The organism is Allobosea thiooxidans (assembly GCF_900168195.1).
In the GTDB taxonomy this organism is placed as follows: domain Bacteria; phylum Pseudomonadota; class Alphaproteobacteria; order Rhizobiales; family Beijerinckiaceae; genus Allobosea; species Allobosea thiooxidans.
In genome coordinates this window covers 169,991-226,076 of the sequence record NZ_FUYX01000003.1, presented here as the reverse complement: position 1 = coordinate 226,076, position 56,086 = coordinate 169,991, and the positions used below count along the sequence as shown (strand labels likewise).

Sequence of the window (56,086 nt, the reverse complement as noted above, 5' to 3'; positions counted from 1 at the left end):
TCTATGAGTCGGTCGGGGCCTGGCTGATCGGTATCTACGGCCTGCAGGACAAGGCGGCCCATCTGATCGCGAGCTCGCAGGATTACTGGTTCTGGGTGCTGGTCACCAAGGGCCTGACGCCGATCCCGTTCAAGATCGTCACGATCATGTCGGGCTTCCTGCACTTCGACCTGTGGAAGTTCACCGTCGGCATGGTGGTGTCGCGCGCGACCTTCTTCCTGGCGATCGCGGTGGCCTTGCGCTTCTACGGCGACGACATTCGCATCTTCATCGAGAAGCACCTGCCGATGGCGGCGCTGTCGCTTCTGGCGATCATCGTCGGCGGCTTCTTCGTCCTGCCCATGGTGCTCTGAAACGGCCTCTGCGTCACAGGCCGTTCGAAACTTTGTGACATCGGCGCAACACCCGGATGAGATCGGTGCCCAGCACTGTCTCTCCCGCCGCAATCGCCGCGAAGCCGCCACAAACGACGCCCAGCAAAACAGGGCGTTAAGTCCCTGAGATATATTCAAATTGGAACTAAACGCGTAGCTTCGGAAGCGGTTCCGGGCTGCAGACGGGGTTTCGGGGCATAGATTGCTCCCGGCGGGCGCGGCGTGGCACATCTCTGCGCCGTGCTGACCGGGGGACGGGACGAGTGGCGATGGATGCGCGTGTGTTCGACAAGTCGAGGCTGCCGAGCCGCCATGTGAGCGTCGGCCCGGCCAAGGCCCCGCACCGCTCCTATTATTACGCGATGGGCATGACTGCGAAGCAGATCGCGCAGCCCTTCGTCGGCGTCGCCTCCTGCTGGAACGAGGCCGCTCCCTGCAACATCTCGCTGATGCGCCAGGCCCAGGCCGTGAAGAAGGGCGTCGCCTCGGCGAGCGGCACGCCCCGCGAATTCTGCACCATCACCGTCACCGACGGCATCGCCATGGGCCACCAGGGCATGAAGTCGTCGCTGGCTTCGCGCGAGGTCATCGCCGACTCGGTCGAGCTGACCATGCGCGGCCATTGCTATGACGGGCTCGTCGGCCTCGCCGGCTGCGACAAGTCGCTGCCCGGCATGATGATGGCGATGGTCCGCCTCAACGTGCCTTCGATCTTCATCTATGGCGGCTCGATCCTGCCCGGCACCTTCAAGGGCCGCCCGGTCACGGTGCAGGACGTCTTCGAGGCCGTCGGCAAGCATTCGGTCGGTGCGATGTCCGACGAGGACCTGCAGGAACTCGAGGAGGCGGCCTGCCCGTCGGCGGGATCCTGCGGCGCCCAGTTCACCGCCAACACCATGGCGACGGTCGCCGAGGCGATCGGCCTGGCGCTGCCCTATAGCTGCGGCGCGCCGGCGCCTTACGACGTCCGCGACACCTTCTGCTACACCGCCGGCGAGATGGTGATGGAGCTGATCGCGCGGAACCTGCGCCCGCGCGACATCGTCACCCGCAAGGCGCTGGAGAACGCCGCGATGGTCGTCGCCGCGACCGGCGGCTCGACCAATGGCGCGCTGCACCTGCCGGCGATCGCGCATGAATGCGGTATCGACTTCGACCTGTTCGAGGTCGCCGAGATCTTCAAGAAGACGCCCTATATCGCCGATCTGAAGCCGGGCGGAAAATACGTCGCCAAGGACATGTTCGAGGTCGGCGGCATCCCGCTGGTGATGAAGAGCCTGCTCGATGCCGGCTATCTCCACGGCGACTGCATGACCGTCACCGGCCGGACGATCGCCGAGAACATGGCCTCGGTGAAGTGGAACGACCAGCAGGACGTGGTCTATCGCGCCGACAAGCCGATCACCGCGACCGGAGGCGTCGTCGGCCTGCAGGGCAATCTCGCGCCCGAGGGCGCGATCGTGAAGATCGCCGGCATGCCCGAGGACAAGCTCGTCTTCACGGGCCCCGCCCGCTGCTTCGACTGCGAGGAGGACGCCTTCAAGGCGGTCACCGAGCGCAGCTACAAGGAAGGCGACGTCCTCGTCATCCGCTATGAGGGCCCGAAGGGCGGCCCCGGCATGCGCGAGATGCTGGCGACGACCGCCGCGCTCTACGGCCAGGGCATGGGCGACAAGGTGGCGCTCATCACCGACGGCCGATTCTCGGGCGCGACGCGTGGTTTCTGCGTCGGCCATGTCGGGCCCGAAGCGGCCGTCGGCGGGCCGATCGGCCTCATCCGCGACGGCGATATCATCGAGCTCGACGCCATCACAGGAAAGCTCGCAGTCCGCCTTTCTGATGCCGAACTTCAAGAGCGTCGTAAGGCCTGGAAGCCGAGGAAGACCGACTACAATTCCGGAGCGCTCTGGAAATACGCGCAGACGGTCGGCTCCGCCAAAGGCGGCGCCGTCACACACCCAGGAGGGGCGGCCGAGACCCATTGCTATGCGGATCTCTAGTTCGACCATAGCATGCCTGTTCCTGTTGCTCGGTGGTCAGCAGACCGCCTGGGCGCAGGATGCCGCAGGCGGAAGGCCTCTGATGCCGCCGCGTTCGATTCCCGTCGCGCCGCTGCCGGAGCCGGAGGAGGCGATTCCGCCCGATTCCGGTGCAGCCACTCTCGCGCCCGCCCCGAACACGCCGACGGCGCATTCGGCCCTGCCGCTTGTTCCGTTCAGCAGCGCACGAGACGCGCTGCGGGCCTGGATGCGCGATTCCTCGGCCGGCGATCAGGTCGGCGCCGTGCGCGCGCTCGAATACGCCGCTTCGCATGGGCACCTGACCGCACAGTACAAGCTCGGGCGGATGTATGCCGGCGGCGAGGGCGTTCCGACGAACGATCTCAAGGCCTTCGAGTATTTCTCGAAGATCGCGGACGAGAATGCCGACGCCATCCCCGGCACGGCCGATGCGCGGCTGGTCGGCAGCGCCTTCGTGGCGCTCGGCAACTACTTCGCCGACGGGATCAAGGGCAGCTACGTCAAGCCCAACGCCGATCGCGCCTTCGACATGTTCCACTACGCCGCCTCCTATTTCGGAGATCCCGACGGCCAGTACAATCTCGCCCGCCTCTACATGAAGGGGCAGGGCACCAATCGCGATGCGCGGCAGGCCGCGCGCTGGATGAAGCTGGCCGCCGAGAAGGGGCACGCCCCGGCGCGCGCCGCCTTCGGCGAGATGCTCATCCGCGGCGGCGAAGGCGTCCCGCGCCAGCCGGTGCTCGGCTTGATGTGGCTCGCCATGGCCCGCGAGGGCGCCGATCCCAGCCGCGAGGCCTGGATCATCGAACGCCACGACCTGGCCTTTGCCGCGGCCTCCGCGGCGGATCGGACTGCCGCCCTGGCACTGGTGGAGCGCCAGCAGCCCGCCGGCGCGGCGCGCGCCAGCCAGCGCTGAGTGCGGGCGCCTGCTTCGGCAGGCGGCGCCGGCCTTCCTCTCGGTTCGGACAATGAATGGCCCGGCACGGTGCCGTGCCTCGCCGCCCCCCTGTCGGGAGGCGAGGGCGCGTCAGTGCAGTTCGACCATCACCGGTACATGGTCGGAGGGCTTGTCCCAGCCTCGGACATGCTTGGCGATCCTGACGCCGGCGAGCCGGTCTGCGGCCTGCGGCGACAGCAGCAGATGGTCGATGCGGATGCCGTTGTTCCGCTGCCAGGCGCCGGCCTGATAATCCCAGAACGTATAGAGCCCGCCGGCGTCGGTGGTGCTGCGCAGCGCCTCGGTCAGCCCGAGATTGACGAGGCCGCGGAAGGCGGCGCGCGTCTGCGGCAGGAACAGCGCATCGCTGACCCAGGCGGCCGGATCGCGAGCGTCGCGCGGTTCGGGGATGACGTTGTAGTCGCCAGCCAGAACCAGCGGCTCCTCCTGCTCCAGCAGCATCCGGGCATGGGCCGTCAGCCGCTGCATCCAGCCGAGCTTGTAGGGGTATTTCTCGGTATTCGGCGGGTTGCCGTTCGGCAGGTAGATCGAGGCGAGCCGCACCACGCCGTTGCCGAAGGGCAGGACGCCCTCCAGATAGCGCGCCTGCCCGTCGCCATCGTCGCCGGGCAGGCCGCGCCGGACATCTTCCAGCCGCGAGCGGCTGAGGATCGCGACGCCGTTGAAGGTCTTCTGGCCATGGGTCTCGACCTGCCAGCCCGCCGCCTCGATCTCGGCGCGGGGGAAGTCGCCGTCCAGGCACTTGATCTCCTGCAGGCAGAGCGCGTCCGGCTCGGCCTCCTTCAGGAAGTCGAGCAGATGGCCGAGGCGCTGGCGGACCGAGTTGACGTTCCAGGTGGCGATACGCACGAGACGCTCCGTTTCAGACGAGCCGCAGGATAAGCGGCACGGTTGCCGGCAAGGCAAGCCGTTTCGGCCGCGAACAAAAAACTCCCCGCATGGCTTGCGGGGAGTCGTTGTCTCCGATCGCGCTGCCGGCTGCTGTCAGGGGCAGGCGCGAACCACGCCACCCTTGGCGATATAGGTGCCGGTTTCCGGGTTGTAGCTCCTGAACCGGCTCGAGCAATAGGCCACCGCGTCGGTGTCCTGGACGCTGTAGCCATAGGCACGCGGCACGGGCGCGGCATAGACCGGGGGAGCGACATAGACCGGCGCCGGCTCCGGATAGACATAGACCGGCGGCGGGGGCGGCGCGGCGAGCGCGCCGGCGGCCAGAGCACCGCCGACGATACCGGCAGCGATGCCCGCGCCGACGGCCGGGCCGCGGCGGTAATAGCCGTAGCCCGGTCCGTAATAGCCGTAGCGGCGCCATTGCACGGTCTGGACGAGGTCGCTGCCGCCCGTCGCCGTGGCGATGGCGGGCGAGGCGGATGCGAGCGGTGCTGCCGTCGCGGGAAGGGCAAGGACAGCGCTGCCCGCGAGGGCGGCGGCGACGGCGAATGTCCTGATCATGGCGAAACTCCTCTGCTATCCTACGCGAGCGGAACTCCGCATGTTCCCCCGATTGGATTCGAATGTAGCGATCCGATGATCGCAGGGAAAGATTAACGGCCAATCTCGGCATAAATGGGCCGTCACAATAGTGTCGGCATTGCTTTCGAAAGCTGCGTCGGGCCGCTTGCGCGGAGGGGATTTCCTCGCCATCTAGCGTTGCACCTCACAACGACACGCTCATTCGAAGGATCAGGAACCGACCATGTCGCATTCCGGCGACCATCCCCAGCATGCCGCCGCGCTGGCCGCAATGAAGCCGCTGCCAGCGCTCATCTTCAGCTCGCGATGGTTGCAGCTGCCGCTCTATATCGGCCTCATCGTCGCGCAATGCGTCTATGTCTTCCTCTTCCTCAAGGAACTCTGGCACCTCGTTTCCCACGCCTTCGACTTCAGCGAACAGCAGATCATGCTCGTCGTGCTGGGGCTGATCGACGTGGTGATGATCTCGAACCTGCTGATCATGGTCATCGTCGGCGGCTACGAGACGTTCGTCTCGCGGCTTCGGCTCGAGGGCCACCCCGACCAGCCGGAATGGCTGAGCCACGTCAACGCCAGCGTGCTCAAGATCAAGCTCGCCATGGCGATCATCGGCATCTCGTCGATCCATCTGCTCAGGACCTTCATCGAGGCCGGCAATATCGGCATCGCCGGCAAGACGGCGAACTACACCGAGGCCGGCGTCCTGCTGCAGACCCTGATCCACGTCGTCTTCATCTTCTCCGCTATCGGCATCGCCTGGGTCGACCGGATGACGGTGCCCGCCGGCAAGGGCCACTGAACGCGGCGGCAAGCTGAAACAGAAACGCCCCGCCGAGCCGGCGGGGCGTTTTTCTTTGGAGCGGTGCGAGACGCCTACTGGCCGCGCCCGGTCCGGGCAGCGAAGCGGATCGCCTCCTCGGCGGCGCGGAACAGGGCCTTGGCCTTGTTGATGCACTCCTCCTGCTCGGAGGCCGGGTTCGAATCGTAGACGATGCCGGCGCCGGCCTGGACATGCATGCGCCCGTCCTTGACCACGGCCGTGCGCAGCACGATGCAGGTATCCATCTCGCCATTGGCGCCGAAATAGCCGATGCAGCCGGCATAGGCGCCGCGCGCATCGCGCTCCAGCTCGTCGATGATCTCCATCGCCCGGACCTTCGGCGCGCCCGACACCGTTCCGGCCGGGAAGCCGGCAATCAGCGCCGAGAGCGAATCGTGCTTCGGGTCGATCTTGCCCTCGACATTCGAGACGATGTGCATGACCTGGCTGTAGCGCTCGATGAAGAAGGAATCGGTCACCTTCACCGTGCCGATCTCGGCGACGCGGCCGACATCGTTGCGCCCGAGATCGAGCAGCATCAGGTGCTCGGCGCGTTCCTTCGGGTCGGCAAGCAGCTCCTCGGCCAGGGCGTTGTCCTCGGCCTCGGTCGCGCCGCGCCGGCGCGTGCCGGCGATCGGGCGGATGGTGACGGTGTCGTCGCGCAGCCGGACCAGGATCTCCGGGCTCGAGCAGACGATCTGGAAATCGCCGAAATCGAGATAGCAGAGGAAGGGTGCCGGATTGATCCGCCGGAGCGACCGGTAGAGCGCGAAGGGCGGCAGGGCGAAGGGCGCCTCGAAGCGCTGCGACAGCACGACCTGGAAGATGTCGCCGGCGCGGATGTACTCCTTCGCCTTGTCGACCATCTCGAGATACTCGGCCTCGCTGGTGTTCGAGGTCGTCGCCGGCTCCGGCAGGTTGGCGATGTCGATATCGGCCTCGGCGGGGAGGGCGCCTTCCAGCGCCTGCACCACGGCCTCCAGCCGCTCCTGCGCCCGTTCATAGGCATGGCGGGCGCCGACGCCGGGCATGTGCCGCACCGGGGTCACGACATGGATCTCGTCGCGCACCGAATCGAACACCACCATCAGCGTCGGCCGCGTCAGGATGGCGTCGGGCACGCCGGTGCCGGTCTCCTTCGGCTCCGGCAGGCGCTCCATGAGTCGGACCATGTCGTAGCCGAGATAGCCGAAGACGCCCGAGGCCATGGGCGGCAGCCCCTCCGCCTCGGGGATGGCGCTCTCCTCGAGCAGCGCGCGCAGGCTCTCGAAGGCCGGGCGCGGATCGGGCAGGAAGGCCTCGCCGAGGGCGCGGCGGCAGAGCGACGCCTGGCCGTGATGGCAGCGCCAGATCAGGTCGGGCTCGAGCCCGATCATCGAGTAGCGGCCGCGCACGGCGCCGCCCTCCACCGATTCGAGCAGGAAGGCCGGCCCCGAGGTCGCGTGCCTGAGCTTCAGGAAGGCGGCGACGGGCGTCTCGCAATCGCCGACCAGCACCTGGCGCAGGAGCTGCGGGGCGCCCGTCTCGTAGATCTGCGCGAAGCGCTCGAACTCCATGAGTGGCTGCATCGTCAATTCTGCGCTCCGCCCGTGGCGTTGCGGAAGGCGGCCTCGTTGATGCTGACGCCGAGTTCGGCCTGCCGCTTGGCGACATATTGCAGCAGGATGTCCTCGCTGATGCTGGAGGAGAGCAGGCGCTCGAAATTGCCGGCTTCCTGCGTCGTGCGCACATAGGGCGCGACCGTGGCCGAATCGACCTTGAACAGCACGCGTCCGCCCTCGGCGCCCGCCGCGGAGTTGCTCTTGCCGGCGACCGTGCCGAAGACCTGGCTGACGACGGTGGCAGGCAGCTCGGGCCGCTGGTCCTGCCGGCCGAGATCGGCAGCGGTCTCGATGGTGAGGCCGGCGGAGGCGGCGACCGCGTCGAAGCTCTCGCCCTTGTCGAGCCGCTCGACCAGCTCGCGCGCCTTGGCCGCGAGCTTGGCGGCGGTCTCGTCCGCGCGCCACTGCGTCTCGACCTCGGCCTTGACCTCGTCGAAGCTGCGCTCGCGGGCCGGGTCGATCTTGGTGACGTCGAACCAGACATAGCCGGTGTCGCGCGGCAGGCGGATCGCCTCGTTGTCGACGCCGATGTCGGAGCGGAAGATCGCCTGCACCGTGGCGTCGCCGCCGGGCAGGGCCTCCTCCTGCGTGCCATCGGGCCTGGTGCGGTTCGCGCTCATCGGGCCGGCGCTGCGCAGCTTCAGGTTGAACTCCTTGGCGATCTCGGCGAGCGGCTTGGCGGAGGCGCGCTGGTCCTCGATCTTGTCGTGCAGATCGGCGATCTGGCTGGCGGCGCGGCTGGTCGCGAGCTCCTGCTTCACCTCGGCCGCGACCTCCTCGAAGGGGCGCACATGCGCGCTGTCGACCTTGGTCACGCGCAGCAGAACCGTGCCGAAGGCGCCGGTGACCGGAGCGCTCACGCTGCCTTCATCGAGCGCGAAGGCGGCCTCGCGCACCGCGGGATCGAACATCTGCTCGCGGGTGAAGGTGCCGAGCGTCAGATCGTTGAAGGCGACGTTCCGTTCCGTGGCGATCTCGTCGAAGGTCTCGCCGCCGTCGATCTTGGCCTTGGCGGCCAGGGCCTCCTCGGCGTTGGGGAAGGCGATCTGCTGGACGGTGCGCGTCTCGGCGGAGGTGAAGCGCTGCGCCTTGACGGCCTCGTAGCGCGCCTTGGCCTCCTCGTCGGTGACCTTGGCCGGGTCGGCCAGCGCCTCGGCCGAGATGGCGAGGACGTCCGCAGTGCGGAATTCCGGCGCCCGGAAGGCGATCTTGCGGTCGTTGAAGAAGCTCTTGAGCTGGTCCTCGGTCGGCGCCGCGATCTCCCCGGCGGCGCTCGCCGGCATCCGCGCGAAGGTGACGGAGCGCTTCTCGTTGCGCAGGCGGTTGCCGATCTCCTGCAATGCCAGGGGCGCGGTGAGGCCACCGACCAGCATCTCGGAGATCTGCTGGCGCAGGATCGTCGCGCGCTGGAGCGCGACATAGCTCTGCTCGGTGTAGCCGTTCGAGCGCAGCAGCTCGTTGAAGCGCGCCGAGGAGAACTGACCCGAAGCATCGCGGAAGTTCGGGTCGTCGAAGATCAGGTTGCGGATCGTCTCGTCCGAGACGGCAAGCCGCATGCTCTGCGCCGTCTGGTCGAGCGTCGCCTCGCTGATCATGCGCGACAGCACCTGGCGGTCGAGGCCGAGTGCGCGGGCCATCTCGGGCGAGATCTGGCGGCGCTGCTGGCGGATCAGGTTCTGCAGCTCGTTCTGATAGGCCGTGCGCATCTGCTCGAGCCCGATCTCGGTCTTGCCGATGCGGGCGACCTCGTTGCGGCCATAGCCGCGGAAGATGTCGCCGACGCCCCAGATCGCGAAGGAGATGATGAGGAAGCCGAACATGACGGCGATGACGAGCTTCCCGAGGAAACCCTGACCCGCCTTGCGGATGCCCTGCATCATCATGGAAGCTGTCTTTCCCTGAACCCGTTCGTGGCGCGGAAATACGTCCCGCGCGCGTATCTGTCGGCGCTGCTTATAGGAACCGGCGGCCAAAGCCGCAATCGCCCCGGCATAACCGGCCGGGAGGTCGCATGCGATTGCGGCAGCCGGCGGGCGTTGCTAGAGCGCAGGAAGCTGAATTTCGGAGGATCGACGTGACGCGCAGCATCAGGCCGCTGGTGGCCGGTAACTGGAAGATGAACGGGCTCAAGGCCGATCTGGCCATCGCGGCCCAGGCGGCGAAGGGCTACGACACCGCCCTGAAGCAGGCCGTCGACCTCGCCATCTGCCCGCCCGCGACCCTGCTGTTCGCCGCCTCGGCAGCTCTGATCGGCGCGCGCATCGCCACTGGCGGGCAGGATTGCAGCACGCAGGATTCGGGTGCCTTTACCGGCGAGACCTCGGCCGCGATGCTTGCCGATGCCGGCGCCGACTTCTGCATCGTCGGCCATTCCGAGCGCCGCACGCTGCATGGCGAGACGAACGCCACCGTCAAGGCCAAGGCCGAGGCGGCGCAGAAGGCGCTGCTCGTGCCGATCGTCTGCGTCGGCGAGACCAGGGACGAGCGCGAGGCCGGCAAGGCGCTGGCGATCGTCAAGAAGCAGCTGCGCGGGTCCGTGCCGGACGGTTCGACCGGGGCCACGCTCGTCGTCGCCTACGAGCCGGTCTGGGCGATCGGTACCGGCCTGACGCCGACCGCCGCCGATGTCGCCGAGATGCATGCGGCGATCCGCACCGAACTCGGCCGCCTGCTCGGCAAGGCGGAAGCCGCCGGCGTCAGGCTGCTCTATGGCGGCTCGGTCAAGCCGGCGAACGCCGCCGAACTGATGAATGTCGCCCATGTCGACGGCGCTCTCGTGGGCGGTGCCAGCCTCAAGGCCGAGGATTTCCTCGCGATTGCGCGCGCCTGCGCCTGCTGAGCGCGACGATCCCGGTGGACGACCGGGTGAATCGATCGCCCGGAAGGGGTGGCGCTATGGCAGGGCGCGTGTTATGTGCCCCGCCGAATTCGCCTCGATTTGCGAGGAGGAGCGGGTGGCCCTTGGCGGCAGCCCGCGCCATGCCCATTTCGTGAGACCATGCAGAACGTTCTCATCGTCATCCACCTGATCATCGTCGTCGCGCTCGTCGGCGTCGTGCTGCTGCAGCGCTCCGAAGGCGGGGGGCTCGGCATGGGCTCCGGCGGCGGCGGTGGCGTCGGCGGTTTCATGACCGGCCGCGGCCAGGCCAATGCGCTGACGCGGGCGACGGCGATCCTCGCCGGCCTGTTCTTCCTGACCTCGATCGTGCTGGCCGTCATGGCCAATCGCGGCCGCGTCCAGCGCTCGATCATCGACGGCGCCCCGGCGACGACCGCGCCCGCCACTCCGGGCGCGCCGGCCGCGCCGAGCGCCCCGAACGCCGGTGGCGTGCTCGACCAGCTGCGCCAGATGCAGAACCAGAACCAGGGCGGCGCGCAGCCGCCGACGCCGCCGGCGGCGCCGCAGCAATAGGACAGGGCAGGGGCCGGGAAACCGGCCCTTCTCTTTTGATGTAAGAGAGGCCGGGCGACCGGCCTTATCTTTTGTGGACAAGCGCGCAGGGCAGGGCGGGACTGCACTGGAGGCGCTTAGCGAATCGAACCCGTAGCGATAGAGGTGAACCCCCATGACGCGGTATGTTTTCATCACCGGCGGCGTGGTGTCTTCGCTTGGCAAAGGCCTGGCGGCGGCGGCTCTCGCAGCCCTCCTGCAGGCGCGCGGCTACAAGGTCCGCCTGCGCAAGCTCGATCCCTACCTCAATGTCGATCCGGGCACGATGAGCCCGTATCAGCACGGCGAGGTCTTCGTCACCGACGACGGCGCCGAGACCGATCTCGACCTCGGCCATTACGAGCGCTTCACCGGCCGGCCCTGCAACCGGGGCGACAACATCACCACCGGCCGCATCTACATGGACATCCTGACCAAGGAGCGGCGCGGTGACTATCTCGGCGCGACCATCCAGGTCGTCCCGCATGTGACGAACGCCATCAAGGAGTTCGTCCTCACCGGCAATGAGGGCTACGACTTCACGCTGGTCGAGATCGGCGGCACGGTCGGCGACATCGAGAGCCTGCCCTTCCTCGAATCGATCCGCCAGATCAGCCAGCAACTGCCGCGCGGCCAGTGCATCTTCACGCATCTGACCCTGCTGCCCTATATCCCGACCGCCGGCGAGCTGAAGACCAAGCCGACCCAGCATTCGGTCGCGGAGCTGCGCTCCATCGGCATCCAGCCCGACATCCTGCTCTGCCGCACCGACCGCGAAATCCCGCGCGAGGAGCGCCGCAAGCTCGCTCTGTTCTGCAATGTCAGGGAGACCGCGGTCATCGAGGCCCGCGACGTTGCCTCGATCTACGACGTGCCGCTCTCCTACCATGCGGAAGGGCTCGACAACGAGGTGCTCGCCGCCTTCGGTCTCGACGCCTCGGCCGAGCCCGACGTCTCGAACTGGAAGCGCATCTCCGAGCGCGTGAAGAACCCCGAGGGCGAGGTCACCATCGCCGTCGTCGGCAAGTACACCGGCATGAAGGACGCCTATAAGTCCCTCATCGAGGCCCTGACCCATGGCGGCATCGCCAACAACGTCAAGGTCAACCTCGACTGGATCGAGTCCGAGGTCTTCGAGAAGGAGGACCCGGCGCCCTTTCTCGAGCACGTCCACGGCATCCTGGTGCCGGGCGGCTTCGGCCATCGCGGCGCCGAGGGCAAGATCAAGGCCGCGACCTTCGCGCGGCAGCGCAAGGTGCCCTATTTCGGCATCTGCTTCGGCATGCAGATGGCGGTGATCGAGGCCGCACGCTCGCTTGCCGGCATCGAGAACGCCAACTCGACCGAGTTCGGCCCGACGCAGGAGCCCGTCGTCGGCCTGATGACCGAATGGATGCGCGGCAACGAGCTGGAGCAGCGCGCCTCGGGCGGCGATCTCGGCGGGACGATGCGCCTCGGCGCCTATGCCTCGACGCTCGCCCAGGGCTCGAAGATCGCGGAGATCTACGGCTCGACCGAGATCTCCGAGCGCCACCGCCACCGCTACGAGGTCAATATGGGCTATCGCGAGCGGCTGGAGGCGAAGGGCATGCGCTTCGCCGGCCTCTCGCCCGACGGCCTGCTGCCGGAGACGGTCGAGTATCCCGACCATCCCTGGTTCATCGGCGTGCAGTATCACCCGGAGCTGAAGTCGCGGCCCTTCGAGCCGCACCCGCTCTTCGCCAGCTTCATCGAGGCTGCGAAGGCGCAGAGCCGCCTGGTCTGATTCCGGGTTCGTCGAGCCGCACCGCCGCCCAGGGTAGGCGGTGTTGCTCGAACACCGCCTTGCTCGGCCCGGGGAAATCCGGATCGGCGAAGGCGCCGATCGCGACCGCGACCATCTCCGGCTTTCGCGACGGCTCCCAGAACACCGTGCTGCCGCAGGCCGGGCAGAAATGGTGCAGGACACGATAGCCGCTATCGGCGGGCCGCTCGTAATCGGCATAGGCGCCTGAAACGACGACCGCCTCGCGCGGAAAGAAGGCCGCGACGCCATAGGCGCTGCCGGTTCGCCGCTGGCACTCGCGACAATGACAGAGCGCGACGCTGGCCGGCTCGCCCCGGCAGGTGACGCGCAAGCTGCCACAGCTGCAGCGGGCTTCCCTGGTCCTCATGCGATCCATCCTTGGTTTGAATGTCGGCGGCCGCCACTTTTTCGGATAGGCCCGGTAGCGCGCCGCAGCCGCGAACGTATAGTAGCGCTTCCGGTTGGCGTTGGGGCAGGGCCGCATGACGATCTCGATGGCGGGGCTGCCTGCCTTTCTCCTCTACTTCGTCGTCGGGGTGGCGCTGATCGCGGCCTTCGCCGTGATTTATCTGCGCCTGACCGCCCATGACGAGATCGCGCTGATCCGGGCGGGAAATCTTGCAGCCGCGATCGCGCTCGGCGGCAATCTCGTCGGCTTCGCCGTGCCGCTGGAGAAAGCGATCGTGCAGGCGAGCAGCATCCCCGACTGCGTGCTTTGGGCCGTTGTCGCGATGATCATCCAGTTCGCGGCCTATGGGCTGGCCCGGCTGCTGATCCCGGAGCTTTCGCGCAAGATCGAGCAGGACAATCTGCCGGCCGCGGCGATTCTGGCCGTCGTCGCCGTCATTTCCGGAACGCTGGCTGCGGCCAGCATGACAGCGTGAGGCCGCAATGAAGCGCTCCTCGCAGATCGGGCTTGCCGCCGCCGGTGTCGTCCTCGTCGCGACGGTCTGGTCGATGACGGGCGAGGAAACGCAGGAGAACGTGGTCTACGGCAGCGTGAGCGAATGCCTGGCCGCCGCGCAGCTCAGCGCGGACCAGTGCGAGACGGCCTTCGCCCAGGCGACCGCCGCGCGCCTCAAGGACGCGCCGAAATTCCGCAGCCAGGTCGAATGCGAGGTGCAATACGGCGCCAATGGCTGCAACACGGCCAATGTCGGCGGTGCCCAGTACTTCATCCCGGCACTCGCCGGCTTCATGCTGGCGCGCGGGCTCGCCGGAGCGCAGGCGCAGCCCTTGCTGCCGCCGACGACGGCGACCTGCCCACCCGGTTCGCGCCAGCCCGAATGCCAGCAGGCGCGCAGCTCGTCCTCTGGCTCCAGCGGGGGCAGCGGCGGCTATGTCCGCTCGCGCGCCTATTCGACGACCAGCGGGCGCGGCGTGACCGCTGCCTTCGCCGCCGGCGCGCGCGGGGGCAGCGTCGCGACGACGAGCCTGTCCTCGCGCGGCGGCTTCGGCTCGACCGCGCGCTCCTACTCCTCGCATTCCTCGTCCTGAGATGCGCCGCGTCGCCATCGCACCCCGGCCGGACTGGACAGAGCAGGTCGAGCGCCTCGGCTTCGCCTTCCACACCATCGACGGCGAGACCTACTGGGACGAAACCGCCGCCTACGCCTTCACGCTCGAAGAGATCGAGCGCGACATCGAGACCCCCACGGAGGCGATCGAGCAGCTCTGCTTCGCCTTCATCGAGACGGCGCTCGATCATGAGGAAACGCTGACGAAACTCGCCATCCCGGCCGCGCATTGGGACTATATCCGCGAGAGCTGGCGGCGCGGCGAGCGCAATCTCTATGGCCGGCTCGATCTCGCCTATGACGGCCGCGGCCCGGCGAAGCTCCTCGAATACAACGCCGATACGCCGACGGCGCTGTTCGAATCGAGCGTCGTGCAATGGGACTGGCTGGAGCAGGCGATGGCGCGTGGTGCGATCCCGCGCGGCAGCGACCAGTTCAATTCGTTGCATGAGCGCCTGATTGCGGCCTTCGGCGGTTTGCGCACGCCTTCGCCCTACCGGCTGCATCTCACCTGCGTGCAGGGCAGCGCCGAGGACAAGGGCACGGTCGACTATCTGATGGATTGTGCCGTGCAGGCCGGGCTCGATGCGCGCTTCACCTATATCGAGGAGATCGGCCTGCTCTCCGATGGGCGCTTCTGCGACGGCGCCAACCAGCCGATCGAGACGCTGTTCAAGCTCTATCCCTGGGAATGGATGTTCCGGGAGAGTTATGGCGAGGCGCTCGCCGGCTCGCGCTGCCAGTTCGTCGAGCCGCCCTGGAAGGCGCTGCTCTCCAACAAGGGGCTGCTCGCCTGCCTCTGGGAGATGGAGCCCGGCCACCCCAATCTCCTGCCGGCGTTCTTCGAGGGCGATCCGCGCTGCGCGACCCTGTCGCCGCGCCGGGTCCGCAAGCCGCTCTATTCGCGCGAAGGCGCCAACGTCACGCTGATGGAGCGAGACCGCATCGTCGACAGCGATGACGGCCCCTACGGCGCCGAAGGACATGTGCTGCAGGATGCCGCGCTCAACCTGTTCTCGGCCGATGGCAACTATGCCGTGCTCGGCTCCTGGCTCGTCGCTTCGCAGCCCTGCGGGCTGTGCGTGCGCGAGGACGCCTCGCCGATCACCAGGAACACCTCGCGCTTCCTGCCGCACTACATCGAGCCCTAGCCTTCCCGTCATTGCTTCGCTGCGCTCGCAATGACGTTTCAAACCGGACGGAAAATGCACTAGCCTCAAGGCCCGTTACGCCTGTCGAAAGAGCCTGTCATGCCTGTCACAGCCTCAACGCCCCGCGGCCTCGACCATCTCGTCATCGGCGTGCGCGATCTCGACGCCGCCTGGCGCTTCTACGAGAAGCTCGGCTTCCGCGTCGGCACCCGCAATCGCCACCCCTGGGGCACCGAGAACCGGATCGTGCAGTTTCCCGGCTCCTTTCTGGAGCTCGTGACGATCGTCGACGACGGCGCCATCCCGCCGCATGGCGAACGCCGCTTCTCCTTCGGCGCTTTCGTCCGCGATGCATTGGCCGGGCAGGGCGAGGGCCTGTCGATGCTGGTGCTGGAAAGCACCGACGCCAAGGCCGACGCCGCGGCGTTCCAGGCCGCCGGCATCGGCGATTTCGAGCCCTTCTTCTTCGAGCGCCAAGGCAAGCGGCCGGATGGAGCCACGGTGCGGGTCGCCTTCGAGCTCGCCTTCGCGGCGGATTCGCGTGCGCCGGAATGCGGCTTCTTCGTCTGCCAGCAGCTCGAACCGCAAAACTTCTGGAATCCGGATTTCCAGAATCACCCCAATGGTGCGACCGCTCTCGCCTCGGCCGTGATCGTCGCCGAGGAGCCGGCACTGCATCGTGACTTCCTGACGGCTTTCAGCGGCGGCGCCGAAGTGCTGGAAGGCAACGAGGACTATGTTCTTGCCTTGCCGCGCGGGCGCATCGACGTGCTCGATCCCGAGGCGGCGCAGGGGGCCTACCAGGTCGAGCCGGACACGACGCCGGCTCGCTTCCTCGGATTCTGCGTCGCGGTCCCGGACCTCGATGCCGTGGCCGAGCGCCTGACGGCGGCGGAGGTCCCTTTCGTGCAGAACGAGGAGCGTGTCTTCGTCCAGGCCGAGGACGCGATGGGCTGCATGATCGCGTTCGAGCAGGGCTGAACACGGCCGCCGGGGCACTGGAACCAGCCCGTCATTCCGGGGCTTCGCGCCAGCGAAGAGCCCGGAACCGAGAATCGATGCCGCCTCCGCGAAAGGCGCGGTTGGGCCAAAGATCGAATGGCTAACGGCCTCGGTTCTGGGTTCCGGGCTCAGCCCTGCGGGCTGCCCTGGAATGACCGCGCGGTTCCAGTGCCCCGGCGGTCGATCTCAGCCCTTCGCCTCTACCGGCGGCAGCGAGGCGAGGAGCCCGATCAGCGCCCGGTCGTGCAGCACCACCATGCGCTCCTTCGGCTTCAGCCAGATCGCCGCGTCGTCGATCGTCTCGGCATCGACGAGCTTCGCCTGGGCGACGGCCCGGTCGGGCTCGATCTCGCCGCGCCGGCGCGACTGGCCATAGGGCAGCATCAGCTCATGGGCGTGGCGCAACTCGGCGTCGCCATGCAGCGCCTTGAGGCCGTCCGCATCGTCGTAGCCGGCCTTCTCGAATTCGGCCTGCAGTTCGTTGGCCCGCAGCGCGATCGCCGGCGGCGCGCCTTCCTCCGGCGTCATCAGCAGCTTGTGGCGCTTGAACCAGAGGCCGATCGCAAGCTGTCCGGAAGCCCAGGAGAGCGGGATCGCCAGCACGAGGCCGACGATCGTCGGCGACATCCAGGCGAAGAGCGAGGTCGCGATCATGAAGGCCGAGAGGCCGGTGACCAGGCCGAGCACCGTATGGGTCCGGTGCCGGCGGATGATGTCCTTGAGCGGGATCGAGCCGTCGTCGCGCCGCTGCGGGTTCCAGCCGGTGTCGCGTCCGAGCAGGATCTGGAAGACCGAGCCGGACTGGATCAGCATCATGATCGGCGCGAAGAAGGCCGAGAACAGCACCTCGATCAGCGCCGAGACGACGAGCCTGATCGTGCCGCCGCCGGCACGCCTGAGCTTGTTGTTGAACAGCGTCAGCAGGAGACCGAACAGTTTCGGCGCCAACAGGATCGCCATCGTCAGCGCGAACAGCCGCAAGGCGCGCTCGGGGTCGAAGCGCGGCCAGACCGGGAAGAGCGTGAACTCCTCGGTGAAATACTCCGGCCGGGCGTAGTTGACCTGCAGCACGATCAGGATGCCGACCACGAGCTGCATCAGCCAGAGCGGCGAGGCGAGATAGCCCATGATTCCGGTGGCGAAATGCTGGCGCGTCGCCGTCACGAAGCCCTTGGCGCCGATGATGCGCGAATGCTGGAGGTTGCCCTGGCACCAGCGGCGGTCGCGCACCGAGATGTCGATCAGCGAGGGCGGGCTTTCCTCATAGGACCCGGTCAGGTCCGGCAGCATGTAGACCGACCAGCCGGCGCGGCGGATCAGCGCCGCCTCGACGAAGTCATGGCTCAGCACATGGCCGCCGAAGGGCGGCTTGCCCTTCAGGTCCGGCATGCCGCAATGCTCGGCGAAGGCCCGCGTCCGGATGATGGCGTTGTGGCCCCAGTAATTGCCGTCCCGCCCCGACCACATGGCGAGGCCGGTGGCGATGACGGGGCCGTAGACCCGCGCCGCGAACTGCTGCAGCCGCGCGAAGAAGGTGTTGCGGTTGATGATCAGCGGCAGGGACTGGATGATGCCGGCATCGGGGTCCGCCTCCATCGCCGCCGTCAGGCGCACGATGCAGGTCCCGGTCATCAGGCTGTCGGCGTCGAGCACGACCATGTGCTCGTAATGGCCACCCCAGCGCGTGACGAAATCGGCGATGTTGCCCGCCTTGCGGTGATGGTTCTTCGGGCGATGGCGGTAATAGACACGGCTATTCGGCCCGAGCCGCTCGCGCAGCGCCAGGAAGGCGCGCTCCTCCGCCACCCAGACATCGGGGTTGGTCGTGTCGGAGACGATGAAATAATCGAAATGGTCGCCGAGCCCGGTCGCCTCGACCGATTCCCGGATCGCCGCCACGGCCGCGAAGATGCGCGCCGAGGATTCGTTGTAGATCGGCATCACCACGACGGTGCGGTGCTTGAGGCTTTCCGCACGCTCCGCCCGGCCGGCGCCGAGCAGCACGCCGAAGAAGCCGAGCAGCGCGCTGGTGAAGGCCAATGCGATCCAGGAGAAGTTGATCGTGAACAGCACGAGCAAGGCGTACTGCAGCGAGGTCGTGCGGCTGACCGACACGACATTGTACATTTCCCAGGCGCCGAAGGCGGTGAGTGCGAGGCCGCCGCCGAAGACGAAGAGGCGCTTCAGCCAGGGTGTCTTCCAGTCGCGCGGAACCGCCGGCTGGCGCCGATCCTCGGCGCGCCACTGCCGGAAGGACTGGACCGGCATGACCAGGCGCGCTTCGGGCGGCGTGGCGGGCTCGCGCGCCGCGCTGTAGTTTCGGTTCTCGGGCTCCGCGGCGCCCGTGCGAGGCGCGGCTACCACGTCCATCGATTCAACCAGGTTTCCGAAACGGGCTGACCGCCCGATTGCAGCACGAGCCTCAGCTCGGAGAGGGTGTCGGTGCCGGGGTCGACCTCGAAGCCGACGCGCATCATCTTGCGCTCGGGATAGGGCCAGAGCCGGACGCCCTGGACCGCGCCGGGCTGGGCCGTGATCGTCGCCCGCGTCGAGGCGACGAGGGCGGCATCGGCCAGCTTGTCGCCCGTGAACTCGACGATGAAGCGGCGCCGGCGCCCCTGCGTGCCCTTGCCCTGCCGGGTCCGGGTCGCGATCGCGAGCGGCGGGCGCTCGGGCGGCTGCCAGCACCAGGCCTGACGGTAGCTCACCGAGGTTTCGCTGCCGGCGGCGAGCGCCTGCTTCGGCCGCCAGTACATGATGATGTTCTTGTTCGGCTCCGACTCGCTCGGGATCTCGATCAGCTGGACCGAGCCGGCGCCCCAGTCGCCCAGGGGCTCGTTCCAGACGCTCGGCCTGAGCTCGAAGCGCTGGTCGTCGTCCTGGAAGGCGGCGGGGTCGCGCTCGCGCTGGACCAGGCCGAAGCCCTTCGGATTTTCGTCGACGAAGGAGGAGACTTGCAGCGTGGCGGGGTTGTTGACCGGCCGGTAGATCCACTCGCCGCCGCCCGACAGCATCTGCACGCCGGAGACCTCGCCGATTGAGGGGCGGATATCGTCGAAGGTGCGCCGGCTCTGCGGGCCGGAGAGGAAGGTCGCGCTGGTGCAGCCGAAGCCGACATGCTCGAGCGCCTGGCGCGCGAACAGCGTCATTTCGACATCGATGAAGGTGACATCGCCGGGGCGCAGCGTCATCCGCACCGCGCCGCTGACGCTCTCCGAATCGAGCAGGCCATGGATCACCAGCGAGCCGACGGCCGGGCTCGGCCGCTCGATCCAGAAGGCGCGGAAGAAGGGCAGCTCCTCGCCACGCTGCTCGCCCGGCCGCAGGATCAGCGCCCGCGACATCGCGCCGAAATTCTGGCCGCGCGCCAGCGCGCGGAAGAAGGTCCCGCCCTGGAAGATCGCGACCTCGAACGGCCGCTCGAGGCCGGCGGCGATCCGCATGCCCGAGAACTGCAGATCGGCGTTCGCCGCGGGCGGGGCGACGCGGCCATAGTCGAACTTGCTGCGATCGAAGGCGATCCGGCGAATCGTCCCCTCTTCGACCGTGAACAGGCTCACGGGGTTCGAGAAGACATAGCCGCGATGGAGCGGCTCGACGGTGAAGCCGCGATTCTCCCCGGCCCAGATCGTGGCGCCGGGCTGCATGCGGATCCCGGCATACTGGTCGGCCGGCATCGTCGCATAGCCTTCCGGCAGATCCGTCGCCGTCAGGGGAATCAGCGGGCGCTGGGCGAGCGTGCGGGCGGCATCGATCACGAGCGACGCGTCGAAGTGCTGCCCGTCGACGAGGGAGGGGATGTTGAACGCCGCGGCACCCGTCTGGGTCTGGGCCGCAGCGGAGCCGGCAACAGACAGCAGGGCCGCGCCGCCTGCTGCGCCTTCCAGAAACTGCCTGCGATTCAAGGGTTTCGACATTTGATCCAAACTGCGCGGGCGATGCCCTCGCCCTCCGCGCTTCTAGAGCATTTCCAGCTAGGCTGAAAAGCGTTTCCGTTCAGGAAAATAGTGGTGTCTGCGCCGGTCCGGAGCAGGGCTTCCGGGGCGCTCAGGACGGCGCGGATTCCTCGACGGTCATGGGACGGCCCCTCTCGATGCCATTGAACTTTGGCAAATGGCGAACGGATCGGCTATCCACGGCGCCTGCAACGCGAGCATGCGCGAGATCGGCCGTGATGAATGGGCTCCGGTTCTGTCATGCTGTGCAAGGGAAACGAGAAACATGACCGAAATGCAGCCGGCGCGCTCCTGCCTCGCGATCGTCCTGGCCGCCGGGGAGGGCACGCGCATGAAATCGCGGCGCCCCAAGGTGCTTCATCCTGTCGCCGGGCGTTCCCTGCTCGGCCATGCGCTGTCCTCGGTCGTGCAGGCGGGCGCCGATTCCGTCGCGGTCGTCATCTCCTCGGAGCGGCCGGAGGTCGGCGAGGAAGCGCTGAAGCTGATGCCCGGGGTCAGGATCGCGACGCAGCACGAGCGGCGCGGCACCGCCCACGCGGTGCTCGCCGCCAAGGAGGCCCTGAAGGCCGGGCATGATCATGTGCTGGTCGCCTTCGCCGATACGCCGCTCGTCCGGCCCGAGACCTTCGCGGCGCTGCGCGACGCGCTGGCCGGCGGCGCCGCGGTCGCCGTGCTCGGATTCGAGGCGCGCGACCCGAACGGCTACGGCAGGCTGGTCGAAAGCGATCGCGGCCTCGAGGCGATCGTCGAGCACAAGGACGCGACGGCCGAGCAGCGCGCGATTACGCTCTGCAACGCCGGGCTGATGGCGCTCTCGGGCGAGCATGCGCTGGCGATCCTGGAAGCGATCGGCGACGACAACGCCCAGCGCGAGTTCTACCTTACCGATGCGGTTGCGATCGCCCGTGCCCGCGGCCTCGGCGCCGTCGTGTTCCGGGCGCCGGAAAGCGAGGTCCAGGGTGTCAACGATCGCGCGCAACTCGCTGCGGCGGAAGCGGAATTTCAGCGCCGCAAGCGCCATGCCGTGATGCTCGGCGGCGCCACGCTGATCGCGCCGGAAACGGTCTTCTTCAGCTTCGACACTGAGATCGGCCAGGATGTCGTGATCGAGCCCAACGTCGTCTTCGGGCCGGGGGTGAGCGTGGCGGACGGCGCCGTCATCCACGCCTTCTCGCATCTCGAGGGCGCTGTGGTCGGCGCGCAGGCGAGCGTCGGCCCCTATGGCCGGCTGCGCCCGGGCACGAGGCTCGCGGAGAAGGCGAAGGTCGGCAATTTCGTCGAGGTGAAGGCGGCCGAGATCGGCCCCGGCGCCAAGGTCAACCATCTGACCTATATCGGCGATGCCTCGATCGGGGCGGCGGCCAACATCGGCGCCGGCACCATCACCTGCAACTATGACGGCTTCATCAAGTCGAGGACGACGATCGGAGCGAACGCCTTCGTCGGCTCGAATTCCGCGCTGGTCGCGCCGGTGACGATCGGAGAGGGCGCCATTATCGGCTCCGGCTCGGTCATCACTCGCGACGTCGCGCCGGACGCGCTCGCCCTCGGCCGCGGTCAGCAGGTCGAGAAGGCTGGTTGGGCGAAGACGTTCCGGACGGTCGCGGCGGCCCGGAAAGCCGCGAAGAAGGCTGCCGAATAGCGACCCAGGGCCGAAAGGCCATCCCCTATTCACAGTTCGTCATGCATAGTGATTGGGCAGCCGCCCGTTTCACGGCTATGCGCTTTCGCCAACGGCAATGGCTTGAGAGGTTCGCCCATGTGCGGCATCGTCGGGATTCTGGGCAAGGAAGCGGTCGCGACGCAGGTCGTCGAGGCGCTGCGTCGGCTGGAGTATCGTGGCTATGACTCTGCCGGCGTCGCGACGCTGGAAGCCGGTCAGCTCACCCGCCGCCGCGCCGAGGGCAAGCTGAAGAATCTCGAGATCCGCCTGTCGACCGAGCCGCTTGAAGGGCTGATCGGCATCGGCCACACCCGCTGGGCGACGCATGGCAAGCCGAACGAGACCAACGCCCATCCGCATGCGACCGGGAAGCTGGCGGTCGTCCATAACGGCATCATCGAGAATTTCCGCGAGCTGCGCGCCGAGCTGCAGGCCGACGGCTACGTCTTCGACACCGAGACGGACACCGAGATCGTCGCCCATCTCGTCACCCGCGAGCTCGATCGCGGCAAGACCCCGGTCGAGGCCGTCGGGCTCAGCCTGCCGCGCCTGCACGGCGCCTTCGCGCTCGCCTTCCTGTTCCAGGGCCAGGAAGACCTGCTGATCGGCGCCCGCAAAGGTTCGCCGCTGGCGGTCGGCGTCGGCGACGGCGAGATGTATCTCGGCTCGGACGCGCTGGCGCTCGCACCCTTCACGAACCTGATCGCCTATCTGGAGGAGGGCGACTGGGTCGTCCTCAACCGCAAGGGGGCGACCTTCTACGACAAGACCAATGCGCAGGTGGAGCGCCACGCCCAGCGCGTCGCCGCCGGCGCCTTCCTGGTCGAGAAGGGCAACCACCGCCATTTCATGGCGAAGGAGATCTACGAGCAGCCCGAGGTGGTCGGCCATACGCTGACGCAGTATCTCGATATGGCGGCCGGCAAGGTGCGCCTGCCCTTCGGTGACAAGATCGACTGGAAGGGCCTGTCGCGCCTGACGATCGGCGCCTGCGGCACTTCCTATTATGCCGGCCTCATCGCGAAATACTGGTTCGAGAAGCTGGCGCGCCTGCCGGTCGAGATCGATGTCGCGTCCGAGTTCCGCTATCGCGAGGCGCCGCTGCCGGAGCAGGGCCTGGCGCTCTTCGTCTCGCAGTCCGGGGAAACCGCCGACACGCTGGCTGGGCTGCGCTACGCCCGCCAGAACGGGCAGGCTATCCTCTCGGTCGTCAACGTGCCGACCTCGACGATCGCGCGCGAGAGCCATGCGGTCGCGCAGACGCTCGCCGGCCCCGAGATCGGCGTCGCCTCGACCAAGGCCTTCGTCTGCCAGCTGGCGGTTTTCGCCTCGCTCGCGCTCGCCGCAGCCCGCGCCCGCGGCACGCTCTCGGCCGAGGACGAGGCCGACCATGTGCAGAATCTGATCTCCTTGCCGGGACTGATGGCACGGGCGCTGGAGCTGGAGCCGCAGATCGAGCAGCTTTCGCACAAGCTGTCCCGCGCCAAGGACGTGCTCTATCTCGGCCGCGGAACCAGCTTCCCGCTGGCGCTGGAAGGCGCGCTGAAGCTCAAGGAAATCAGCTACATCCACGCCGAAGGTTATCCGGCGGGCGAGCTGAAGCACGGGCCGATCGCGCTCATCGACGAGGATATGCCGGTGATCGTCGTCGCGCCGCATGACGCGCTCTTCGAGAAGACCGCCTCGAATATGCAGGAGGTCGCGGCGCGCGGCGGCCGCATCATCCTGGTCACCGACGCCAAGGGCGCCGCCGAATGCGGCATCGAGCCCGAGGCGACGATCGTGATGCCGGACATGGACCCGACCTTCGCGCCGATCGTCTACGCGCTGCCGATCCAGATGATCGCCTATCAGACGGCCGTCTTCATGGGCAAGGACGTCGACCAGCCGCGCAACCTGGCGAAATCCGTCACGGTGGAGTGAGGCGTCGATCGTCTTCACCGTCATTGCGAGCGCAGCGAAGCAAGCCAGGAGGACGGGGTGACACCGTCCCGCCCCGCGGCCGCTGGATTGCTTCGTCGTTTCGCTCCTCGCAATCACGGCAAGGGCACGCCATAGCTCGTTCAGCGCTCGGGCCGGCTCGCCACATAGGTGCCGGCGCCGATCAGGCAGATCGCCGTCGCCGCCAGCGCCACTGGCGGCGCGCTTGTTTGCGTCAGCAGGGCAAAGCTCAGCACCATCGAGCCGCAGGCAAGGAATTTCGCGCGCCGGGCGATCGCGCCGGTCTGGCGCCAGAGCCTGACATGCGGGCCGAGCTGCGGATGGCCGATGAGCCAGGCCTCGAAGCGCGGCGATGATCGCGAGAAGCACCAGGCCGCGAGAATCAGGAACACCGTTCCCGGCATCAGCGGCAGGACGAGCCCGGCGACGCCCAGCGCGGTGAATATCCAGCCGGCGAAGAACAGGAGCGGCCGCGGCCAACGGCGTGCCGGTGCATCGTCCTTGTCCACGGCCTCATCCTTGCTTGCGGATCTCGGGGCTGGCGGATAGCGCTGCCTCGCCTATCTTGTCATATCGCGGCGCATGATGGCGCCGGCAAGCCGACGGGAGGTCGCGCCGGTGTTTGGGGGAGAGAGATGACCGCCGGGCCGCCCGATCCCCGCCTCATACTGCCGACGGATATCCTGCGGCCGACCTGGGGCGCACGGCTGCGCCGCTATTTCCTGACCGGGCTTGTCATTGCTGCCCCGCTCGCCATCACCGCCTCTGTCACCTGGTGGTTCATCAACTTCATCGACGGGCTGGTGAAGCCGCTCATCCCGAATTCCTACCTGCCTGATTCTTACCTGCCTTACCCCGTGCCGGGCTTCGGCCTCGTCATCGCCTTCGTCGGGCTGACGCTGCTCGGCTTCCTCACCGCCAATCTCGTCGGGCGCTCGCTGCTCAATGCGGGCGAGGCGATTCTCGGCCGCATGCCGGTGGTGCGTAGCCTCTACAAGGGCGTGAAGCAGGTCTTCGAGACGATCTTTTCGCAGTCCGGCACCTCCTTCCGCAAGGTCGGCATGGTGCAGTTTCCTCAGCCCGGCATGTGGTCGATCGTCTTCATCGCGCAGGAGGCGGCGCCCGAGATCGCCGGGCGGCTGCCGGATGGCGGCGAGCAGGTCGGCGTCTTCATGCCCTGCACACCGAACCCGACCACCGGCTTCTTCTTCTACCTGCCGCGGCGCGAGATCGTGGAACTGTCGATCTCGGTCGAGGATGGCGCCAAGCTCATCATGTCAGCCGGGCTGATCCAGCCCGGCGAACAGGGCAAGCCGAAGCTCGAGGCGAAACCCGCCGCCAAAGCCGGGGCCGATCAGGCCGAAACGACCTGATCGGCGCGTGCGCTAGCCCTTGAGCGGCACCCAGATCTCGACGATGCCGTTGCCTGTCGCGCCGTCGAAGCGCTCGTCCACGCGCTCAAGCTTGACGCCCATCGCGGGTTCGCGCCCCGATTTCGGCAGCCAATTCTGCCAGATCGCCTTGAAGGTCTGGGCGATGCCGGTGATGTGGCCGTGATGCTCGAACACGGCGCAGAGCTGCTCCGGCACGCTGAGCCGTGCAAACTCCTCCGCAAGTCCGCCGAAGGAGGAGACCTCTGCACCGGCGATGTAGTCGAAGGAGCCGAGCTCGTCGCAATTATAGCTCGCGCCGTAGACGACATGTCCGCGCTGGCCGGGGATATGCCCGAAATGCGGGGCGATCTTCTGCCAGAGCAGCGGGATGCCCTGGGTGTTGTCCATCGAGAAATGGCCGCTGAAACCGGCGATCAGCAGCGGCTTCCCCATGACGATGCGCGGCTCGGCGATGGGGGTGGGGGCGATGTCATGCATGGAAAGTGGCTCCATGAGAGCGAACGAGGACAGGTCGCGCCGGCCGCGCAGCTCTTCCGGCGTGACGCCGAATTGCTCGCGAAAGGCGCGGGTGAAGGCCTCGTGGGAGCCATAACCCCAGTCGAGCGCGACCGAGAGGATATCGGGGGCGCCGTCGGCAAGCTGCCGGGCGGCCTCCGAAAGCCGCCGTTCGCGCACATAGCGCATCACCGAGCGGCCGGTCGCCACGCCGAAGGCGCGGCTGAGATGGAAGCGCGAGACGCCGCAGACCTCCGCGATCTCGTCGAGCGAAAGCTCGGAGGCGAAGCGGCTCTCGATGCACCAGATAGCTGTCTTGACCGGGTCCATGCTCTCTCCACGAAGCACCGGCACCATGGCGGAGGCAAGAGAGCCGCGCTTGATCGGGATTGCTAGCGGCTATCTTTGCAGCGTCTTCACGACATCGAGAAAGGCCCGCAGCGCCGGTGGCACCGCTCGGTGCCCCGGATAATAGACCGCCACCCCTTCCGGAGCCGGCGTCCAGGCAGTCAGGACCTGGCGCAGGCGCCCCCCGGCCAAGGCCCTCTCGGCGGCCGGGCTGGCGACATAGGCGATGCCCAGGTCGTTGATCGCAGCGTCGACCATCAACTCCTCGTCGTCGAGAATGACCGGTCCGCCCACCTCGATCGTCAGCTCCTGTCCGGCCCGCTCGAACTCCCAGCGATAGAGCTTGCCACTGGGCATCCGGTGGCCGATGCAGCGATGGCTTTCCAGTTCCTCCGGGCTGCCCGGTTCGCCGAAGCGTTCGAGATAGGCCGGCGACGCGACACAGATGAAGCTGATCGCGGCGCCGAGCGGCACGGCGACCATGTCCTTGTGGATCGATCCGACCAGGCGCACGCCGGCATCGAAGCCAGCCGATACGATGTCGACCAGCCGTCCCTCCACGACGATGTCGACGACCACGCCCGGGAACCGCTCGGCCATCAAAGGCAGCACCTCGCGGACGAGCAGTCCCGCCGCCAGCCGCGGCGCGTTGATCCGAACGTTTCCGGCCACGCTGCCGCGGAACGTCGCGATGCTGTCGAGAGCATCGTCAAGGTTGGCGAGTGCAGGCTGAAGCCGGCCGAGCAGCTCGAACCCGCCTCGGTCGGTGAAACACTGCGCGTCGTGCGGTTGAGCAGGCGCACGCCCATGCGCTCCTCGAGGGCGCGCATCGCATGGCTCAGGGTGGACGGCGCCATGCCGAGCTCATCCGCCGCATGGCGGAAGCTGCGGCGGGTCGCGACGGCCACGAAGGCGGTGAGGTCGTTGAGCGAAGGGCGATTCATTGATGGCGATCCAGCATCAACCCATGCGGATTTAAGCGTCTAATCCAAACAATGCTTCTCCTCTATCTCATACCGGTGTCAAATCGGGAGGTGTGGGATATGCAGAAAACCTGGCTCATAACCGGTGTTTCGTCCGGGCTCGGCCGGATTCTGGCGCAGAAGGCGCTGGCGCGCGGCGATAGCGTCATTGGAACCAGCCGGAAGGCAGATGCGCTTCCCGATCTGCGCGAGCGCTATCCGCAGCGCCTGCACATCATCGCGCTCGACCTCAGGGATCAGGGTTCCGTGCGCGCTGCGGTCGACCGTGCCTTCGAACAACGCGGCCGTATCGATATCGTCGTCAGCAATGCCGGCTATGGTCTCGTCGGTGCAGCCGAGGAGGTGAGCGACCAGCAGGTCCGCGACATCATCGCGACCAATCTCATCGGCTCGATCACGCTGATCCAGGCCGCCTTGGCGCATCTGCGCAAACAGGGCGGCGGCCGGATCCAGCAACTCTCCAGCGAGGGAGGGCAGATCGTCTATCCGGGCCTCGGTCTCTATCACGCGACCAAATGGGGCATCGAAGGCTTCGTCGAGACCGTGGCGCTCGAAGTCGCGCCTTTCGGCATCGAGCTCACCCTGGTCGAGCCCGGCCCGACGCGTACGGAGTTCGGCGGCAATCTCGCCCATGCCGAAGCCATCGCTGCCTATGAGGAGACACCGGTCGGCCAGACCCGCGCGGCAGTTCGCGGCTCCTGGGTGGTCAAGGGCGATCCCGAGCGGGTGACCGCGGCGATGATCGCGCTCGCCGACCAGAAGGGGCCGCTTCCAAGGCGCCTCGTGCTCGGCGCCGACGCCTATGACGGCATTCGGAAAGCGCTCAGCGGCCGGATCGCGGAGCTCGACAGCCAGAAGGAGATCTCGGTCGCGGCCGACTTCACCGAGGCGGAACTCGCACGGCTCTGAATGCTCACCCGTCGGCCCGCCAAGCGAAATCCGGCGGGATTTCAAGCCAATTTCTCATTCGAAGATTCCATGAGGCAATGCCATGGCCAAACGTGACGCCATTTTTCCAGCCGACCGCCACGCCCTCTACGACGTCCATCAATATTCGGCCGCCATCCGCTCCGGCGATCTGCTCTTTGTATCGGGACAGGTCGGCAGCCGCGAGGACGGAACACCCGAACCCGTGTTCGAGGATCAGGTTCGGCGCGCTTTCGCCAATCTGCGCGCAGTGCTGGCCGCTGCGGGCGCGACTTTCGACGACGTGATCGACGTGACCTCCTTCCACACCGACCCGCAGACGCAGTTCGACAGGATGCTGGCCGTCCGAGCCACGGAAATCGGCGATCCGCCCTATCCGGCCTGGACGGCCGTCGGCGTGACCTGGCTCGCGGGCTTCGATTTCGAGATCAAAGTGATCGCCCGCGTTCCGGCCGCTGCGAATGCCACTGCCGGGAAAGGCTGAAAGCCGCTTCAGCCGGCCCTCAACAGCCGGATCGCCACGTCGCGCTCGAACAGATAGAGCAGCGCCCGGATCGCCTGGCCGCGCGGCGTCTCCAGATGCGGATCGCGCTCGATCAGGAGCCGGGCATCGTCGCGCGCCGCCGCCAGCAGGTCACCATCGGTCTCCGGCCGGGCGATGCGCCAGTCGGGCGAGCCGGATTGCTTGGTGCCGAGCACCTCGCCTTCGCCGCGCAGCCGCAGGTCCTCCTCGGCGATGCGGAACCCGTCCTCGGTCTCGCGCATGATGGTGAGCCGCGCCTCGGCGATCGGCCCGAGCGGGCCCTTGTAGAGCAGCAGGCAGGTCGAGGCGGCCGAGCCGCGTCCGATCCGCCCGCGCAACTGGTGGAGCTGGGCGAGGCCGAAGCGCTCGGCATGCTCGATCACCATGACGCTGGCATTGGGCACGTCGACGCCGACCTCGATGACCGTGGTCGAGACGAGGATGCGCGTATCGCCGGCGACGAAACCGGCCATGGCGGCGTCCTTCTCGCGGCCGGGCATCTGGCCGTGCAGCAGCCCGACCTTCGCGCCGAAGATCTCGCGCAGGGCCTCGTAGCGCTCCTGCGCCGCGGCGACGTCGAGCGTGTCGGATTCCTGCACCAGCGGGCAGACCCAATAGGCCTGCGCTCCGCTCTCGATCGCCCGGCCGATCGCCCCGACGACCTCGTCATAGCGTTCGGAGGAGATGGCGCGGGTCACGATCGGCTTCCGGCCCGCCGGCTTCTCCGAGAGGATCGAGACATCCATGTCGCCGAACCAGGTCAGCGCCAGCGTGCGCGGGATCGGCGTCGCGGTCATGACCAGCACGTCGACGGCCTCGCCCTTCGATCCGAGCAGCAGGCGCTGGTGCACGCCGAAGCGGTGCTGCTCGTCGACCACGGCGAGCGCGAGGTCATGAAAGGCGACGCCCTCCTGGAACAGCGCATGGGTGCCGACGGCGATGTCGATCGAGCCGTTCGCGAGCCCTTCGAGCACCTGCCGGCGCCCGGCGCCCTTCTCGCGCCCGGTCAGCAGGGCGAGCTTTAAGCCCGCCTTCTCGGCCAGCGGCGCCAGCCTCTCGGCATGCTGGCGGGCGAGGATTTCGGTCGGCGCCATCAGCACGGACTGCCGGCCGGCTTCGGCAGCGGCCGCCATCGCCATCAGCGCGACCACCGTCTTGCCGGAGCCGACATCGCCCTGGAGGAGGCGCAGCATCCGCTCGGGCTTGGCCATGTCGGAATGGATGTCGGCGATCGCCTTTTGCTGGCCCTCGGTCAGCGCGAAGGGCAGGGCGGACTGGATGCGGAAGCGAATCCCGCCATCGCCGCTGGTGGCCCGGCCGGCGATCTTCTTCTGCTGGCGGCGGACGAGCGCGAGCGCGATCTGGCTCGCCAGCAATTCGTCATAGCCGATGCGCCGGCGTGCCACGGTGTCACCCTCGGCAGCCTTGCGATCGGCAGGATGGTGCAGGGCCTCGACCGCTTGGCGGAAGGGCGGGAAATCGCTCTTGGCGAGGAAGGCCGGGTCCTGCCATTCCGGCATCTCCGGGCAGCGCTCGGCCGCCGCCTGCACGATCCGCATCATCACGCGCGCGCCGATGCCCTCGGTCAGCGGATAGACCGGCTCGAAGGCGGGCAGGCTGGCAGCCAGCTTGGGATCGAGGACGCGCTCGGGATGCACCATCTGGCGCATGCCTTCCCAGAGCTCGAGCTTGCCCGAGATGATCCGGTAGGCGCCGATCGGCAGGTTCTGCGCGAGATGGCGGGAATCGGCGTGGAAGAAGACCAGCGTGACGTCTCCGGTCTCGTCCTCGACGATGATGCGATAGGGCGCCTTCGCCTTGCCCGCAGGGGCGGCGCGATGCTCGCTGACCCGGGCGGTGAAGGTCGCGATGTCGCCGATCGGCGCGTCGGCGATCGACGGGCTCGGCCGCCGGTCGACGGCGCCGCTCGGCAGGTGGAACATCAGGTCGACCACGCGCGCGGCCTGCGTTTCGCTGCCGAGGAAACGGTCGAGAACCTTGCCGAGCTTCGGCCCCACGCCGGAGAGCGTGGTGACGGGGGCGAAGAGCGGATCGAGGACGGAAGGGCGCAAATCGTCTCGCGAAACTGTCAGGAGCGCGAAGATCGCGGCGGTTCGGCCGCTGACTCCGCCGGGTTGCGTCGCTATATAACCTGCATAAGCAGGCTCCGCGATGGGGCCGGCTCGTTTGCCATTGCGCCGTCCCCCACGGTTTTCTCGCCCGAGGTCCTCATGTCCGGTTCGACCCGCTCCAGCGCCGATCTCGACCCGCGCCGCCGCAAGGTGCTGTTCCGCGCCTGGCATCGCGGCATGCGCGAGATGGACCTGATCATGGGCCGCTTCGCCGACGAGGCCATCGCCGGCTTCGACGATGCCGAGCTCGATGAGTTCGAACGCCTGATCGAGGTGCCGGATCGCGACCTGCTCGGCTGGATCACCGGCGAGATCGCCCTGCCGGAGAACTATGATTCAGAGCTGTTCCGGCGGCTCAAGGCCTTCCACCATCATGACAAGCCGATTCATGTGTGAGTGCGGCGCCGGCCGTCATGGTCGGGCTTGACCCGACCCTCTCTGAATCGGAGCCCGCTCGTCCCGAGATTTTCGGGGCAAGCCCGAGAATGACGCCCTTTGGCAGAATGACGCCTTTCCGATGAGCATTCCTCCTCCCAGCCAGATCGCAAAGCCCCAGCTCGACCGCATCCTCGATGCGCTGAAGCGTGGCGACAAGCCGACGCTCGCCGGAGTGCCGGATGGATTCGACGCCGTCGTGCTCGCCGATTTGACCCGCGCCCGCGCCAAGAAGGCCGAGGGGCCGGCGCTGCTCGTCTTCATCGCCCGTGACGGCCAGCGCCTGCAGGTACTTGAGAACGCGCTGCAATTCGTTGCACCCGATCTCGAGGTGATGAGCTTCCCGGCCTGGGATTGCCAGCCTTATGACCGTGTCTCGCCCGCGCCCGCCATTGTGGCGCACCGGATGACGACGCTCTCGCGCCTGGCCAAGACCAAGTCCGGCGAGCGGCCGCGCCTGCTGCTGACCACCGTCAACGCCGCGCTCCAGCGCGTGCCCGCCTTCGGGAAAGTGGCCTCGGAGAGCTTTTCCGCCGCGCCGGGCAACATGGTCGATATCGAGGAGCTGGCGCGCTGGCTCGACATCAACGGCTATCTGCGCACCTCGACGGTGCGCGAGACCGGCGAATTCGCCGTGCGCGGCGGCATCGTCGATCTCTTCCCGCCGGGCATGCCGGCGCCGATCCGGCTCGACTTCTTCGGCGACGCGCTGGAATCGATCCGCACCTTCGATCCGGAGACGCAGCGCACCACCGGACAATTGCGCGGGCTCGATCTCGTGCCGATGTCGGAAGCGCAGATGACGAGCGAGAGCATCCGCCGCTTCCGCCAGTCCTACATTTCGACCTTCGGCACGCCCGGCCGCGACGACACGCTCTATGAGGCGGTCAGCGAAGGCCGTCGTCCGGCCGGGCTGGAGCACTGGCTGCCGCTGCTGGCCGAAAAGCTCGACACGCTCTTCACCTATCTGCCCGACGTGCCCGTCGTGCTCGACCATCAGGCCGAGGACGCGGTCGGCGAGCGCATCAGCCTGATCAAGGATTATTACGACGCCCGGAAGGCGGCGCTGGAGCAGCCAGGCGGGGCAGGCGGCATTCCCTACAAGCCGCTGCCGCCCGAGGCGCTCTATCTCTCGCCGGCCGATTGGCGCGGCGTGGTCGATGTCTCCGGCGTCGCGAGCCTGACGCCGTTCCAGCTGCCCGACAGCGAGGGCAAGCTGATCCTCGACCTTGGCGGCAAGCAGGGCCGCAGCTTCGCGGCCGAGCGCGCCGGCGAGTCTGGCAGCGTCTTCGAGGCCGCCGTCGCCCATGTCCGCGCGCTGGAGGCCGAAGGCAAGCGCGTCATCCTCGCCGCCTGGTCGGAAGGCTCGCGCGAGCGCCTTGCCCATGTGCTCGAGGATCATGGCCTGAAGAGCGTGCAGATGACGGGCTCGTTGCGCGCCGCCTTCGATCTTAAGCCCGGCACGGTGGCGCTCGCGGTCTGGGGCTTCGAGAGCGGCTTCGAGGCCGGGCGCCTCGCCGTCATCGGCGAGCAGGATATCCTCGGCGACCGCCTCGTCCGGCCGCGCCGCAAGACCAAGCGGCCGCAGGACTTCATCGCCGAGCTCTCCTCGCTCGCGCCGGGCGATCTCGTCGTCCATGTCGACCATGGCATCGGCCGCTTCGTCGGCCTGCAATCGATCACGGCGGCCGGCGCGCCGCATGATTGCCTGGAAATCCATTATGCCGGCGATTCCAAGCTGTTTTTGCCGGTCGAGAACATCGAACTGCTTTCCCGCTACGGCTCGGAGGACACCGAGGTCCAGCTCGATCGGCTCGGCGGCGGCGGCTGGCAGGCGCGCAAGGCCAAGCTCAAGCAGCGCATCCGCGAGATGGCGGGCAAGCTCATCCAGATCGCGGCGGCGCGCGCCCTCAAGGATGCGCCGCGCCTGGTGCCGCCGGAGGGTGTCTATGACGAGTTCTGTGCCCGCTTCCCCTATGAGGAGACCGAGGACCAGCAGAACACCATCGATGCCGTGCTCGACGATCTCGGGGCCGGACGCCCGATGGACCGGCTCGTCTGCGGCGATGTCGGCTTCGGCAAGACCGAGGTGGCGCTGCGCGCTGCTTTCGCCGCCTCGATGAACGGCAAGCAGGTTGCGGTCGTCGTGCCGACGACGCTGCTCGCGCGCCAGCACTACCGCAATTTCGCGGATCGCTTTGCCGGCTTGCCGGTCAAGGTCGGGCAGGCCTCGCGCTTCGTCGGCTCGGCCGATCTGAAGGCGGTGAAGCAGGGTGCCAAGGACGGCACGATGGACATCGTCGTCGGCACGCATGCACTGCTCGGCAAGGGCGTCGACTTCAAGGATCTCGGCCTCGTCATCGTCGACGAGGAGCAGCATTTCGGTGTCGCCCACAAGGAGAAGCTGAAGGAACTGCGCGCCGAGGTGCACATGCTGACGCTGTCGGCGACGCCGATCCCGCGCACGCTGCAGCTCGCCATGACCGGGGTGCGCGAGCTTTCGATCATCGCGACCCCGCCGGTCGATCGTCTGGCCGTGCGCACCTTCGTCACGCCCTTCGACCCGCTGATCGTTCGCGAGGCGCTGCTGCGCGAGCGCTACCGGGGCGGGCGCAGCTTCTATGTCGTGCCGCGCATCGAGGACATCGCGGACGTCAAGGACTTCCTCGACAAGCAGGTGCCGGAGTGCAAGGTCGGCATCGCCCATGGCCAGATGGCCGCCGGCACGCTGGAAGATGTGATGACGGCCTTCTACGAGGGCCAGTATGACATCCTGCTCTCGACCACGATCGTCGAGTCGGGCCTCGACATCCCGACCGCGAACACGCTGATCGTGCATCGTGCCGACATGTTCGGCCTCGCTCAGCTCTATCAGCTGCGCGGCCGCGTCGGCCGCTCGAAGACGCGCGCCTATGCGCTCTTCACGGTGCCGGCCAACCGCAAGCTGACCGAGCAGGCCGACAAGCGGCTGAAAGTGCTGCAATCGCTCGACACGCTCGGCGCCGGCTTCCAGCTCGCCAGCCACGACCTCGATATCCGCGGCGCCGGCAACCTGCTCGGCGATGAGCAGTCCGGCCATATCAAGGAAGTCGGCTACGAGCTTTACCAGCAGATGCTGGAAGAGGCGGTGGCGGCGCTCAAGGCCGGCATCGAGTTCGAGACCGAGACGCAATGGTCGCCGGCGATCCAGGTCGGCGCGCCCGTCATGATCCCCGAGCACTATGTCGCCGACCTGACTCTGAGGCTGACGCTCTACAAGCGCCTCTCAACCATGGACGACGATGCCGAGTTGCAATCCTTCGGCGCCGAGCTGGTCGATCGCTTCGGCCCACTGCCGGAGGAGGTCAACCAGCTGCTGGAGATCGTCGCGATCAAGGCGCTCTGCAAGCGCGCCAATGTCGAGAAGGTCGAGGCCGGGCCGAAGGGCATCATCGTCGCCTTCCGCAACAACGAATTCGCCAACCCGGAAGGGCTGGTCGGCTTCGTCGCCAAGCAGGGCACGCTGGCGAAGGTGCGCCCCGACATGCGCGTCGTCTTCATCGACGATTTCGACACGGTCGAGCAGCGGCTCAAGGCGACGCGCCGGCTGCTGACCGATCTCGCGCGGATCGCCGAAAGGAAGAAGGCGGCCTGAGCGGCCGCCCTTTGAAGTGCGTCATCCTCGGGCGGAGCGCAGCGCAGACCCGAGAATCTCTTGCCGGAAAGGGAGCGGGCGCCTTCTCGTCCTGAGATGCTCGGGTCAAGCCCGAGCATGACGCTGTGGCAGCGGTCCACCGTCATTGCGAGGAGCGAAGCGACGAAGCAATCCAGGGGGATCGGACTGAACCGTTCAACCCAGTCCCCCTGGATTGCTTCGCTGCGCTCGCAATGACGGCCTGGTTCCGGCAGCCCTCTACAGATCGAAGAATACCGTCTCGTTCTCGCCGGCGAGGTTGATGTCAAGCCGCCACGTCCCGTCCGGCTTGCGCTGGGCGATCAGGGTGTGGCGTCGCGCCTCGGGCACGAGCGCGAGGATCGGGTCGGTCTCGTTGCCCTCGCCATCGGCGAAATAGAGCCGGGTCGGCAGGCGCTTCAGCAGGCCGCGGCCGAAGACCGAGAGCGCGATATGCGGCGCCTGCAGGCTGTTGCCGGGGCCGGGCACGCGGCCGGGGCGGATGGTGCGGAAGCGGAAGACGCCGGCCTTGTCGGTCGAGGCGCGGCCGAAGCCGACGAAATGCTGGTCGAGCGCGACATCCGCGCGATCGTCGTCCGGGCTGGCATAGCGGCCATTGGCATTGGCCTGCCAGATCTCGATCATCGCGTCCTCGATCGGCTTGCCATCGGCATCATAGACGCAGCCGGCGAGCGCGATGACCTCGCCCTCCGGCGTGCCCGAGACATTCGAGCCCGAGAGCAGGAAATGCTCCGGCGGCATCAGGTCGGGGCGGGCGCCCATCTCCGAGGGGCCGACCAGATCGGCGCCGCCCTTCCAGGGCAGGCCGTAATGGAAATACGGGCCGACCGTCTGCCAGGGCGTCTGGCCGAAGATCGACGGGTCCTGGCTGTCCTGCCGCGGCGCGGCGTTGCGGCTTTCCAGATCAGTGATCGTCGTCATGATCGTCCTCGAACGGCGTCTGGTCGCGACCCTTGAGCACGATGTCGAAGACATAGCCCAGCGCCCAGTTCGGCACGGTGGTGCCGATATCGAAGCGCGAGACCATGCGCTGGCGATAGGGCATCGGCACGGCATTCGCGATCGGGTCGATCTCGATCAGCGGATCGTCGGGGAAATACATCTGTGTGACCAGCCGTGTCGCGAAGGCCGGACCGAGCAGCGAGAGATGGATGTGGGCCGGGCGCCAGGCATTCTTGTGGTTGCCCCAGGGATAGGCGCCGGGCCGGATCGTGACATAGCGGTAACGGCCCTGCTCGTCGGTGATGACGCGCCCGACTCCGGTGAAGTTCGGGTCGAGCGGCGCCGGCCAATCGTCCTTGGCGTGGATGTAGCGGCCGGCGGCATTCGCCTGCCAGATCTCGACGACGGTGTTGGGCACCGGCCGCCCGTCCTCGTCGAGCACGCGGCCGGTGACGACGATGCGCTGGCCCTGCGGTTCGCCCTTGTGCTGGGCGGTGAGGTCGGCCATCGCGGGCCCCATCAGCCGTGACCAGTCGCTCGGGCCGGTGACCTCGGTCAGCGTCTGCGGGATGATGATCGGCGGCTGCTGCGGGCTGCGCGCCACCGTCGAGCGGTAGTCCGGATGCAGCGAGGCGGGCTGCCCGGCATCCGGAGCCGCATAGGGAAGGATCAGGCGGCTCATCGATAGGGCCCTTTCGCGGTCATGGCGCTGCCATTCTCCTCAGCCGTGGCCGGGGGCCGGAATGGTGATCGGCCGGGCCAGCCGCGCCTGTGCGGTCAGGCGGATGCCGGCATTGGCCGCGCCGTAGCCGGCATAGCCGTCGCGCTGGACGATCTCGAAGAACAGCCCGCCGTCGAGCGTCTGCGTATAGGCCTGGCGGAAGCTGCCGCCAGCGTCGCTGTCATACAGGATGTTCAACGCCTTCATCGCATCGATCTCCTGCGCCGAAAGCTCCGAGCGGGCCTCGAGGTCGTCATAGTAGTTCTCGGGAATGGGTAGCATGGCAACGCCGTTCGAAACCAGCCGCGCCACGGTCGCGGCGATGTCGTCGGTCGCGAAGGCGATGTGCTGCACGCCCGAGCCGAAGAAGTCGGTGATGAAGCGGGCCGAGAGCGTGCGATGGCTCTGCGAGCCGTTCAGGATCAGTCTCAGTCCATGGCCTTTCGCGCCGTCGAGGCCGCTCTCGATGACCTGGCTCTGGACCACGCCGCCGGGGTCGAGCACCGCCTGGGTCGGCGTCTTATGCGTGTCGAAGAGCGAGGAATAGAACAGCAGCCAGGTCAGCATCTCCTCGTACTGCATGCTCTGCGAGACATGGTCGACGCCGGTGAGGCCGGCATCGCCCGCTGCCTCCCCGGTCGCCGCGAAATCGACCTCCGCCCAGCGGCCGAGCGCCGAGGCCTTGTCGAGGAAATAGACGAGGCTGCCGCCGAGGCCGCGCACGGCGGGGATGTCGAGCTCGCCGGGGCCGATCGCGCCGGCATGGGGCACGTCGAGCAGGGCCTTGGCCCGTGTGATCGCGGCCTGCGCATCCGGCACGCGCAGCGCCAGCGCGCAGACCGAGGTGCCATGGGTGATCTGGTAGCTATGGGCGAAGCCGTCGGCCTCGCTGTTCAGCACGATGCGGATATCGCCCTGCCGCCAGAGATCGACCTCCTTGGAGCGATGCGCGCCGGCGCGGGTGAAGCCGAGCGCGCGCAGGAGCTTCTCGAAGCCTGGCCGCTCCGCCTCGGAGACGGCGAACTCGATGAACTCGACCGCCTGCGCCGGCCCGGGTGGCGGCATCGTCACCGCGCCGGGCACCGGCTTCCCGATCTGCCGGGCGGTTTCGTCGAGCAGCCAGATCAGCGAGCGATGGCCGTCGAGCGCGACCGAGCGGGCCGAACCGGCCCGGAAGCGGTCGTTGAAGATCTCCAGCGACAAAACCCCGTCATAGCCGGTCGAGACCAGCGCACGCATGAAGCCGGCGAGGTCGAGATCGCCCTGGCCCGGCAGGCAGCGCCAATGCCGGCTCCAGGAGAGCGGGTCCATCTGCAAGAGTGGCGCATCGGCCATCTGCACCATCGCGATCTTGTCGCGCGGGATGGTGCCGATCGTCGAAAGATCGAGCCCGCGCGCCAGGATATGGAAGGAATCGAGCACGATGCCGACCTCCGGCCGGTTGGCGCGGCGGACGATCTCCCAGGCGTCGCGATAGTCGAAGACATGCCGCCCCCAGGCCAGCGCCTCGTAGCCGACGCGCAGGCCCCGCCGGCCGGCCCGCTCGCCGAGCTCGGCGAAATCGGCGGCCAGGCGGTCGATGCCCGGCAGCGCCTCGGGCGAAACGCTGGAGCAGACGAAAAGCAGGTCGGTGCCCAATTCCTGAAGCAAGTCGAACTTGCGCTCGGCCCGGTCGAAGACGCGCTGGCGGCGGCCCTCCGGCATGCCCTCGAAATCGCGGAAGGGCTGGCAGGTCACGATGGTCAGGCCGAGATCGCCGCAGATGCGCCGGACCTCCGTGGGAGAGCCCGGGAAGGCGATCAGGTCGTTCTCGAAGATCTCGACGGCCTTGAACCCCGCGGCGGCGATCGCCTCGAGCTTTTCCTGGAGTGTGCCGGAGACGCAGACGGTGGCGATCGATGGAATCACGGCGTGCCTCCTCTCAAGCCAGGCGCGCGACGGCGCGCAGATCCTCGGCCGTGGTCGTGGGCAGGCCGAAGAATTCCAGATAGGCGGGGATCTGCTCGAACAGCATGTCGGTGCCGACCTGTACCGTGCAGCCGCGCGCACGCGCCGCGGCCAGGAAGGGCGTGATCTCCTGCGCCATCACAACCTCGCCGACGAAGGCGGAGGAGGGCAGGCGGGAAACGTCGAGCGGCAGCGGGTCGTCCGGCTTCATGCCGAGCGGCGTGGCGTTGACCACGATGTCGAAACCGGACGGGTCGTTCGAGCCGGTGGCGACACGCAGGGCAGGGTAGTAGGCGACGAGCCGGCGTCCGAGTTCCTCGGCCGCGGATGCCTGCATGTCGAACAGGCCGAGTGCCGCGACCCCGGCCTTCGCCAGCGAGGCGGCGATCGCCGAGCCGACGCCGCCCGCGCCGATGACGAGGGCGCGGGCGCCGGCAAGCGCACGCCCTTTGCGTGCGACGCCGCGCACGAAGCCTTCGCCGTCGAACAGGTCGCCGGCGAGCCGGCCATCCGCTTCGAGCCGCACGGCGTTGCAGGCGCCGGCGATCGCGGCAGTCGGCGAGAGCACGTCGACCAGTCCGGTGGTGGTGACCTTGTGCGGCATCGTCACCAGCGCGCCATGGGCGTTGGTGAGCCGGAAGAACAGCTTCAGGAAGTCGGGATAATCCGCGCCGCGGCAGCCCATCGGCACGACGACGGCGTCGATCCCCTCGCGCTCGAAATAGGGGTTGTAGATCATCGGCGCCTTGAAGCTCTCGGTCGGGAAGCCGAGATGGCCGATCAGCCGCGTCGTGCCCCTGATCATGCGGAGGCCCTCGCCGGAGCGGGCTCGGCGGCGATCTCGACCAGCCTGCCGGAACGCGCCGCCTGCTTCACCGCCGCGATGACGGAAAGCGTCGCCAGCCCCTCGCGGCCGGAAACCAGCGGCTCCTCCTCGCCGCGTATCACCGCGCAGAAATGCCGAATCTGAGCCTGGAGCGGGTCCTCTGGCGTGAAGGGAATGCGCTCGCGCCTGAGCGGCTCCCACCAGCCGCGCTTGTCCGGATGGCTCCAGAGTTCGAGCGCCGGGATCGTCAGCGAGCCATGCGTGCCGCCGATCTGGTAGCAGGATTGGTCCTGGCGCGGATAGGCCGGGTTCTCGCCGGTGGTCAGCTCCCAACTCCAGGGCGAGACCACGGTATCGGAGGCGCTGACCGTGCCGAGTGCGCCATTGGCGAAGCGCAGCAGGGCGACGGCGGTCTCTTCGGCCGGGTTGCCGCGCACGGCGTTCGAACTCAGCGCCTGCACGCCGGTGATCTCGCCACAGAGATAGCGGAACAGGTCGATATCGTGGATCAGGTTGATCAGCACGGGCCCGGCACCTGCCTGGCGGCGCCAGTCCACGTCGAAATAGTCTTCCGGCTTCACCAGCCAGAACTGGCCGTTGAGCGTCAGGATGCGGCCGAGCCGGCCGGCATCGATCGCCTCGCGTGCCTTGCGGATCATCGGGTTGTGGCGCCGGTGATGGCCGACGAGGAGCGGCGCATCGGCTGCCTCGGCGGCATGGACCAGCTGGCGTGCGGCCTCGACGCCGTCGGCGATAGGCTTTTCGACGAGCATCGGAAGGCGAGCCGCGACCATCTCCAGCCCGTTGGCGACATGAAGCTGGTTCGGCGTCGCGACGATGACGCCGTCCGGCTTTTCGCCAGCGGGGAGGGCGTCGAAGGCCGGATACCAGGCGACGCCGATCTCCTCGGCGAAGGCCTTGCCGGCTGGAGCCGGGTCGATGATCGCCGACAGGGCGGCGCCGGGCTCTGCCATCACATGGGCTGCGTGGCGCCTGCCGATCAGCCCCGCTCCCATCACCGCGATCTTCACCGGGGACATCGGATCGGTCCTCACGCGGCCTTGTCGTCGATCAACCGGGCGACGCGCCTGAGCGCGAGCTGGTAACCCTGCGTGCCGAAGCCGGCGATGACGCCGTCGGCGCGCAGCGAGACATAGGAATGGTGCCTGAAGGCCTCGCGCTTGTGCACGTTCGAGATATGGCATTCGATCACCGGCCCCTCGAAGGTGTTGAGCGCATCGAGCACCGCCACCGAGGTATGGGTGAAGGCGGCGGGGTTGATGACGATGCCGCCCGCTTCCTCGCGTGCCTCGTGGATCCAGTCGATGATCTCATATTCGCGGTTGGACTGGTGGAAGCGCAGCGTCAGACCGAGTTCCCCGGCGAGCGCCCGGCAATCGCGCTCGACATCGGCCAGCGTCTCATGCCCGTAGATATGCGGCTGGCGCTTGCCGAGCAGGTTCAAATTCGGGCCGTTCAGGACATAGACGAGGCGTGACATCGATTGCGCTTTCGTTGCGGGCGGCCGGACAGGCCGGGCGGCGTTTCAGTGCTTGTGCAGGATTTCGCCGAGGAACTTCCGCGTCCGCTCATGGCGCGGATTGTGGAAGAACGCCTCCGGCGGCGCTTCCTCGACGATGGCGCCGTTGGCCATGAAGATGACGCGGTCCGCCACCTGCCGGGCGAAGCCCATCTCATGGGTGACGCAGATCATCGTCATGCCCTCCTCGGCGAGCGCGATCATGGTGTCGAGCACCTCCTTGACCATCTCGGGGTCGAGGGCCGAGGTCGGCTCGTCGAACAGCATCACCTTCGGCTTCATGCAGAGCGCCCGGGCGATGGCGACGCGCTGCTGCTGCCCGCCCGAGAGCTGGGCCGGATACTTCTCCGCCTGTTCCAGGATCTTGACCCGGCCGAGCAGCTGGCGGGCGGTGGCTTCGGCCTCCGCCTTGCCGAGGCGCAGCGAGCGCATCGGCGCCAGCATGCAGTTCTGCAGCACGGTCATGTGCGGGAACAGGTTGAAGTGCTGGAAGACCATGCCGACCTCGCGACGCACCGCGTCGATGGTCCGGGCATCGTCTCCCAGCCGCGTGCCGCCGACCCGAATCTCGCCCTTCTGGTAGGTCTCCAGATGGTTGATGCAGCGGATCAGCGTCGATTTGCCGGAGCCTGACGGTCCGCACAGGACGATGCGCTCGCCCTTGCGGACCGTGAGGTTGATGTCGCTCAGGGCCTGGAAGTCGCCATACCATTTCTCGACATGCGCCATGGCGATCATGGTGTCCGCCGAAGCGATGCTCTGCGAGGCAGGCTGGTTCATGGCCCTGATCCCGTTTCTTCGCCGGCTCAGCTTGCCGTGAAGGTGATGCCTTCGAGGCTGTCCGGGAACTTGTGGACCGGCACCTTCATCCACTTGTCGTAGACCTTCTGCAGCTCGCCATTGGCCTTGATCTTGTCGATGAACGTGTTGATCGCTGCGTTGATCTCCTTCTCGCCGAGGCGGGTGCAGGCGCCGTTGTAGAGGTTCTGGAATTCGAGCTTGTTCTCGAATTCGCCGGGCCGGCCCTGCTCGATGCGCTGCATGTAGAAGATGTTGCCGCCGATCGCCTGGACCTGGCCGGAGACCAGCGCCTGAATCGAGGGCGCATCGCCGTCATAGCGGCGGATCACCGTGTTCGGCGGCGCGTTCTTGGTCACCTGCGTATCCTGCGCCGCGCCCTTGGCAACGGCGATGGTGTAGCGGCCCATGTCCTCGTTGGTGGTGATCTTGTCCTTCTTGGGCCCGATGAACACGATGGTGTTGGCGACATAGGGCTTGGAGAACTGCACCGCCTTGGCGCGCTCCGGCAGCATCGCCATGGTCGCGAACAGCACGTCGACGCGGCCGGTGGTCAGCGCCGGGATGCGGTTGTTGACCTCGAGCGGCACGAACTCGACCTGCACGCCGAGCTCCTTGGCGAAGAGCGTGGCGATGTCGGCGTCGAGGCCGTCCTGCTTGCCGGCGCTGGTGACGAAGCCCCAGGGCGGGTTGTCGCCCTGGATGCCGACGACGAGCTTGCCCTTGGCCTTGATCTCGGCCGGGGTGATGGCCTGGGCAGGGGTGCCGATCACCGCCGGCAGGGCCAGCGCGGCGGCGCCGGCGATCAGCAGGCTGCGGCGGGTGGACTTCATCCTGGTCATGTTTCTCTCCCTCTTTCTTTGGTGGTTGGTCTAGGCGTTGAACCGGGTCTGCTCAGCGTGAGGCGATCGCCATGCGGCGCTCCAGATGCGAGCCGTAGAGCGAAAGCGGCCAGCACAGCAGGAAGTAGAGGATGCCGACGATCCCGAAGACGAGGAGCGGCTGGAAGATCTGGTTGGAGACGATGTTGCCGGCCCGCGTCAGCTCGGTGAAGCCGACGATGGCCGCGAGCGACGTGCCCTTGATCAGCTGGACCAGGAAGCCGATCGTCGCCGGCAGCGAGATGCGGATCGCCTGCGGCAGGATGACGTCCTTCATCCGCGAGACGTAGTGCAGGCTCAGCGCCTTCGCCGCCTCGGTCTGGCCTTTCGGCACGGCCTCGATCGAGCCGCGCCAGATCTCGCCGAGATAGGCGCTGGCATGGAGCGTGAAGCCGATCGCGACCGCGACCCAGGCATCGAGCTTCAGCCCGATCAGGGCGAGGCCGTAATAGACCACGAAGAGCTGCATCAGCAGCGGCGTGCCCTGGAACAGCGCGATGTAGCCGGCGGTGACGCGCTCCGCCGGCGCGATGCCGGAGGTGCGCAGCAGCGCGACGCCGAGCCCGAACAGGCCGCCGCCGACGAAGCCGATGGCCGAGAGCGCCACGGTCCATTTCAGACCGGTGAGGAGGAAGAGGAATTCGTTCCAGCCCATCGCGCCCTCACTTCACCGGATAGCTGAAGTAGCGGGCCGAGATCAGCGCGAAGAAGCGCATCATCACCCAGGAGATCGCGAGGTAGAACAGCGTGATCGTGCCGTAGACCTCGAAGGAGCGGAAACTGTCGGATTCGATCCGCTGCGCCACCGAGGTCAGCTCATAGGCCGAGATCGCCGAGGCAACGCTGGTGGTCAGCGTCAGCAGCACGAACTGGCTTGTGAGTGAGGGAAAGATCGCCCGCAGCGCCGGCTTCAGCACGATCAGCCGGAAGACCTGCGCCTTGTGCAGGCCGAGCGCCAGTCCCGCCTCGATCTGGCCCTTGCCGATCGACTGCACGCCGCCGCGGATGATCTCGATGGCATAGGCGCCGCCATTGATGCCGAGCGCGATGATAGCGGTCGGAGTCGGATCGAGCCTGAGGCCCGCCAGCGGCAGCGCGAAATAGATGAAGAAGATCTGGACCAGGAAGGGCGTGTTGCGGATCAGCTCGACGAAGGCCTTCACCAGCCAGCGCGCCGGGGCGAAGCGCGAGTCGCGCAGGATCACGCCGCCGATGCCGATGACGATGGCCAGCGCCATGCCGCTGAGCGCCAGCAGGAAGGTGCCCAGGCAGCCCCAGAGCAGATCGGGCAGCCCGTCGATGACGGGCGTGAAATCCAGCTTGTAGTTCATGGCGCTTCCCTGAACGGCCGACCTTCTTGGTGGGGTCGATCCGGGTCCCGTCTTGTATATGCGGCCCTTCTCCGAGGGCCTTTGCGGCGGCTCGCCGGCTTGCGCCGGGATCGCCACGTGTTAATTGTACCGGTTAGTCCATTTGGTCAAGCGGAATTAACCGCCTTGTCCAATTGACGTCGAAATCGAACGCTGCGGAATGCGGCGCCCGAGGTGAAGCATGAGCAAGGCAGCGATCCGGCCGCGCGGGGCAGGGCGCAGATCGGCGTCCTGGACGCAGGATCCGGAAGGGGTGCGGCGCAGCATCCTCGATGCGGCACGGCTGGAATTCGTCGAGAACGGGCTGAGCGGCGCCCGCGTCGACGAGATCGCGGCCCGTACCGCCACCAGCAAGCGGATGATCTACTACTATTTCGGAGACAAGGAGGGGCTTTACCGCGCCGTCCTCGAGGAGATGTACGAGCGCATCCGCGCCTTCGAGCGTGGTCTCGACCTCGCCAGCCTTGAGCCGGAGGAGGCGATGGCGCGGCTGACCGGATTCACCTTCGACTACCATGCCGAGAACCCGGATTTCGTCCGGATGGTGATGATCGAGAACATCCATCACGGCCGGCATCTCGCGACCTCCGACCGGATCGCCACCCTCAACCTCTCGGGGATCGACGTGATCCGCGAGGCCTATGGGCGCGGTGTCGCATCCGGGGTTTTCCGTCCGGGGATCGAGCCGATCGACATCCATCTGACGATCAGCGCGCTGGCCTTCTACAACGTCTCGAACCGCGCCAGCATCCGCCAGGTCTTCGGCCACGACATGGGTGCGCCGGAAGCTCTGGCCCGTCGCCGGGAGAGCGCGATCGACACCGTGCTGCGGATGCTGCGCCGCTGATCGCCTCTGCCGCTGGCCATCGAGCCTGACATCGGCCCCGGCGGCCATCGTCAGGCGTCCACCAGGCCGGCCATCGCCTGGATCGCGAGCTCATATCCGGCGGCGCCCATCCCGACGATGATCCCCGTCGCCGTCCGCGAGACGAGCGAGTTGTGGTAGATGCTCTCGCGCGCATGCACATTCGAGATGTGCAGCTCGATCTTGGGACGCTCGAACATCTTCAGCGCGTCGAGCAGGGCGACCGAGGTGAAGCTGTAGCCGGCGGGGTTGATGATGATCCCACAAGCTTCCTGCCGGGCCTGCTGCACGCTTTCGACGAGCTCGCCCTCGAAATTGGTCTGGCGGAAATCGACGGTGAAGCCGAGCGATTTCGCCTTGGCCTCACAGCGCTCCCGGATCTGCGCCAGGGTCGTGCTGCCATAGACGGCCGGTTCGCGCTGACCGAGCAGGTTCAGGTTCGGGCCGTTCAGGATGTAGATGCAGCCGCGCCGGGCTGCCGGCTTCTCGCCCGCCACCATGATGTCCTCCCGGTACCGTTCGCGACGGAGTTGACGGCTCCGCCTGCTTCTTGTGTCGGCATCTTATCGAGGGGTAACTACAAATCAACTGATAATTTTAGGATCGTCTGCTGTTACGGGAATGCGCCGCTTTTCCTGTTGGCTCGAAAGGACAGGTGCCTTAGGCTTGGGGCTCCAGGCGAGGCGAGGCGGGATGGCGGACGCAGCAGCAGATGGGGGCGGCGAAGAAGTCGCCGCGCTTTCGACCGGCGAGCAGGCCTATGAGCGCATCCGGCAGGATATCGTGTTCGGGCGGCTGCAGCCGGGGCAGAGGCTGACGCTGGACAAGCTGCGCCCCGTTTATGGCGTAGGCATCAGCACATTGCGCGAGATCCTGAGCCGCCTGGTTCCGGAGGGGCTCGTCGTCGCCGAAGGCCAGCGCGGTTTCCAGGTGGCGCCCTGCACGGCGAGCGAACTGGCGGAGCTCGCCGAGCTGCGGTTGCTGATCGAGAGTCATGCTCTCGCGCAGTCCTTCGCGGCCGGCGACATGGAATGGGAGGGGCGCGTCGTCGCAGCCCACCACAAGCTCGCCCGGATGGAGGAGCGGCTGCTGGCCGGGGACGATTCCGGCACGATGCAATGGAAGCGCTACGATTTCGAATTCCATCAAGCGCTGGTCTCGGCCTGCGGCTCGAAGGCGCTGCTCGATCTCCATGCCGGGATCTACGAGCGCTATCTGCGCTACCAGATGGTCTTCTTCATCTTCTGGGGGCCGACCTCGATCGGCGAGCACCGCGCGCTCCTCGATTGCGCACTGCGCCGCGACGCGGACGAGGGGCGGCGCCTGCTGCACGGCCACATCCAAGGCTGCGTCGACGTCGCGCTGGAGCGCAGATTGCTGGATTAGCGCGGATGCGGAAGCCTGAGGGGCCGAGATCGGGAAACGCTGGCGGAAGGGGAGGCAGCGCTACGGGCCTCGGCGAGCGTCGAGAACAGCGTGGCGCTTAGGCACTCGCTCCGGAAGCGCCTGCTGAAGCTCTCGACAAGGGCGTTCTGCATCGGCTTGCCGGGGCGATACAGTGCTATTCGACGCCGGTCTTTGCCTGGTGCACCTCAAAGATCCGTGCTCTGCGGCAGGATGACGAGGTCGCGGATCGTGACATTGCGCGGGCGCGTCAGCATGAAGTGCACCGCTTCCGCCACCTCCTCCGGCTCGATGAGCCCGCCGCGGGCGCGCTCGGCGTCGAGCTTCTCCTGCGGCCAGTCGGCGATCAGGGCCGTGACGACGGGGCCGGGCAGCACCGCCCCCACACGCAGGCCATGGGGGATCACCTGCCGGCGCAGCGTATGGACGAAGGCCTGCACCGCATGTTTCGAGGCCGTGTAGACCGGTTCCCACACCACCGGAACCACGCCGGCAACCGAGCTGGTGACGAGGATGTCGCCGGTCTTGCGCTCAATCATGTGCGGCAGCACGGCATGGATGCTGCGGAAGACGGCGTTGACGTTGAGATTCAGCATGCGGTCCCAGGCATCGGGATCGCCCTCGCTCACCGGGCCACCGACATAGGCGCCGGCATTGGCATGGAAGATGTCGAGCGGGCCGGCCTTGTCGAGGATCTGCGGCAGCATGCCGGCGACGGAGGCGGGATCCGTCAGGTCGACGACGAGCGGAATGGCTTCGCTGCCGAGGGATTTGCACGCCACCGCGAGAGCCTCGCCGTCACGATCGACAAGGGCCACGCGCGCCCCAGCGGCCAGCAGCCGCTTCGCGCAGGCCAGCCCGATCCCCGAGGCCGCGCCGGTGATCGCTGCGGTTTTTCCGGTCAGTTCCTGGGTCACGTCGGGGTCTCCGATACGGCTTGAGGTCGGGCCGGGTGCATCAGCCCCCTTGCCTGGCGCGCGGCTACCTGCAGCGTCTCGAAGGCGGCGAGGCGTCGGGCATGCCATTCGGCGATCTCGCCGCCGGCAGGGGTGAAGACGGCAGCCCCCGGCGCCATCGCGGTCATCGCTTCGCCAAGGCCGGGGAAGGCGCCGGCTGCGCTCGCGGCCAGCATGGCCGAGCCGAGAAGCACGGGATCGACGTCGTCGGGGACGAGCACCGGCAGTCCGGAACAGTCCGCCAGCAATTGCCGGATCAGCGGCTGGCGGCCGGCGCCGCCGCTGAGCACGATCGCCTCGATCGTCGCCCCCTTCGCCCGGCTGGCCGCGATGATCTGGCGCAGCCCGTAGCCGATGCCGGTGAGCCCGGCGACATAGAGTGCGACGAGATGGTCGAGATCCTGCTCCATCCCCAGCCCGGCGATCACGGCCCGTGCCTGCGGATCGGCATGGGGCGAGCGGTTGCCGAGGAAGTCCGGTACGACGATGAGATCGCCGGCGAGATGCACCGCCTCCGAAGCTTTGGCGACATGTTGCGCGGCGCGCGCAGCGAGCCAGTCAGGCAGCGAGAGGCCCTGCGCCGTGGCGCTGCGCTGCGCCTCCGGGGCGGCAGGGTGAAAGCCGATCAGCTGGTCGATGGCGGCGCCCGCACCGGACTGGCCGCCCTCGTTGAGCCAGAGCCCCGGTGCCATCGCCGCGTAGTAAGGTCCCCAGACACCCGGGATGAAGATCGGCTCGCGGCTGCTTGCCATGGTGCAGGCCGAGGTGCCGAAGACATAGGCCATGCGGGTCAGCGCCGTGCCGTGCGGGGAGCGCACGCCGACCGAGCCGACGCCGCCGGCATGGGCGTCGATCAGGCCGGCCGCGACGGCGGTGCCGGGCTTCAGGCCGAGCTCGGCAGCGGCCTGCTCCGTGAGTCCGTTGCCGAGCGCGGTACCGCCCGGCACGATCTCGGTGCCAATCCGGACGAAACCATCATCGGCGAGATCGGTGAGGCCGATCTGCCGGAAGTAGCTCGCGTCCCAGCGCCCCTCATGGGCGAGATAGGTCCATTTGCAGGTGACCGTGCAGGTCGAGCGCGCCAGCGAGCCGGTCGCGCGCCAGGTCAGGAAATCCGGCAGGTCGAAGAACTGCCAGGCGGCGTCATAGGTCGCGGGCAGGTGCTCCTTGAGCCAGAGCAGTTTCGGCGTTTCCATCTCGGGCGAGATCGTGCCGCCGACATAGGCAAGGACCGGATGTTGCTTCGCGTTGATGCGTTCGGCTTGACCGAGCGCGCGATGATCCATCCAGACGATGATGTCGCGGTTCGCATCGCCATGCGGCCCCACCGGCAGTGACGCGCCGTCCGGCCCGAGCACGACCAGCGAACAGGTTGCATCGAAGCCGATGCCGGCGATATCGCCTGGCGCCAGACCCGCCTGGGCCATCGCTTCGCGCACGCCGGCGCAGACCGCCTGCCAGATGTTTGCGCTCGACTGCTCGGCAATGTCGGGGCCGTCGCGATAGAGCGCAATGTCGCGCTTCGCCGTCGCGAGCATCCGCCCGGTCCGGTCGAAGATGCCGGCCCGGGCGCTGCCGGTGCCGACATCGATGCCGATGAAGTGCCCGGCCATCTCAGGCCGCGGCGCGGTTCGGCGGCCCGGCGCGGGTGCCGTCGGGGTTGCGCAGGTAGACGCCGTGCTCGAGCTGCTGGCGGCGCAGTTCCCCGACATCGATATCGGCCGGGGGCCGGTTGCCGCGCACCGAGATCTTGGCGGCGCGGCCGGCGGCCTCGCCCATCGCCATGCAGGTCGCCATGACGCGGATCGCGCCCATGGCCTCATGCGTCGCGGAGATGCTGCGACCTGCGACCAGCAGGTTGCCGATCTTCTGCGGCACCAGCGAGCGATAGGGAATGTCGTAGCAGTCGCCGCACCAGATCAGCGTGCAGCCATCGTCGGCCGGGCGGTGGATGTCGATCGGATAGCTCGCGACCGCGATCGCGTCGTCGAAATGCGTGCAGGCGAGCACGTCCTCCTGCGTCATCACATATTGGCCGAGGATGCGGCGCGTCTCGCGGATGCCGAGGAAGGGTGCGGTCTTGGTGAAATAGGCCTTCTCGAAGCCCGGCACGTAATTGACGAGATAGGTGACGATGTCGTCGATCTGGGCGCGGCCCTCGATCTCGCCCTTGGTCAGGCTGCGGGCATCGGTCCCGTCCGTGCCCTTGACGCGGGTCATGTTGATCCAGACCTCGCCCTTCTTCAGGCCCGTGATGATGATCGTGCGCTCGTTCGGGATCTTGAGGCCGCGCTCGGCCTTGGCCTTGGCCATCAGTTCGCGCAGGCCGACGACGATGAACTGGTGGTTCTGGCCGAAATATTCGGCCGGGATGAAGTCGGTGAGATAGGTGCGCGCGGCCGGAGGCGCGTTGGCGATCGAGAGCCGGAGCGCATCGGTATCGACGCCGGCGAGGCAGAACATCAGCGTCGGCGGCTGCATGCCGCCATCGGCATTGCCCTTCTCGGTCGGCACCCCGGCGCTATAGGCGACATCGGCATCGCCGCTGCAATCGATCACGACCTTGGCGAGGAGCGCGGTGCGGCCGCTCTTGCTCTCGGTGATCACGCCGCGGATCGTGTCGTTCTCGACCAGCGCGCCGGCGAAGAAGGTGTAGAAAAGCACATCCACGCCGGCCTCGGTCAGCATCTCCAGCGCGACCGTCTTCACCGCCTCCGGCTCGACCAGCGTGATGCCCATGTGGAGCGGGCAGGGCCGGTGCTCGCTTGCGCCGTCACGCTCCTTGCGCAGCCGCTCGATGAATTTCTGCGGCAGCCCGTCGATGATCTGGTTGCCCTTCTGGCCGAGGAAGCCGAGCACCGGCAGGCCGATCGTCATGTTGCCGCCGACGAAGCTGCGGCTCTCGATCAGCCCGACGCGCAGGCCGTCCTCGGCGGCTGCCAGGGCGGCGGTGATGCCCGAGGGGCCTCCGCCGACGACGAGCACATCATATTCGGCGGAGACGGGGATGGAGCGGGCCGGCTCCTCGATGAAGCGGGTCGCGGCGGTCGACATGGCGGAGATCCTTCAAGGTGCAACGAATGGAGCGGGCGCCTGCGGGGCGGCGCCCCACAGGTCAGAAGATCAATCAGGCCGGCATCATCGGCTTGACGCGTTCGATGATGGCGGAGACGGCGTCCTTGACCGGCTTGCGGCCGAGCACGGCGAGCTGGACCTCCTCGAGGAAGGTCGCCTGGGCGCGGGCGGCCTCCGGGAAGGGAGGGAAGGCGCCGCGCGCTGTCGAAAGGACCTTGGCCTCCACGGCGGCGAGCGCATTGCCGGCCTTCAGCTTCTCGTCGGCATAGGTCGAGACCCGCACCGGGCCGTTGCCGTTGAGCGCCATGCCGAGCGTCACGCGCTTGCTGGAAACCTCCTTGATGAAGCTCCAGGCCAGCGCCTTGTCCTTGGCGTTCTTCGGGATCGACATCGCCCAGGCCTCGACGACGGAAGCCATCGGCATCTTGCCCTGGATCGCCTTGGCGCCGGGGAAGGGCACGGCCTTGATCTTGCCGGGGAACTTGCTCTGTTCGGCATTGTTGAGCTGCGCGCCCCGCGCGAAGGGCAGGACGGTGAAGGCGGCGCGGCCCTGCTGCAGCCAGGTCACCTGATCGTCGTTCTTGGTCGTGGCATAGCTGCGCGGCAGGCTGCCGGCCTCGAACATGCCGCGCAGGGCGGCCAGGCCCTGCTCCAGCGCTTCGCGGTTCGGCACCAGCTTGAGGTCGGGGCCGATGAAGTCGCCGCCATAGGCGCGGGCGAACATCACCGGGAAGACGGCGAGGTCGCTTGCCAGCACCATGCCGGTCACCGGCGTGCCGGCCTTGGAGGTGAAGGTCGTTTTCTTGGCCTGCTCGATCAGCTCTTCCAGCGTCGTCGGCGGGGCGGAGATGCCGGCCTCCTCCAGCAGCGCCTCATTGTAGAACAGGCCTTGCGTCGCGTGGCGGACGGGGATGCCGATCAGCTTCCCGTCGACGGTCATGCCCTGCACGAGGCCGGGCGCGATATCGCCGAAATCCTCGATCGCATCCTGCTTCTGATAGGCGTCGAGCGGCTCGAACAGGGCGGCGATCTGCGAGGTCGGCCGGTTGTCGATGAGATAGCCGACGCCGTACTCGGTCTCCTTCAGGCTGGCCTCGCGGAAGAGCCGGTCCTGCAGCGGGTTGGAATCGAAGGTGGTGAAGGCGATCTCGGCGTCATTGGCCTTGCACCAGCCCGCCATCAGGTCGCCATCGCCGCTGCCGAGCACGGTCTGGTGGACCTTGTGGCTGAGCACGTTCAGCGTCTTGCCGGCCGCGAGCGCGGGGCCGATCGCAAGCGTGGCGGCGACACCGGCGGAACCGGCGACGAAGGTGCGGCGGGTGAGCTTGGTTTCAGGCTTGTTCGACATGGCTTCCTCCCTCTTTTTGTGTGGTTGGCTACCCCTTCGTCGAACCGGCGGTGAGGCCGGCCACGAGGTAGCGGTTCATGAAGACGACGAAGATGAGGACCGGCACGAGCTGCACCGTCGCGGCGGCGAAGAGGATCCCCCAATCGACCCCGTCGATGGAGCCGATCATCTCGGAGATCACGAGAGGCGCGGTCTTGGCCTTGGTCGCGGTGAAGATGAAGGCGAAGAGGAACTCGTTCCAGGAGAAGACGATGACGAAGACCGCGACGGCGAGCACGCCCGGCATAGCCAGCGGCGCGATGACCTTGCGCAGGATGGTCAGGCGGCTGGCGCCGTCCATCGATGCGGCCTCGTCGAGCTCGCGCGGGATCTGGTCCATGAAGGTGCGCATCAGCACCGTGCCGAGCGAGACGAAGAAGGTGGCGTAGAGCAGGATCAGCACGAGATGGGTGTCGCTGAGCCCGAGCCAGTTCACGATCGGGAAGAGCGGCAGCGTCACGACGATCGGTGGGATCAGCCTGACGATGATGAGCCCGAGCAGGCTCGCCCCGAGCCAGCGACCGGAATTGCGCGAGTAGACATAGCCGGCGCAGGCGCTGGCGACGATGGCGAGCAGCGTCGCGCCTACCGTGATCAGCAGGCTGTTGAGCAGCCCCTCGAAGAAGACGCCCCAGGAGCGCCAGAGCTCGGCGTAGTGCTTGAAGGTCGGGGTGAACAGCCATTTCGGCGGCACCGCGAAGATGTCCTGCCCCGGCTTCAGCGAGGACATCGCGATGAACAGGATCGGGAACAGCGACCAGAACAGGATCGCGAGGACTGCGAGCGCCTTGCCCAGCCCGACCAGGGCGCGTTCAGTGCGCATGGGCGACACCTCCGCGCTTGAGCAGGAAGACATAGGCGCCGGCAAGCAGCAGCGAGGCCAGCACCATGATCCAGGCGGTGGCCGCGGCCGGACCGAAGGCGTTGAAGCTGAAGGCTTCCTGATAGAGGTAGATCGCCACGACTTCGGTCGAGCGCGCCGGCCCGCCCTTGGTCAGGAGCCAGGCTTCCGAGAACAGGCGGAAGGCGAAGATGTAGCGGAAGAGCAGCGCGATCAGCATCGCCGGCCCGAGCAGCGGCAAGGTCACGCGCAGGAAGGCCTGCCAGCGGGTCGCGCCGTCGATCCGGGCGGCTTCGTAGAGCTCGGCGGGAATGGCGAGGCGCGCGGCGTAGACGATAACGAAGGTGAAGGGCAGGTGCAGCCAGATCGTCAAAAGGCCGATCAGGATCATCGCGTGCGAGGGCTCGAAGGACCAGTCGAGCGTCGGCAGGTGAAGCGCTCGGAGTGCGAGCGTGATCGGCCCGGCATCGGGATCGAACAGGAAGCGCCACATCACCACCGCCGTGACCTCGCTGACGGCATAGGGCGCCAGCACGGCGACGAGCAGGAAGCGCCGGAAGGGCAGGCCGCTGGCGAAGAGCAGGGCCATGCCGAGGCCGACGGCGAGTTCCAGATGCACGGCGACGACGACGAGGACGACGGTGTTCCACAGCGCGCTGTGGAAGGCGGGGTCGGTCAGGACGCGCCAGTAGTTCTGCAGGCCGACGAAGCTCGGCGCCTGGCCGAAGCTCGACGTGTTAAGGCTCAGCCAGACGACATAGAGCGACGGCAGCACGATCACGCTCAGGATGAGCAGATGCACCGGCGCAAGAAGCGGCAATAGTCGTGCCGTTCGTTGAAGTTGCACGCGTTTCCTCCAGTATTTCTTTCGCTCCAGGCTCTGTCGGCCCGGTGGCACGGACGCTTGGGCGTCCGCAGTCGGTCTTCGTCAGTGCACCGCCTTGCGCGAAGCGGCCGGCCTTTCCGGATTCGGAAGCGGGTCGGGATCGCGGCTGCCGGCGTGCTCGGCCATGGCGGCGAGATCGCGCACGGAATCGCGGGCCTGCAGGCTGGTCTGCATCACGGAATGCGTGGGCGGCGTCCGGTCCCCGGCCATGCGGGCACGCAGGCGGTTCCAGGCGGCCTCCGCCATCTCGGCGATCGGCTGGCGGATCGCGGTCAGGCCGGTCTTGCGGGCGCTCATCCAGGGATAATCGTCGAAGCCGACGACCGAGACCGGGTCGGGAATATCGATCCGTAGGCGCGCCAGGGCCGAGAGCGTGCTCAACGTGGTGACGTTGGTGAGCGCGATGACGGCGCTCGGCTGCTTGTGGCGTTCGAGCCAGTGCCGGAACGTCGCCGCGCCGCGATCGGCATTCGAGCCGAGCTCGACGACGGTCGGCTCGCGGTCGAGCGCGCTCCTGATCAGGTCGCAGGCGCCGTGAACGCGCTCGCGGATCGGCGAGATGGCGAGGCTCGAGGCGGCGACGAGGATGTCGCGATGGCCCTTGGCGAGAAGGTGTCGGGCGGCGATCTCGCCGGCCTCGCGGTTGTCGATCGCCACCGTGTCGACGATCGAGCCCTCGGGCGGCACGCGGTCGGCGAAGACGATCGGAAGGCGCCCGACCTCGCCACGCAGCGCTTCCGGAACCGCATCGGAGCAGGGCACCGCGATCAGCCCCGACGGGCGCCAGGCCAGCAGGGTGCGCAGCCGCGACTGCTCCAGCCCGAGATCGTCGCGCGAGCTGGCGACGAGGATATCGTAGCCGTCCCTCTCGGCGAGGACCTCGAGCTGCGAGACCAGCGAGGTGAAGAAGACGTCGTCGAGATCGGGCACGAGGACGCCGACGACGCGAGCCTGGCCCGAGCGCAGTTGCGAGGCTGCCCGATCGACCTGATAGGCGAGCTCCTCGGCCGCCTTCAGCACGCGCTCGCGCAAATCGGCATTCACCGGCTTGTTGCCGCTGAAGACGTTCGAGACCGTGGCGATCGACACGCCCGCGCGGGCGGCGACATCCCGGATCGTTACGCGTCCATTGTCCATCAGGCGCCTGTTAAACGTTTTACAGTAAAACGTTTAACAGGCGGATTCCTACGATGCAAGACCGTTTTCGATCGACGGGTTTCGCCGATAAGGGATCGAACGACGCCGGTTGCGGCTGTCCTCGGCAATCCGCGCGCGCCACACAACTCCTAGGTCAGCGCAGCTGCTGATGGCGCGGAAACCGTATCGGATGTCGCGGGCTGCGGCGGGCTGGCTTTTTCGAGGGCACAGGTCTTGAGGTTTCCGGTGAAGAGGATGCCGGTGATGGGGAGGGCCGGCTCCGCTGGGAAGGTCTCGTGCCGGACGCTGTCCTTGGGCACATGCAGCTTGTGCCCGGCAGCGGCGAGCCCTCCGGAGAGGGTCAGCGTGCGCATCTGCTGCATGTCGAGAAGCGTCGGGCCATAGAGGAACTCGAAGCTGAGCATCGAGACCAGGAACTTGTAGGTGCCGTCGCGCACGCCGCCCTTGAGCAGCGCGGCGCGATGCACCTCGTCGCCGCCTTGCAGATCGAGCGGCGGCGTGCGCGGCTCGCAGACATAGCTCAAGGCGAGCAGCATGCCCTTCTCGATGTCGAAGCGCAGCCGTTCCCGTCCGAGGTCCAGCGCCGACACGGAGAAGCGGCGGTTGGCATACTCCACCACAGGTCTCCCGAGTCTTTTGGCGAGCCAGGTGCCGTCGAGCGCGCGGGCATTGGCGAAATGCTCGGGATCGATCGCGGGCGGCAGCGCGGCGGGGCGCGGAGGCGCGGCAAGCGCCGGCTCCAGCTCATCGGCGATCAGGTTGGCGACGACGGTCGTCGCGACCGGCCGGGCATAATGGCCCTGATCGGAGTAGAAGCTCGGATGGCCGACGACCTCGCGGCCGAGGCGCTGCATGAGCAGTTGCGAGACATCGATGCAGGTCGTCCCGTACCAGCGCGAGATATAGCCGATCCCCGCATCGATTGCGGGCACCGAGGTCAGGAACGAGCCGTTGCGGGCACCGAAGACGAGGGTGGCGATCCTGAGCTTCGGATTGCGCTCGCGGGCGAAGCGGATGATGCCCTCGTAGAAGCGGGCCCAGTGCCGGAACGGGCGCCGCTCGTCGCCATAGACGAAGGCGTCGTTGAGCGCATATTCGATCAGCAGCAGGTCGCAATCGGCCAGCTCCTGCTCATGCAGCTTGAGCTGGTAGAGGCCGAAGGCGCTGGTCGTGCCGCCGACCGCGAGATCCGCGACGATGTCGAGCGCAACGCCGCGCCGCGCCATCACCGAGAGCAGCGAGGAAAGGTAGCCGGGCTGCATGACGGTGTTGGAACCGCCGATGATCAGGGTCTTCACGGCGTCACCGCCGCCCGGCCGGCGGGAGAAAGCCCGCCGCAGCGCCAAATGCCATAGGTCGTCGCGTCCCAGTCGAAATAGAAGGCGGCGGCGATCCGGCCGTCGCGCATGAGGTCGGCGAAGCGCTCGCGGGTCGCCTTGACCAGGCGTTCGCGGCGGCTGTCGTCGGTGGGGCAGGTCTTCGCGGTGTTGGCGAAGCCCCATTCGGTGATCCAGCAGGGCTTGCCCTCGGCCGGACGCGAGCGGCAGATCGAAAGGGCCTGCTCGACATGCTGCTCGCGGGCGGCCGGGGTGCGGTCCCCGCCCGGATAGATATGGATGCCATAGCCGTCGGCCGCTTGATCCAGCCCATGCTCGCGCAGGAGCGCGGTGAAGCTCACCGGGTCGATGCTGTCGATGCCGCGCCGGTCGGCGTGTTCGGGCGGGATGTCGGAGAGTCCGGCCGAGACGACCTTGGCGCCGGCGCTGAGCCTCGTCTTCGCCAGTTCGGCGCGGGTGACCTTCAGCAGCTGGACGTAATTCGCCGCGCCGCGCGCGAGCCCATCCGGATCGGCCACGTCCCGGAGCGAGCGGGCCGTGCGGGTGTTG

50 protein-coding genes and 2 pseudogenes (2 of these 52 cut by a window edge) are annotated in these 56,086 nt (G+C 67.6%); 20 read left to right on the top strand and 32 right to left on the bottom strand.

What is annotated here, in order from left to right; translation table 11 throughout:
• From B5Y19_RS06935 to B5Y19_RS06925, 3 genes are all read left to right on the top strand, one after another.
• Positions 1-353, top strand: the 3' portion of a protein-coding gene (locus tag B5Y19_RS06935) for a YqaA family protein (RefSeq protein WP_055726903.1). The gene continues 229 nt to the left of window position 1, outside the view; 353 of the gene's 582 nt are visible here — the last part of the coding sequence; its start codon lies off the left edge, out of view; the stop codon is at positions 351-353.
• Positions 354-643: 290 nt separating this feature from the next.
• On the top strand, positions 644-2,374 hold the full coding sequence (ilvD, locus tag B5Y19_RS06930; RefSeq protein WP_055726904.1) for a dihydroxy-acid dehydratase: 1,731 nt from the start codon (positions 644-646) through the stop codon (positions 2,372-2,374).
• An 82-nt stretch (positions 2,375-2,456) separates the two neighbouring features.
• Positions 2,457-3,311, top strand: a complete 855-nt coding sequence (locus B5Y19_RS06925) for a tetratricopeptide repeat protein (RefSeq protein ID WP_055726905.1) — start codon at positions 2,457-2,459, stop codon at positions 3,309-3,311.
• A gap of 111 nt (positions 3,312-3,422) precedes the next feature.
• Here B5Y19_RS06925 and xth read toward each other — a convergent pair whose 3' ends face one another.
• A complete protein-coding gene (gene xth, locus B5Y19_RS06920; RefSeq protein ID WP_055726906.1) occupies positions 3,423-4,202 on the bottom strand; it encodes an exodeoxyribonuclease III in 780 nt (259 codons plus the stop codon).
• Between the two features lie 135 nt (positions 4,203-4,337).
• Positions 4,338-4,805, bottom strand: a complete 468-nt coding sequence (locus tag B5Y19_RS06915) for a BA14K family protein (RefSeq protein WP_055726907.1) — start codon at positions 4,803-4,805, stop codon at positions 4,338-4,340.
• A 244-nt stretch (positions 4,806-5,049) separates the two neighbouring features.
• Between B5Y19_RS06915 and B5Y19_RS06910 the strand changes: the two genes are divergently transcribed.
• Entirely contained in the window at positions 5,050-5,625 is a 576-nt protein-coding gene (locus B5Y19_RS06910; RefSeq protein WP_055726908.1) for a TIGR00645 family protein, read from the top strand.
• Between the two features lie 74 nt (positions 5,626-5,699).
• On the opposite strand, the gene trpE is transcribed toward B5Y19_RS06910, so the two are convergent.
• Positions 5,700-7,214: an anthranilate synthase component I gene (gene trpE / locus B5Y19_RS06905; protein WP_055726909.1), complete on the bottom strand. Its 1,515-nt coding sequence runs from the start codon at positions 7,212-7,214 to the stop codon at positions 5,700-5,702.
• Positions 7,215-7,216: 2 nt separating this feature from the next.
• Positions 7,217-9,130: a peptidylprolyl isomerase gene (locus B5Y19_RS06900; RefSeq protein WP_244555507.1), complete on the bottom strand. Its 1,914-nt coding sequence runs from the start codon at positions 9,128-9,130 to the stop codon at positions 7,217-7,219.
• A gap of 191 nt (positions 9,131-9,321) precedes the next feature.
• Between B5Y19_RS06900 and tpiA the strand changes: the two genes are divergently transcribed.
• The 3 genes from tpiA (at position 9,322) to B5Y19_RS06885 (ending at position 12,442) form a co-directional block, all read left to right on the top strand.
• Positions 9,322-10,086 (top strand): triose-phosphate isomerase, encoded by a 765-nt coding sequence (tpiA, locus tag B5Y19_RS06895; RefSeq protein ID WP_139384290.1) that lies wholly within the window; start codon positions 9,322-9,324, stop codon positions 10,084-10,086.
• Between the two features lie 159 nt (positions 10,087-10,245).
• Positions 10,246-10,659 (top strand): preprotein translocase subunit SecG, encoded by a 414-nt coding sequence (secG, locus tag B5Y19_RS06890; protein WP_079591275.1) that lies wholly within the window; start codon positions 10,246-10,248, stop codon positions 10,657-10,659.
• A 154-nt stretch (positions 10,660-10,813) separates the two neighbouring features.
• Positions 10,814-12,442, top strand: coding sequence for a CTP synthase (locus tag B5Y19_RS06885; protein WP_055726911.1), 1,629 nt, complete (start codon positions 10,814-10,816; stop codon positions 12,440-12,442).
• On the opposite strand, the gene B5Y19_RS06880 is transcribed toward B5Y19_RS06885, so the two are convergent.
• Complete coding sequence (locus B5Y19_RS06880) at positions 12,405-12,830, bottom strand: GFA family protein (protein WP_055727042.1); 426 nt, start codon at positions 12,828-12,830, stop codon at positions 12,405-12,407. The two genes, B5Y19_RS06885 and B5Y19_RS06880, sit on opposite strands and share 38 nt — an antisense overlap.
• 115 nt (positions 12,831-12,945) lie before the next feature.
• Here B5Y19_RS06880 and B5Y19_RS06875 point away from each other — a divergent pair, with 115 nt between their 5' ends.
• From B5Y19_RS06875 to B5Y19_RS06860, 4 genes are all read left to right on the top strand, one after another.
• Positions 12,946-13,347, top strand: a complete 402-nt coding sequence (locus B5Y19_RS06875) for a DUF350 domain-containing protein (protein ID WP_055726912.1) — start codon at positions 12,946-12,948, stop codon at positions 13,345-13,347.
• A gap of 7 nt (positions 13,348-13,354) precedes the next feature.
• The gene (locus B5Y19_RS06870) at positions 13,355-13,960 is read left to right on the top strand and encodes a DUF1190 domain-containing protein (protein ID WP_055726913.1); all 606 of its coding nucleotides are present in this window, start codon (positions 13,355-13,357) and stop codon (positions 13,958-13,960) included.
• A gap of 1 nt (position 13,961) precedes the next feature.
• Positions 13,962-15,131 (top strand): glutathionylspermidine synthase family protein, encoded by a 1,170-nt coding sequence (locus B5Y19_RS06865; protein ID WP_055726914.1) that lies wholly within the window; start codon positions 13,962-13,964, stop codon positions 15,129-15,131.
• 99 nt (positions 15,132-15,230) lie between these two features.
• A complete protein-coding gene (locus B5Y19_RS06860; protein ID WP_055726915.1) occupies positions 15,231-16,112 on the top strand; it encodes a VOC family protein in 882 nt (293 codons plus the stop codon).
• A 207-nt stretch (positions 16,113-16,319) separates the two neighbouring features.
• Here the strand turns inward: B5Y19_RS06860 and mdoH are convergent, their stop codons facing one another.
• Both mdoH and B5Y19_RS06850 read right to left on the bottom strand, forming a co-directional pair.
• Positions 16,320-18,503 carry a glucans biosynthesis glucosyltransferase MdoH gene (mdoH, locus tag B5Y19_RS06855; RefSeq protein WP_055726916.1) on the bottom strand — a complete coding sequence of 728 codons (2,184 nt, stop codon included), beginning with the start codon at positions 18,501-18,503 and terminating at the stop codon, positions 16,320-16,322.
• The gene (locus B5Y19_RS06850) at positions 18,491-20,050 is read right to left on the bottom strand and encodes an OpgD/OpgG family glucan biosynthesis protein (protein ID WP_079591274.1); all 1,560 of its coding nucleotides are present in this window, start codon (positions 20,048-20,050) and stop codon (positions 18,491-18,493) included. Before B5Y19_RS06850 ends, mdoH begins: the two co-directional genes overlap by 13 nt.
• A 313-nt stretch (positions 20,051-20,363) precedes the next feature.
• Here B5Y19_RS06850 and glmU point away from each other — a divergent pair, with 313 nt between their 5' ends.
• Positions 20,364-21,731: a bifunctional UDP-N-acetylglucosamine diphosphorylase/glucosamine-1-phosphate N-acetyltransferase GlmU gene (gene glmU / locus B5Y19_RS06845; protein WP_139384307.1), complete on the top strand. Its 1,368-nt coding sequence runs from the start codon at positions 20,364-20,366 to the stop codon at positions 21,729-21,731.
• Positions 21,732-21,848: 117 nt separating this feature from the next.
• Complete coding sequence (gene glmS / locus B5Y19_RS06840; protein WP_079591273.1) at positions 21,849-23,675, top strand: glutamine--fructose-6-phosphate transaminase (isomerizing); 1,827 nt, start codon at positions 21,849-21,851, stop codon at positions 23,673-23,675.
• 140 nt (positions 23,676-23,815) lie between these two features.
• Here glmS and B5Y19_RS06835 read toward each other — a convergent pair whose 3' ends face one another.
• The gene (locus B5Y19_RS06835) at positions 23,816-24,202 is read right to left on the bottom strand and encodes a YbaN family protein (RefSeq protein WP_176168583.1); all 387 of its coding nucleotides are present in this window, start codon (positions 24,200-24,202) and stop codon (positions 23,816-23,818) included.
• Between the two features lie 126 nt (positions 24,203-24,328).
• On the opposite strand from B5Y19_RS06835, the gene B5Y19_RS06830 reads away from it, so the two are divergent.
• Positions 24,329-25,066: a DUF502 domain-containing protein gene (locus B5Y19_RS06830; RefSeq protein WP_055726919.1), complete on the top strand. Its 738-nt coding sequence runs from the start codon at positions 24,329-24,331 to the stop codon at positions 25,064-25,066.
• Between the two features lie 12 nt (positions 25,067-25,078).
• Here the strand turns inward: B5Y19_RS06830 and B5Y19_RS06825 are convergent, their stop codons facing one another.
• Positions 25,079-25,912: an AraC family transcriptional regulator gene (locus tag B5Y19_RS06825; RefSeq protein WP_055726920.1), complete on the bottom strand. Its 834-nt coding sequence runs from the start codon at positions 25,910-25,912 to the stop codon at positions 25,079-25,081.
• A gap of 69 nt (positions 25,913-25,981) precedes the next feature.
• Positions 25,982-26,874, bottom strand: a pseudogene (locus B5Y19_RS06820) (LysR family transcriptional regulator).
• 99 nt (positions 26,875-26,973) lie between these two features.
• On the opposite strand from B5Y19_RS06820, the gene B5Y19_RS06815 reads away from it, so the two are divergent.
• On the top strand, positions 26,974-27,822 hold the full coding sequence (locus tag B5Y19_RS06815; RefSeq protein ID WP_055726921.1) for an SDR family oxidoreductase: 849 nt from the start codon (positions 26,974-26,976) through the stop codon (positions 27,820-27,822).
• Between the two features lie 82 nt (positions 27,823-27,904).
• Entirely contained in the window at positions 27,905-28,324 is a 420-nt protein-coding gene (locus B5Y19_RS06810) for a RidA family protein (RefSeq protein ID WP_055726922.1), read from the top strand.
• 8 nt (positions 28,325-28,332) lie between these two features.
• Here B5Y19_RS06810 and recG read toward each other — a convergent pair whose 3' ends face one another.
• Positions 28,333-30,435 (bottom strand): ATP-dependent DNA helicase RecG, encoded by a 2,103-nt coding sequence (recG, locus tag B5Y19_RS06805; RefSeq protein ID WP_055726923.1) that lies wholly within the window; start codon positions 30,433-30,435, stop codon positions 28,333-28,335.
• 159 nt (positions 30,436-30,594) lie between these two features.
• Between recG and B5Y19_RS06800 the strand changes: the two genes are divergently transcribed.
• Together B5Y19_RS06800 and mfd are read left to right on the top strand one after the other, a co-directional pair.
• Positions 30,595-30,891: an FAD assembly factor SdhE gene (locus tag B5Y19_RS06800; RefSeq protein ID WP_055726924.1), complete on the top strand. Its 297-nt coding sequence runs from the start codon at positions 30,595-30,597 to the stop codon at positions 30,889-30,891.
• A 121-nt stretch (positions 30,892-31,012) separates the two neighbouring features.
• The gene (gene mfd / locus B5Y19_RS06795; protein ID WP_055726925.1) at positions 31,013-34,564 is read left to right on the top strand and encodes a transcription-repair coupling factor; all 3,552 of its coding nucleotides are present in this window, start codon (positions 31,013-31,015) and stop codon (positions 34,562-34,564) included.
• Between the two features lie 258 nt (positions 34,565-34,822).
• On the opposite strand, the gene pcaG is transcribed toward mfd, so the two are convergent.
• From pcaG to B5Y19_RS06745, 10 genes are all read right to left on the bottom strand, one after another.
• On the bottom strand, positions 34,823-35,524 hold the full coding sequence (pcaG, locus tag B5Y19_RS06790) for a protocatechuate 3,4-dioxygenase subunit alpha (protein WP_055726926.1): 702 nt from the start codon (positions 35,522-35,524) through the stop codon (positions 34,823-34,825).
• Positions 35,508-36,227, bottom strand: coding sequence for a protocatechuate 3,4-dioxygenase subunit beta (pcaH, locus tag B5Y19_RS06785; protein ID WP_055726927.1), 720 nt, complete (start codon positions 36,225-36,227; stop codon positions 35,508-35,510). Before pcaH ends, pcaG begins: the two co-directional genes overlap by 17 nt.
• A 39-nt stretch (positions 36,228-36,266) precedes the next feature.
• Positions 36,267-38,174 carry a bifunctional sugar phosphate isomerase/epimerase/4-hydroxyphenylpyruvate dioxygenase family protein gene (locus B5Y19_RS06780; protein WP_079591271.1) on the bottom strand — a complete coding sequence of 636 codons (1,908 nt, stop codon included), beginning with the start codon at positions 38,172-38,174 and terminating at the stop codon, positions 36,267-36,269.
• 13 nt (positions 38,175-38,187) lie between these two features.
• Positions 38,188-39,018: a shikimate dehydrogenase family protein gene (locus B5Y19_RS06775; RefSeq protein WP_055726929.1), complete on the bottom strand. Its 831-nt coding sequence runs from the start codon at positions 39,016-39,018 to the stop codon at positions 38,188-38,190.
• Positions 39,015-40,079, bottom strand: coding sequence for a Gfo/Idh/MocA family protein (locus B5Y19_RS06770; RefSeq protein ID WP_055726930.1), 1,065 nt, complete (start codon positions 40,077-40,079; stop codon positions 39,015-39,017). The genes B5Y19_RS06775 and B5Y19_RS06770 overlap by 4 nt, the downstream gene beginning before the upstream one ends.
• 11 nt (positions 40,080-40,090) lie before the next feature.
• Complete coding sequence (gene aroQ, locus B5Y19_RS06765) at positions 40,091-40,540, bottom strand: type II 3-dehydroquinate dehydratase (protein ID WP_055726931.1); 450 nt, start codon at positions 40,538-40,540, stop codon at positions 40,091-40,093.
• 45 nt (positions 40,541-40,585) lie between these two features.
• Positions 40,586-41,317 carry an amino acid ABC transporter ATP-binding protein gene (locus tag B5Y19_RS06760; protein WP_139384305.1) on the bottom strand — a complete coding sequence of 244 codons (732 nt, stop codon included), beginning with the start codon at positions 41,315-41,317 and terminating at the stop codon, positions 40,586-40,588.
• Between the two features lie 68 nt (positions 41,318-41,385).
• A complete protein-coding gene (locus B5Y19_RS06755) occupies positions 41,386-42,210 on the bottom strand; it encodes a transporter substrate-binding domain-containing protein (protein WP_411914146.1) in 825 nt (274 codons plus the stop codon).
• Positions 42,211-42,271: 61 nt separating this feature from the next.
• On the bottom strand, positions 42,272-42,913 hold the full coding sequence (locus tag B5Y19_RS06750; RefSeq protein ID WP_055726934.1) for an amino acid ABC transporter permease: 642 nt from the start codon (positions 42,911-42,913) through the stop codon (positions 42,272-42,274).
• Positions 42,914-42,920: 7 nt separating this feature from the next.
• Positions 42,921-43,589, bottom strand: coding sequence for an amino acid ABC transporter permease (locus B5Y19_RS06745; RefSeq protein ID WP_055726935.1), 669 nt, complete (start codon positions 43,587-43,589; stop codon positions 42,921-42,923).
• 220 nt (positions 43,590-43,809) lie between these two features.
• Between B5Y19_RS06745 and B5Y19_RS06740 the strand changes: the two genes are divergently transcribed.
• The gene (locus B5Y19_RS06740) at positions 43,810-44,475 is read left to right on the top strand and encodes a TetR/AcrR family transcriptional regulator (RefSeq protein ID WP_055726936.1); all 666 of its coding nucleotides are present in this window, start codon (positions 43,810-43,812) and stop codon (positions 44,473-44,475) included.
• Positions 44,476-44,525: 50 nt separating this feature from the next.
• Here the strand turns inward: B5Y19_RS06740 and aroQ (B5Y19_RS06735) are convergent, their stop codons facing one another.
• Positions 44,526-44,993, bottom strand: a complete 468-nt coding sequence (gene aroQ, locus B5Y19_RS06735) for a type II 3-dehydroquinate dehydratase (RefSeq protein ID WP_055726937.1) — start codon at positions 44,991-44,993, stop codon at positions 44,526-44,528.
• A 193-nt stretch (positions 44,994-45,186) separates the two neighbouring features.
• On the opposite strand from aroQ (B5Y19_RS06735), the gene B5Y19_RS06730 reads away from it, so the two are divergent.
• Positions 45,187-45,879 carry a GntR family transcriptional regulator gene (locus B5Y19_RS06730; RefSeq protein WP_055726938.1) on the top strand — a complete coding sequence of 231 codons (693 nt, stop codon included), beginning with the start codon at positions 45,187-45,189 and terminating at the stop codon, positions 45,877-45,879.
• A 56-nt stretch (positions 45,880-45,935) separates the two neighbouring features.
• Here the strand turns inward: B5Y19_RS06730 and B5Y19_RS26415 are convergent.
• From B5Y19_RS26415 to B5Y19_RS06680, 10 genes and pseudogenes are all read right to left on the bottom strand, one after another.
• A pseudogene (locus B5Y19_RS26415) lies at positions 45,936-46,070 on the bottom strand (integrase core domain-containing protein); the annotation flags it as partial.
• Positions 46,071-46,085: 15 nt separating this feature from the next.
• Positions 46,086-46,814 carry an SDR family oxidoreductase gene (locus B5Y19_RS06720; RefSeq protein ID WP_055726939.1) on the bottom strand — a complete coding sequence of 243 codons (729 nt, stop codon included), beginning with the start codon at positions 46,812-46,814 and terminating at the stop codon, positions 46,086-46,088.
• Complete coding sequence (locus B5Y19_RS06715; RefSeq protein WP_055726940.1) at positions 46,811-48,466, bottom strand: FGGY-family carbohydrate kinase; 1,656 nt, start codon at positions 48,464-48,466, stop codon at positions 46,811-46,813. Before B5Y19_RS06715 ends, B5Y19_RS06720 begins: the two co-directional genes overlap by 4 nt.
• Position 48,467: 1 nt before the next feature.
• Positions 48,468-49,907: an FAD-dependent oxidoreductase gene (locus B5Y19_RS06710; protein ID WP_055726941.1), complete on the bottom strand. Its 1,440-nt coding sequence runs from the start codon at positions 49,905-49,907 to the stop codon at positions 48,468-48,470.
• A gap of 73 nt (positions 49,908-49,980) precedes the next feature.
• Complete coding sequence (locus B5Y19_RS06705) at positions 49,981-51,276, bottom strand: ABC transporter substrate-binding protein (protein WP_055726942.1); 1,296 nt, start codon at positions 51,274-51,276, stop codon at positions 49,981-49,983.
• A gap of 28 nt (positions 51,277-51,304) precedes the next feature.
• Positions 51,305-52,138, bottom strand: a complete 834-nt coding sequence (locus tag B5Y19_RS06700; protein WP_055726943.1) for a carbohydrate ABC transporter permease — start codon at positions 52,136-52,138, stop codon at positions 51,305-51,307.
• Positions 52,128-53,003, bottom strand: a complete 876-nt coding sequence (locus B5Y19_RS06695; RefSeq protein ID WP_055726944.1) for a carbohydrate ABC transporter permease — start codon at positions 53,001-53,003, stop codon at positions 52,128-52,130. The genes B5Y19_RS06700 and B5Y19_RS06695 overlap by 11 nt, the downstream gene beginning before the upstream one ends.
• 81 nt (positions 53,004-53,084) lie before the next feature.
• On the bottom strand, positions 53,085-54,179 hold the full coding sequence (locus B5Y19_RS06690) for a LacI family DNA-binding transcriptional regulator (protein ID WP_055726945.1): 1,095 nt from the start codon (positions 54,177-54,179) through the stop codon (positions 53,085-53,087).
• A 149-nt stretch (positions 54,180-54,328) separates the two neighbouring features.
• Positions 54,329-55,498, bottom strand: a complete 1,170-nt coding sequence (locus tag B5Y19_RS06685) for an SGNH/GDSL hydrolase family protein (protein ID WP_244555506.1) — start codon at positions 55,496-55,498, stop codon at positions 54,329-54,331.
• A protein-coding gene (locus tag B5Y19_RS06680; protein WP_244555505.1) for a glycoside hydrolase crosses the window boundary here: on the bottom strand, positions 55,495-56,086 show its 3' portion. It continues 554 nt past the right edge of the window; only the last 592 of its 1,146 coding nucleotides appear in the window; the start codon falls outside the window, past its right edge; the stop codon is at positions 55,495-55,497. The genes B5Y19_RS06685 and B5Y19_RS06680 overlap by 4 nt, the downstream gene beginning before the upstream one ends.

What these genes read in the sequence shown, in the direction of transcription:
- ilvD (WP_055726904.1), top strand. Translation starts at nt 644, where the DNA reads ATGGATGCGCGTGTGTTCGACAAGTCGAGGCTGCCGAGCCGCCATGTG.
- B5Y19_RS06925 (WP_055726905.1), top strand. Translation starts at nt 2,457, where the DNA reads ATGCCGCCGCGTTCGATTCCCGTCGCGCCGCTGCCGGAGCCGGAGGAG.
- B5Y19_RS06915 (WP_055726907.1), bottom strand. Translation starts at nt 4,805, where the DNA reads ATGATCAGGACATTCGCCGTCGCCGCCGCCCTCGCGGGCAGCGCTGTC.
- B5Y19_RS06910 (WP_055726908.1), top strand. Translation starts at nt 5,050, where the DNA reads ATGTCGCATTCCGGCGACCATCCCCAGCATGCCGCCGCGCTGGCCGCA.
- trpE (WP_055726909.1), bottom strand. Translation starts at nt 7,214, where the DNA reads ATGCAGCCACTCATGGAGTTCGAGCGCTTCGCGCAGATCTACGAGACG.
- B5Y19_RS06900 (WP_244555507.1), bottom strand. Translation starts at nt 9,130, where the DNA reads ATGATGATGCAGGGCATCCGCAAGGCGGGTCAGGGTTTCCTCGGGAAG.
- secG (WP_079591275.1), top strand. Translation starts at nt 10,246, where the DNA reads ATGCAGAACGTTCTCATCGTCATCCACCTGATCATCGTCGTCGCGCTC.
- B5Y19_RS06885 (WP_055726911.1), top strand. Translation starts at nt 10,814, where the DNA reads ATGACGCGGTATGTTTTCATCACCGGCGGCGTGGTGTCTTCGCTTGGC.
- B5Y19_RS06880 (WP_055727042.1), bottom strand. Translation starts at nt 12,830, where the DNA reads ATGAGGACCAGGGAAGCCCGCTGCAGCTGTGGCAGCTTGCGCGTCACC.
- B5Y19_RS06875 (WP_055726912.1), top strand. Translation starts at nt 12,946, where the DNA reads ATGACGATCTCGATGGCGGGGCTGCCTGCCTTTCTCCTCTACTTCGTC.
- B5Y19_RS06870 (WP_055726913.1), top strand. Translation starts at nt 13,355, where the DNA reads ATGAAGCGCTCCTCGCAGATCGGGCTTGCCGCCGCCGGTGTCGTCCTC.
- B5Y19_RS06865 (WP_055726914.1), top strand. Translation starts at nt 13,962, where the DNA reads ATGCGCCGCGTCGCCATCGCACCCCGGCCGGACTGGACAGAGCAGGTC.
- B5Y19_RS06860 (WP_055726915.1), top strand. Translation starts at nt 15,231, where the DNA reads ATGCCTGTCACAGCCTCAACGCCCCGCGGCCTCGACCATCTCGTCATC.
- mdoH (WP_055726916.1), bottom strand. Translation starts at nt 18,503, where the DNA reads ATGGACGTGGTAGCCGCGCCTCGCACGGGCGCCGCGGAGCCCGAGAAC.
- B5Y19_RS06850 (WP_079591274.1), bottom strand. Translation starts at nt 20,050, where the DNA reads ATGTCGAAACCCTTGAATCGCAGGCAGTTTCTGGAAGGCGCAGCAGGC.
- glmU (WP_139384307.1), top strand. Translation starts at nt 20,364, where the DNA reads ATGCAGCCGGCGCGCTCCTGCCTCGCGATCGTCCTGGCCGCCGGGGAG.
- glmS (WP_079591273.1), top strand. Translation starts at nt 21,849, where the DNA reads ATGTGCGGCATCGTCGGGATTCTGGGCAAGGAAGCGGTCGCGACGCAG.
- B5Y19_RS06830 (WP_055726919.1), top strand. Translation starts at nt 24,329, where the DNA reads ATGACCGCCGGGCCGCCCGATCCCCGCCTCATACTGCCGACGGATATC.
- B5Y19_RS06825 (WP_055726920.1), bottom strand. Translation starts at nt 25,912, where the DNA reads ATGGACCCGGTCAAGACAGCTATCTGGTGCATCGAGAGCCGCTTCGCC.
- B5Y19_RS06815 (WP_055726921.1), top strand. Translation starts at nt 26,974, where the DNA reads ATGCAGAAAACCTGGCTCATAACCGGTGTTTCGTCCGGGCTCGGCCGG.
- B5Y19_RS06810 (WP_055726922.1), top strand. Translation starts at nt 27,905, where the DNA reads ATGGCCAAACGTGACGCCATTTTTCCAGCCGACCGCCACGCCCTCTAC.
- B5Y19_RS06800 (WP_055726924.1), top strand. Translation starts at nt 30,595, where the DNA reads ATGTCCGGTTCGACCCGCTCCAGCGCCGATCTCGACCCGCGCCGCCGC.
- mfd (WP_055726925.1), top strand. Translation starts at nt 31,013, where the DNA reads ATGAGCATTCCTCCTCCCAGCCAGATCGCAAAGCCCCAGCTCGACCGC.
- pcaG (WP_055726926.1), bottom strand. Translation starts at nt 35,524, where the DNA reads ATGACGACGATCACTGATCTGGAAAGCCGCAACGCCGCGCCGCGGCAG.
- pcaH (WP_055726927.1), bottom strand. Translation starts at nt 36,227, where the DNA reads ATGAGCCGCCTGATCCTTCCCTATGCGGCTCCGGATGCCGGGCAGCCC.
- B5Y19_RS06775 (WP_055726929.1), bottom strand. Translation starts at nt 39,018, where the DNA reads ATGATCAGGGGCACGACGCGGCTGATCGGCCATCTCGGCTTCCCGACC.
- B5Y19_RS06770 (WP_055726930.1), bottom strand. Translation starts at nt 40,079, where the DNA reads ATGTCCCCGGTGAAGATCGCGGTGATGGGAGCGGGGCTGATCGGCAGG.
- aroQ (WP_055726931.1), bottom strand. Translation starts at nt 40,540, where the DNA reads ATGTCACGCCTCGTCTATGTCCTGAACGGCCCGAATTTGAACCTGCTC.
- B5Y19_RS06760 (WP_139384305.1), bottom strand. Translation starts at nt 41,317, where the DNA reads ATGATCGCCATGGCGCATGTCGAGAAATGGTATGGCGACTTCCAGGCC.
- B5Y19_RS06755 (WP_411914146.1), bottom strand. Translation starts at nt 42,210, where the DNA reads ATGAAGTCCACCCGCCGCAGCCTGCTGATCGCCGGCGCCGCCGCGCTG.
- B5Y19_RS06750 (WP_055726934.1), bottom strand. Translation starts at nt 42,913, where the DNA reads ATGGGCTGGAACGAATTCCTCTTCCTCCTCACCGGTCTGAAATGGACC.
- B5Y19_RS06745 (WP_055726935.1), bottom strand. Translation starts at nt 43,589, where the DNA reads ATGAACTACAAGCTGGATTTCACGCCCGTCATCGACGGGCTGCCCGAT.
- B5Y19_RS06740 (WP_055726936.1), top strand. Translation starts at nt 43,810, where the DNA reads ATGAGCAAGGCAGCGATCCGGCCGCGCGGGGCAGGGCGCAGATCGGCG.
- aroQ (WP_055726937.1), bottom strand. Translation starts at nt 44,993, where the DNA reads ATGGTGGCGGGCGAGAAGCCGGCAGCCCGGCGCGGCTGCATCTACATC.
- B5Y19_RS06730 (WP_055726938.1), top strand. Translation starts at nt 45,187, where the DNA reads ATGGCGGACGCAGCAGCAGATGGGGGCGGCGAAGAAGTCGCCGCGCTT.
- B5Y19_RS06715 (WP_055726940.1), bottom strand. Translation starts at nt 48,466, where the DNA reads ATGGCCGGGCACTTCATCGGCATCGATGTCGGCACCGGCAGCGCCCGG.
- B5Y19_RS06710 (WP_055726941.1), bottom strand. Translation starts at nt 49,907, where the DNA reads ATGTCGACCGCCGCGACCCGCTTCATCGAGGAGCCGGCCCGCTCCATC.
- B5Y19_RS06705 (WP_055726942.1), bottom strand. Translation starts at nt 51,276, where the DNA reads ATGTCGAACAAGCCTGAAACCAAGCTCACCCGCCGCACCTTCGTCGCC.
- B5Y19_RS06700 (WP_055726943.1), bottom strand. Translation starts at nt 52,138, where the DNA reads ATGCGCACTGAACGCGCCCTGGTCGGGCTGGGCAAGGCGCTCGCAGTC.
- B5Y19_RS06690 (WP_055726945.1), bottom strand. Translation starts at nt 54,179, where the DNA reads ATGGACAATGGACGCGTAACGATCCGGGATGTCGCCGCCCGCGCGGGC.